Here is a 57671-nt window from a genome sequence, read left to right as displayed (position 1 = left end):
TATTCCAAGGTGCTCCGGGCAGGCAGAAGGACTTATTTTTTTGATGTAAGGGAAACACGGGCCGGCGACTATTATCTTACCATCACGGAAAGCAAAAAGAACACGAATGAGGACGGATCTTTTTTCTACAAAAAACACAAGATTTATCTTTACAAGGAAGATTTTGGAAATTTCAAAAACATCTTGGATGAAATTACTTCTTACGTGGTAGATGAACGCGGTGAAGAGGTAATCTCTGAACGCCATCAGAAAAATTATGACAATTATTCAGAATCGGCGGTTCCGGCAGCAGATATTCCGAAAGCGGCTACAGAATCATTTACAGACGTCGATTTTGATGACATCTAAGATTTTGTTTTATCAAAAAAAACAGCGTTTTACAAGTATAAAAAAACCGTCCCATTTTGAAATGAGACGGTTTTCTTTTTTAAAACAATCCTTTATTCGTTTCTCAACGAAATTTCTTTGTACATCCACAAAACAACTACCTTTGTTTTCATGGAGGAAAAAGATAGAATTCGACTGAATAAATTCATCAGCGACAGTGGTTTTTGTTCAAGACGTGAAGCCGATCAATACATAGAAAGCCGTCAGGTTTCGGTCAATGGTCGGACTGCAAAAGTAGGCCAACACATAAAATTATCCGATAAAGTTTTCGTCAATGATGTTGAAATCGAACCCAAAGATAAAGAGATGGCAGCCTACATCATGCTCAACAAACCTGTGGGAGTTACTTGTACCACCGATTCTTCCGACCCTGATAACATTGTAGATTTTCTATCCTTAGGTCAACGCATTTTTCCGGTAGGTCGTTTAGACAAAGATTCACAAGGTCTGATTTTACTTACCAGCGATGGTGACATCGTAAATAAAATCCTTCGCGCAGGCAACAACCATGAAAAAGAATACATCGTGACGGTTGACAAACCTATCACCGATGATTTTTGCGAACGGATGCAAAAAGGAGTTCCTATTTTGGGCGTAGTTACCAAAAAATGTAAAGTAGAAAAAATAAGTTCAAATGTTTTCCGGATTATTTTAATTCAGGGACTCAATCGGCAGATTCGGCGGATGTGCGAATATTTTGGATATAGCGTAAAAAAACTGGAACGCGTCCGTGTGATGAATTTAACGCTCAACCTGGGTGTTGGGCAACACCGTGATCTGACACAGGAAGAATTGACTGAACTTAAACTTTTGACTGAAAATTCTGAAAAAAATATTGAAGAAAAGAAAACTAAAAAACCTAAAAATAAAAAGCCTAAAAAAGAAACCGTAAAAGAAATTTCTTTCAAGAAAACCTATAAAAAGAAAACTTCTCAACCCCGAATAGGAAAGTCAAATCCGAATAAAAAGTCGGGAGGAAAACGCCGGTAATTAATTTTTTCATTAAAATGTTTATGTTTAATTTATTTAAAATTAGAATTTAATTTCATCCATAAAAAAACCGTCACATTTTGAAATGAGACGGTTTCTATTTTTAGCTAATTTGAAATAAATTATTTCAAAAGCGCATCAATTTTTTCTTTTTCTTCTTGTGCTAATTCAGCATCCACCAAAATTCGGCCACTGTGTTCGTCTGAAATGATTTTCTTACGTTGCGCAATGTCCATCTGTCTTTGGGGCGGAATTGTAAAGAACGAACCGACAGATGCATCACGGTGAACCGGAACCACAGCCAATCCGTTTTTCATATTGGTACGAATTCTTTTATACGCTTTGAAAAGTCTTTCGTCCAATGCCGCAGAAAATTCTTCAGACTTTTTAACCAAAAACTCTTCTTCCTTCTCGGTTTCTTTGATGATCGCATCCAATTCAGATTTTTTATGTTCCAAATGCGATTTCATTGAATCCAATTTGGCATTGATTTCTTCCTGAATTTGCTTTTTATGTTCGATTTTCACATTGAATTCTTTGATCCTTTTTTCTGAAAGTTGGATTTCAAGCTCCTGATATTCAACTTCTTTTGCCAAAGAATCAAACTCACGGTTGTTACGCACGTTGTCCTGCTGTTTGGCATATTTTTTAATCAAAGCTTCGGAATTTTTGATGGCTTCCTTTTTCAATTTGATTTCACCGTCCAGTTCCTTGATTTCGTCATCAATTTTCTGGATTCGGGTTTCCATCTGAGCTACATCGTCGCTCAAATCTTCCACTTCCAATGGCAATTCGCCACGGGTATTGCGGATTTCGTCCAAACGTGAGTCAATTAATTGTAAATCATACAATGCGCGCAATTTTTCTTCTACGCTCATTTCTTTTTGCTGATCTTTTTTTGCCATATCTTATGTGTAATGAACAGGATTCGTATTAATCTCTGATTTTAGGACTGCAAAATTAGGAAATTTTTCTGATAGATAAGCAGTTAATAAATCTTTTGTGAATTGTTCCGATTCATAATGTCCGATGTCTGCCAATAAAATCCGGTTTTCTGCCTGGAAAAAATCGTGGTATTTCAAGTCGGCCGTAATGAAAACATCGGCTCCGATTTGCTTTGCATTTGAGATGGCAAAACTTCCTGAACCACCTAAAACAGCTAGTTTCTTAATTTTTTTATTTAATAATTTCGAATGACGAATGCATTGGGTTTGCATTTTTTCTTTCAAATAGTTTAGAAATTCTGCTTCGTCCATTTCATTTTCCAATTCACCAATCATTCCCATCCCAATATTTTGATTGGTATTTTCCAATTGGAACAATTCATAGGCAATTTCCTCGTACGGATGCGCTTTTCTCAACGCTCGGAAAATCTCATTTTCCCGATGTTTATTGAAAACAATGCTGATTCTTTCTTCTTCTGAAAATTCGGTTCTACCTATTTCGCCTTTGTAAGGATTGGCTCCCGCTACGGGTCGATAAGTTCCGGTTCCTTTTAAATTGAAACTGCAATTGTCATAATTCCCGATGAATCCTGCGCCTGCTTCAAACAAAGCATTCCGGACTTTTTCGGCAGATTCGACCGGAACATACGTTACCAAATGACGTAAAGTATCTTTTTGCGGAATTAAAATTTTGGTGTTGTGCAGATTTAATTGTTTGGAAATCTGATGATTCACGCCAAATTGAGAATTATCCAAAGCCGTATGTGTCGCATAAATATTGATGTCGTGTTTGATGGCTTTTTGGGCAACTCTTTCTACATAAGATTTTCCGGTCAGTTTTTTCATTCCCGAAAAAATAATTGGATGGAAACTCACGATAAGATTTGCTCCTTTTTCGATGGCTTCATCCACCACGGATTCCAGGGTATCGAGCGTGACGAGAATTTTGGTGATTTTTGCGTTTGGATTTCCCACCAAAAGTCCGACGTTGTCAAATCCTTCCGCATAGGCAAGCGGAGCTAATTTTTCCAGTTCTTGTGTGATTTCGGATATTTTCATTACTTATTATCTGCTAGCAATTTTAACGAATTTAAATAATCATTATTAAATTCAATTTTTCTGATTCCGTCAAGTTTAAATATTCTTTTTTTTGACCAATTTGCTTCTAAATCTATCCATTCAATTGTCAATTTACCCTCACTAATCTTCTTCAGTCGTCCCGGATAAATTACATTATCTGATTTTTTAGAAAACTGAAAAATTCCAAATCTTTTATTCAATTCTTCAAAGGTGGTTTTTATGTCATTAATTGGAATTTTATCATTTTCAGAAACTGACATATTTTTTAGAATGATAGCTTTTTCAATTTTCTTTGTTTTATCATCAGAAATAATCTTTGAAATATTTTTATTTCGGATTATACAATAACCATCTATGATATAATCAACCGGATTACTTTTTAATAATATCCACTCGTCATTAAAATCAATCAACAAGCCTGATTCTACTTCTTTTTTATCTGAAAATTTAATTTTAATCAGTTGGTTTAAATATGTATTCATAGACTTTAATTTGTTTAAAAATCAACTTCTCTATTTTAAATTATTTTTTGCGAATTCTATATTGACAAAGATAATTTATTAAATCCGACTGTATTTAGCTTCTTAATTATGAAAAGCAACATTGCTAATTTGCGAAAATAGCCCTAACAGGATTTAGAACCCTGCTAGGGCTATTCATTTCAGACAAATATAAGGATTGAAAACAAAAAACCTGTCAGATTCAGAAAGCTGACAGGCTATGAATATTTTTAATTCTTTGATTAATCCAGAATTTCCATATCGAAATACAAAGTCGCATTTGGTGGAATTACTCCACCGGCTCCTTGTGGGCCATACCCCAATTCAGGTGGAATGATCAAAAATACTTTGGATCCTTTTTTAAACATCGTCAGGGCTTCCATCCATCCTTGGATCAAACCTGTTACGCCTACTTCTGCCTTCAAAGGTTGATTTCTATCGTGAGATGAATCCAGAGCCTCTCCGTCATTTAAACGAAGTGTGTAATGCACCTGAACTTCTTCACCGTGCGCTGGAACGGCTCCGTTTCCTTCTTTCTCTACAAAATACATCAAACCGGATTCGGTTTTGGAAGCTTTGGCTGTCAAATCTTTTTGACGTTGAACTTCTAATTCAAATTTTGCGCGGGCTTCTTTCTTTTTTTCTTCTACTTTGAGTTTGGCTTGTTCAAAAGCTTTTCCACCATCGTAATTTTTATACTTATCACCTTTTTTGATGATGTGAACGTGGTTGATGACTACATCTTCTACCGGGCGGTCTTGTGGCCCTTTTTCTACATTGGCGATGCTGTCAATCACATCTAAACCATCGATAACTTGTCCAAAAATGGTGTGGCGTCCATCTAGCCAAGGCGTTGGAACTTCGGTAATGAAAAATTGACTTCCGTTTGTGCCCGGTCCGGCATTGGCCATGGAAAGAATTCCTTTTTTATCGTGTTTCTTGTCGGAATAAAACTCGTCTTCGAAGTTATAACCCGGTCCTCCGGTTCCTTTTCCGTCGGGATCGCCACCTTGGATCATAAAATCTTTGATTACGCGGTGAAATACAATTCCATCGTAATAAGGTGTCCCCAAAGGTTTTGCTTGGTTTTCTTTTGTTCCTTCGGCTAATCCTACAAAGTTGGCCACCGTCAGCGGAGCGTCTTCTTCAAATAATTCGATGGTCATATTTCCCATATTGGTTTCCATCTGGGCATATAAGCCGTCTTTCAAATTGTTGTAATCTTCTTTGCTCATTGAATTTGGTATTTTGACAGAACAGCTTACCATAAAAGCTGCCATCGTCATGATTGCTATTATTTTCTTCATTTTATCTCGAATTTTTCCTGATATCCTGTATTTGAATTTTGAAAATTAAAGGTTCATTTCCCTGGATTTTATTTCGATCTCCATACCCTCCGTACGCCAAGAAAGAAGGAAGCAATACGGTGGCAGAATCTCCTTTTTCAATCATTTGGAGTGCGATTTGAATTCCTCTCGGAATGTCGGCATGTCCCATCATGATGGTTTGTTCGCCGTTTTCTTCTTCCGAATAAATTACTTCGTGATCAAAATTTAGAACTTCGTATTCGTATTTTACTACATCTCCTGTTTTGGCCATGGTAGGTGTGGATTCACCTGAATTGGAAATCCAGAAGCCATAAGAAGTTCGTTTAAATTCCAAGTTTAAACTATCAATGTAATTCTGGATCAACTCGTTATCCTCATTCAAAATCTGTTTGTTCCGATCTTGAGAAAATTCCATGAATTTTGCGCGGTCGTCTTCATAACTGACCGGATATTGAACCACCTTATTTTTACAGGCAGTCAATGCGAAAATCGCGATAATGGCTATTATATACTTCAAAGTGTAACTTCTTCTAATTCTTCTTTGTAAATATCCAATAATTCTCTGAATTTCTGAATAGTTTCTTCCATATTTAAATCGGAACGTCCGCCGGCGGCATTGATATGACCTCCACCGTTGAAGTGTTTTCTTGCGAAATTATTCACATCGAAATTCCCTTTGGAACGGAATGAAATTTTGATAAAGTCATGTTGTTGGTCTTCAATGAAAATCACGGAAAACACAAAGTTATTGATCCCCAAACCGTAGTTCACAAAGCCTTCGGTATCGCCTTTTTGGGAACTGAATTCCAATTGTTCTTCACGCGTCAGATGCATATAAGCCGTTCTATGTTCGGGCATTGCCTGAAGCGATTCGAGCACGAGCCCAAGTAATTTCAAACGATTTGGAGACTGTGTGTCAAATACGTTGTTATAAATTTTATCGACTTCAATTCCTTTATCAAAAAGATTTGCCACTACTCTGTGTGTGGAAGCCGAAGTATTGCGGAATCGGAAATTTCCGGTGTCAGTCATAATTCCGGTATAGATGCATTCGGCAATGGTTTTGTCAATCAAATCCAAATGTCCCATGGCTTCGATGAAATTATAAACCATTTGACAAGTGGCCGGTAAATTCACATCGGAATACATATAATCGAACTGATCGGGGTCTTGGTGATGGTCGATCATCACTTTGGGAACGGTGGATCGTTGCAGCCAGTCGCCTACTTCATCGATTCTTGAAATATTATTGAAATCAAGAATAAAAATCAGTTCGGCTTTTTCGATTTGAATTCGGCATTTTGCAGGATTGTATTCGGCAATCCCAATTTTTCTGGCACCTTCCATCCATTTCAGGAATTTCGGGAAGTCATTAGGTGCAATAATTTCGCATTCGTGTCCGAGTTTGGCAAGATAATGTGACATGGCCAAAGTGGAGCCAATGGCATCCCCATCCGGATTACGATGCGGAATTAAGACGATTTTTTTGGGTTGCGAGAGTAGTTGTTTTAACTCTTGAAAATTTTCCATCTGCATAGTTTGCGAAGATAGAAGTTTCAGAACAAATGGACAAGGGTGTCTGTGGATGGAGAATAGACAAAACTTTGACAAAGTTCTATTCATAGTATATATAACTTTGTCAAAGTTGCTTTCTAAGAATTAATTCTTCAATTACAAATCGCGTTTTTTCAACAATCGGAAAGACAAGAAAGTGAAAATGGCTATGTAAATGAGGGTAACTATTATGAACTTCCAATCAATATCTGAGTACGTGAATATTGTTCCTCCCATCATGAAACCAGAGATATTAACATTAGAGAAATCAAGTAAACTTGATGCTGAACTTAGCGGTAAATATTGTGTGAAAATCAATGTGTTTTCCGTCAGAGTTTCATTTACTAATTCTTTTCTTATATAAATTTCCGTTAAGATTAAACCCCACTCAGTTACCCACCAAATAAAAACAAATAGTAAAGCAAAAGCACTTTTTCTGGTCACAAAAGCTACAAATGAACAGAAGGTTAAAAAGAACATCAAATTCAAGCTATATGCACCCACGTATCCAATTCCGTCTAAGAAATTATTTGTTGTTGAAGAATAAATCAATCCAAGAGCAAGGCAGATAATCAATACAAAAATTGAGGAAACAATTGCTAATGACATGCTCGTAAGTAATTTTGAAGTTAAAAATTCCTTTTTACTTAATCCATCTATCAAATTCTGTTTCAGCGTCTTATTTGAATACTCATTTGTAATATTGGTAATTATAATGACAGCAAGAAATATTTTTCCAAAAATTAATAAATAGGTCATGTTTTGCCAAATCACGGGAAAATTAAAAAATCCTGTTTTTGATAAATCTACTGAAAAACCCAACTGATCTTTCAGTATAAAACCAAAAATTAAATAAAAAGAGCCTCCAATTATTGACAATAATATAAAATACAAAATCGTAAAAACCCTTGCGGTTTTGTAATAATAAATTTTATTCCATTCTATTTTAAGTAGTCGCAGCATATCAGTTCAGATTTTTGGTTAATTCCAGGAATTGGTTTTCCAGACTTTCTTTTCTTTTGACCAAATGAGTCAGTACAATTCCTTTCTCAAACAGCATTCGGTTCAAGTCTTCTGGTTTTAAATCTTCTCGCAAAATCGCTTTGATATGATTTCCGTTTTCTTTGACCGTTTCAAATGCCGACAAAGATTCAAGTGTTTGCTTGAGCAAAGAATTATTGGCCGAAGAAATTTCAAAATACCCAAAACTTGCGGTCATTTCGTCCACGCGTCCGCTGTAAAGGGTTTTTCCTTTTTCCAGAATCACGACGTGCGAACAAACTTTTTCTACTTCGTCCAGAAGGTGGCTCGCGAGAATGATGGTCGTTCCATTGGCCGCAATCTGCTGAATGATTTCCCGGATCTGAATAATTCCTTGCGGATCCAAACCATTGGTAGGTTCGTCCAGAATTAAAACATAAGGATCGTTGAGCAAGGCTGCTGCGATTGCCAACCTTTGTTTCATTCCCAAAGAAAAAGTAGAAAATTTGTCTTTTTTGCGTTCAAAAAGTCCGACGATTTTAAGTTTCTCATCGATTTTAGACGAATCGGCTCCTTTGATTTGAGCGACGATTTCGAGGTTTTTTCCGGCCGATAAATACGGATAGAAATTCGGACGTTCAATGATGGCTCCGACTTTTTTCAGTGATTCGGTTGAATGTTCCTGCCCAAACCAGCGCCAGTTTCCTTCGGTGGGGTTTACAACATTAAGAATCATTCCCAACGTGGTGGATTTCCCACTTCCGTTCGGGCCGAGCAAGCCGTAAACATTTCCTTTCTCCACCGAAAAACTCAGGTCATTGACCGCAGTCAATTTTCCAAATTTCTTGGTGAGATGATTGATTTCCAATACTTTTTCCATAGTTAATCGATTTCAAAATCCGAATCTACAAAATTCGGTTTCCAAATTAGTATCGAAAAGCCTTAAAATGTAACATGAAAAATTTAATTCATTGAATTTCCTTTCGGGTTAATTCAATTTATCCAAATAGGTTTCCGGATTTCTCGCGAATTCTTCTTTACATCCCGGATTGCAGAATCCATATACATTTCCGGCATAATGAATCGTGTCCGAAACATGTCCGGCGGTTTCCATTCCACAAATCGGATCGAACTTATTATCGACTTCTACATCCAGATTATGTACTGAATGCATCACCTGATCGTCTGCCTGATGAATTTCTACTTCTTTGGAATTTTCTTTACAAGAGAAAATACTCATTCCCAAAACGACTGCGGTAATAATTTGAATTGTTTTCATATTGATGTTTTAATTTAAATCTCGTGGAATTTATTCTTCCAATAATTTTTTGATGTCTTCTTTCAACCATTCGATTTCCGGGTGGTAGGTTCCTGCCAGGCTTTCATTTCGTCCTTCGGGATCTGAATAATTTAAACCCGAATAATACAAAATCGGGACGCCGTTTGCGCCGTATCTCGAACGAATTTTTCCGTTTTTATCGACCAAAGCCAGTTTCCCGCTGTGGTTCAAACCTTCTGCGGTGCTTTCGTCTTTGCCCATATAAATATTAAAACCACGGCTCAATTCATAAATATAATCGCGTTCGCCGGTCAGCAGGTGCCAGTTTGGATTTTGGATTTGCAATCTTTCTTTGTGAATTTTCAGGGTTTCGGGCGTATCTCTTTTCGGGTCAATGGTTATGGAAATCACACCAAAATCGGGACTGTTGATTTCTTTTTCTACTTCGATGAGATTTTGTTTCATGATGGGACAAATCGTAGGACAATTCGTAAAGAAAAATTCGACCACATAGACTTTTCCCAACATTTCCTGCTCGGTAATGATTTGATGGTTTTGATTGGTCAATCCAAATTCAGGAACTTTCATTACTTCAAAAAGCTGATCATTGGATTGATTTTTCATCCACCAAATCAAAGTAATTGCGCTTCCCACGATCAATAAAAGTAATCCCAACCTTTTCATCACCTACAAATTTAGGAGATAAAAACGGATTGAGATAAAGAACCGAGCTGATACCTATCATTCGTTAAAAATTTCAGAAAAAATGAAAGGATTATGACGAATGGCAGATTTCAATCGGGATTAAATTCTTAGTTTTGCGTTTATTTAGATTTAATAAAAATTAAAACTTTCAAATTAATGAAAAAGATAACGCTCTTAATTGCAATTGCTGTTTCATTTACAGCGATTTCATGCAAAACAGAAAACAAAGAAACGCCTGCTGAAACGGCTTCAGAAGAAACGAGTTCGCACCAAATTGTTTCACTGAACGGAGCCATCACCGAGACGATTGCCGCTTTGGGAAAAGGCGATCAGATTGTGGGTCGTGATGTAACAAGTACGTACCCGGCTGATTTGACGGCCAAAGATTTAGGTCACGTAGGAAGGAATATGACGATTGAAGGAATTATGGCGGTTAACCCAAGCCTGATCATCGGTTCAGAAAATGACAGCAATCCGGAATTGATGAAAAGAATTGAGGAGTCGGGGATTAAAACAGAAATCATCAGTCAGGAATTTTCGGTGGATGGAGCGAAAAATTTGATCAAACAAGTAGCGGAAATCATTGGTGCAAATGAATATCAAAATCTTTACGATAAAATCGATGCGGACATTGCATTGATCCAAAATTTCGAGAAAAAACCAAAGGTTTTGTTCATCTATGCACGTGGCGCAAATATGCTGAATGTTTCCGGTACGGGAACTCCGATGGATGCTTTGATTAAAATCGCCGGCGCTGAAAATGCCATCACTGAATTTGCAGATTTCAAACCTTTGACGCCCGAGTCGCTTATTCAGGGCAATCCGGATGTTATTTTGATGTTTGAAACCGGCGTTCAGAGTTTAGGCGGAAACGATGGAATTTTCAAAGTTCCGGGTGTAGAACAAACCAATGCAGGAAAAAACAAGGCCATCATCACCATGGACGGTGGATTGATTTCCAATTTCGGACCAAGAGTCGGTGAAGCCGCTTTGGAACTGAACAAAAAACTGATGGAAGTAACAAAATAATTGAATTTTCAAGACCTGTCGGCCAGAATTCCTTCAGGTCTTTAATTTTTATAAATGCAGAACAAACTTAGCATATACCTCATCGTCAGCATCCTGATCCTGATTGCCCTCGCAATCGGATCTTTGTTTATGGGTGTATATGATTTTGGCGGAAAATCTCCCTTGACCGTTTTAAAAGGTTTTATAATGGGAAGTCCGGACATCAGTCTGAGCGAAAAATATGTGATTTGGGATGTGCGCCTGGCGAGGATTGTGATGGCCATTCTCATCGGAAGTATTTTGGCGGTTTCGGGTACAGCCATGCAAGGAATGTTTAAAAATCCGCTTGCGACACCCGATCTGATTGGAATTACGGCCGGAGCTACTTTGATGGCGGCCATTACCATTGTTTTAGGTTCAATGTTCCGTGAATATTTACCCGAATTTTTACAATATTCGCTTTTGAGTATCGCAGCATTTATGGGTGCTTTGCTCACGACTTTATTGGTCTATAAAATGTCCACCACGCAGGGAAAAACCAATGTGGTGATTATGCTTTTGTCGGGTGTTGCGATTTCCGCACTCGGATTTGCCATCGTTGGGTTTTTGATTTATTTATCCAAAGACGAACAACTTCGTGATTTAACTTTCTGGAATTTAGGAAGTTTAGGCGGAGCAACTTGGGGCAAAAACGGGATTTTGCTTATCGTGATGATTGTTTCTTATTCGATTTTAATTCACAAAGGAAAAGCCCTGAATGCGATGATGCTGGGTGAAAAAGATGCAGAACATTTGGGAATTAATGTAGAAAGAATTAAAAAACAAATCGTTGTATTGGTAGCATTGATGGTGGGAGCTTGTGTGGCTTTTTCCGGAACGATTGGATTTGTGGGATTGATTGTCCCCTATATTTTAAGATTAATTTTCAAATCGAATTATCAGTTGATCCTTCCGCTTTCCGCTGTGATGGGAAGTATTTTATTGTTGGTAGCCGATACGTTTAGCCGTACGGTGGTAGCTCCTTCAGAAATTCCGATTGGTGTTTTGACGGCTTTTATGGGTGCGCCTGTTTTCATCGCTATTTTAATTCGATATAAAAATTCAATGTAATGATTAAAGGTCACGACATATCTCTTGCACACAAAAATTTTCACATTCTGAAAAGTGTCAATCTTTCGGCAGAATATGGCGAATTCTTGGCCATCGTTGGGCCCAACGGAGCCGGAAAATCAACGCTTCTGAGCGTGCTTGCCAACGAGGCTTCTTCCAAACAAAATCACAATGTTTTGTTTAAAGAAAAAGAATTTCCACGTTGGAATCTGAAAGAATTGTCCCAAAACAAAGCGAAATTCTCTCAGCACAATCCGGCGGACATCACCCTGACGGTAAAAGACGTAGTGATGATGGGGCGTTATCCTTATTTCAATGCTTCGCCGGCGCAACAAGATTTCAAAGCGGTGGAAGAAGCAATGGAGGATACCGATGTGCTTCACCTGCAAAACCGTGAATATAACCATCTTTCCGGTGGAGAAAAACAAAGAGTTCACCTGGCGAGAGTTTTGGCTCAATTAAAAAATAAGATTGCCCATAAATTATTGTTCTTAGACGAACCTTTGAACAATCTCGATGTAAAACATCAGTACAAAGCGCTTCGACTGATCAAAGAGTTTACCGAAAACGGAAATACGGCGATTGTGGTTTTGCACGATTTGAACCTTGCCGCGCAATTTGCCGATCGAATTTTATTGATGAAAAACGGAAAAGTAGCTTCCCACGGGAAACCGGAAGAAGTTTTCCAACAAGAAATCATTAGCGATGCTTATAATTTCCCTTGTGCGATTTGTACGCATCCGCTGACCAAAAATCCGATGATTATTTTTGGGAGTTGATTAAATAAGAGAACATAGAGAATAGAATATAGAGGATAGAAGAATACATTAAACTTTGAACTTTTAAAAATTTAAAACAAATAGAATGAATGCAGTCGATACATTAAAAGAAAAATGGAATAAACTAAAATCCGAGCAACCTCATTTGAGAATCCGAAATGCAGCCGATGCGCTTAGCGTGAGCGAAGGCGAACTTTTGGCAACACAAGTAGGCGATGGTGTAACTGTTTTGAAACCTGATTTCGCAGGCATTCTTTCAGAAGTAGAATCTTTGGGAAAAGTAATGGCGCTCACACGAAATGACGAATGTGTTCATGAACGAAAAGGCGTTTATTTAAATGGCGATTTCAGCAGTCCACACGCACAGCTTTTTGTGGGGGATGATATCGACTTGCGTATTTTCCTTTCGGAATGGAAATTTGCGTTTTCGGTAGTAGAAGGCGATAAAAAATCTTTGCAGTTTTTCGGGAAAGACGGAATGGCTATTCATAAAATCTATTTGACCAAAGACAGCCAACCCGAGGCTTTTGATGCATTGGTGGAAAAATTCAAATCCGAAGAACAAAATCCGGGGATGGAAACCGAAGCCATCGAACCGAAACCGGCGGAAAAACCAGACAATGAAGTAGATATCGAAGGATTTCAGGAAGCTTGGAAAGAATTAAAAGATACCCATGCATTTTTTGGATTATTGAAAAAATTTGGTGTAAGCCGACTTCAGGCACTTCGTTTTGCACCGCATAAAAGTTTCGCCAGAAAAATTGACAACGAAAAAGTGGTTACCCTTTTGGAAGAAGCTTCCAAAAGAGAATTTCCGATTATGGCCTTCGTAGGAAACCGAGGAAACATTCAAATTCACACCGGCAACATCAAAAAAGTGATGTGGCACGGCCCGTGGATCAATGTGATGGATCCGAATTTCAATCTGCATTTAGACACGACCAGAATCGCTGAAACCTGGGTAGTGAGAAAACCTACCGAAGACGGAATTGTGACGGCTGTGGAAGTTTTCAATAAAGAAGGCGACATCATCGTTCAATTCTTCGGAAAAAGAAAACCGGGCATTCCGGAATTGGAAGAATGGAGAAGTTTGGTGGCTGAACTCGAAAATTAATTATAATATAAACCTGTCTGAATTAAATCTGACAGGTTTTTTAATTTCTAAATTATGACAAAATATATCTTTTTTACGTTTTTCATTTTTCAAGTTTCCTTTTTGAATGCTCAGGAAGTTAAACCTTTTCAATTCTACAACCAAAAAGGAAAAACGGTAAAGTTTGACAAAATGATCAAAGATTTGGCGAATTATGAGGTGGTTTTCATTGGCGAACACCACAATAATTCCATCAATCACTGGTTGCAACTGAGAATTACAAAAGCTTTGTTTGAGCAGAAAAACGGTCAGTTGACTTTGGGTGCCGAAATGTTTGAACGCGATAACCAAACACAATTAAACGATTATTTGTCAGGGAAATTAAATGAAAAAATCCTGAAAGATTCCATGCGTTTGTGGAATAATTATGAAACGGATTACCGGCCTTTGGTCGATTTTGCGAAAGAACGTAATTTGAAATTCATTGCAACGAATATTCCACGCAGATATGCTTCCATCGTAGCAAAAAAAGGTCTGGACAGTTTGAATACGGTAACCGAAAAAGAAAAGGCTTGGATGATGCAACTTCCGGTGGAAGTAACGCTTGACACGCCGGGTTATCCCGAAATGAAAGAAATGATGGGCGATCACGCCGGTCCAACGGTGATGAATTTCATTGCGGCTCAAGCGGTGAAAGACGCGACCATGGCGGAATCTATTTTCAAAAATCTGGAAAAAGGAAAACTTTTCATTCATTACAACGGTGATTACCACAGCAAACAATATGGTGGAACGGTTTGGTACCTGAAAAAATTAAATCCCGAATTGAAAATTGCTGTTATTTCTGTGTTTGAATCAGAAGATGATGCTTTGCCACTTCCGACTGAAGATTTCATTCCTACGGAATACAATTTGGTGATTCCGGCCGATATGACGAAAACGTATTAAGCGTTGGTGTTTTGAGTTTCGGGTTATGAGTTTTTGGAAAAGCAACCAGAAAAATGAATAAAATCGTCAATGAAAATGATTTAAAAATTCTTTTGGAAAAGGATAAAATCCTGTCCGGAATTCATGAACAGTATGGCGTTCCGCCCAACTGGCAGCGCAAGCCGGGATTTGTTACGCTTTGTCAAATTATTCTGGAACAACAAGTAAGTCTGGAATCGGCTCGGGCACATTTTCTTAAACTCAATGATTTTTTGGGAGAATTCACGCCGGAGAAAATTTTGACCTTATCGGACGATGAAATGCGAAATTCTTTTATCAGTCGACAAAAAGCTAACTATTTACGAGAACTTTCGGAAGCGGTGGTTTCAGGGAAATTGAATTTGGAGGAAATTCATAATTCGGAAGAAAAAGAAATCAGGGAGCAACTTACCTCTATCAAAGGAATCGGAAATTGGACGGCCGATATTTATCTTTTGTTTTGTCTTCAGCATAAAAATATCTTTCCAATTGGCGACATCGCAGTCATTCATTCGATGAAAGAACTTTATCAAATCAGTTCAAAAGAAGAAATTTTGGAAATTTCTGAGAGCTGGCAACCTTTTCGTTCACTTGCTACTTACTTTATGTGGCATTACTATCTAAAAAAACGCGGGAGAATTGCAATTTATTGATTACCTTTAGGTTCTAACTTAATTTTTACCGCTATGAAAACAATTCATCTATTATTGCTTTTCATCTTGTGCGGTTTTGCATCGGCACAAGAAAGCTTAAGCGAAGCTGATCTCAAAAAATACCTGAACAAAGAAGTTCAGTATTGTGACCAAGTGTATGGAACTTTTGTTACAAAGGGCGAAAAGCAGGTAATTCTTCTGAATCTGGGCGCCGAATATCCAAATCATACATTTGTGGTGGCAATTTTCCAGGATAGTTGGAAAAACTTTGATTACAAACCCGAGGAATTTTTAAAGGACAAACACATTTGTGTAAAAGGCAAACTTATTTTGTATAATGGCAAGCCTGAAATCATCGTAAAAAGTCCGAAGCAGATTACCGTTAAGTAAACTTAAAACCTGACAGATTTAAATCCTGTCAGGTTTTATTCAAAAAAAGGATCAATTCTTTCGAATCAATCCTTTTCTTTATTTTAATTCTATAATTTTAAAACAATAATATAAAGTAATAAATCAAAGCGGCGATAAGTGCCGAAACCGGAATGGTCAGAATCCATGCCCAAAGCAGGTTGATGGTTACGCCCCAACGTACCGCCGAAACACGTTTTGTAATTCCTACTCCGATGATGGAACCGGTAATAGTATGCGTAGTCGAAACCGGAATTCCTAAAAACTCTGCCAAATAAAGCGTCATAGCACCTGAGGTTTCGGCTGCTACACCTTCCAGCGGAGTAACTTTGGTGATTTTTGTACCCATCGTTTTTACGATTTTCCATCCGCCCGACATAGTTCCAAGCCCAATTACAAGGAAAGAAACAAAAGGAACCCAGCCCCATTGATCCACAAAATAACTGAATTGATTTTCTGCCGTAATCCAATCCTGATGTCCGGCTTGCACGTGGTAGAAAATTACTGCAGCTCCAATGATACCCATCACTTTTTGTGCATCGTTCCCACCATGTCCCAGACTGAAGAGTGCAGAGGAAACAAGCTGTAACCTTCTGAACCATTTTTCTGCTTTTTTATGGTTAGACCGCCTACATATATTCATGATAAGTATGGTGAGAAAATAAGCTATGAACATCCCCACCATGGGCGCGAGAAATATAAAAAGGAAGATCGGTAAAACGACTAAATAATTGATTACATCTTCGCCATTTTGAGCAAAAGCACCGGCATGTGCAATGGCCGCTCCCATAAATCCGCCGATAAGCGTATGTGAGGATGAGGAAGGAATCCCAAACCACCATGTCAACAAATTCCACACAATTGCTGCGATAATCCCGGCAAGGATTACTTCCAGCGTAATGAAATTTTCATTGACGGTTTTGGCAATTGTATTACCAATTTTAAATTCCCCAATCCAGTATTTCGATATAAAATAAGCAGCAAAATTAAATGCCGCCGCCCAAAGCACTGCCTGAAAAGGTGTCAGAACCCGGGTCGCAACGATTGTAGCGATAGAGTTGGCTGCGTCATGAAATCCGTTAATGAAATCAAATGCCAAAGCCAAGACAATGATTACAATCAGTAGTATCAGTTGTGAATCCATCCTGAATTTTTAATTTGATAAATTATGAATGTTTAAGCGAAACGGCTTCCAGCACATCGGCCACATATTTACACTTGTCGGTAGTTGTTTCCAATGCAGAAAACACTTCCTTGTATTTAATGATCTCTTTTACATTTTCGTTTTCATTAAAAATATCAAAAATCTCTTTGTCATAAATATTGTCTACCTTATTTTCCAGTTTGTTGATTTTTTCACAACATTTCAAAACGGTCTTCACATCTTTAAATCCTTCCAGAGATTTAATGGCTTTCTGGATGTTTTCACAAGCTTCCAGATTGGCTTCAGTAATTTTTCGAATTGATTTTTTCACTTTATCAACCTGATAAAGTTTCATACGGCTGGCACTCGCATCGATGAAATCGGTTACTTCATTCATCTTACTGGCAAGTGCATAAATATCTTCACGATCAAAAGGCGTAAGGAAATTTTTGCTTAATTCGAAGTTTATAGTATGGGTAAGTTTTTCACTTTCGTCTTCCAATTTTCTGAGTTTTTGGAAGTAAGGATCTCTTTCTTCTGCCTTTACATTAACGGCTTCGTGAAGGATTTCGGCCATTTCTACAAGAATATTGGCGTGCTGATGAAAAAGCGGGAAAAATTTCTTGTCCTTTGGGACTAAAAATTGTAAAATACTGTTCAATGACATAACTTTTCAATTAAGAAGTATAAATCTACTATTTTTCGCTAAATTTTAAGGTGCGAAAGTATAGAAAACTTATGGGTTGTTTCCTATAAATAAATCATGTCTGTTTAAGATAACGTAAATTTAATATTAAGAATCTTAAGAAATAATAAAGAAAATGCCTGAACAGCGTTATCCGTTCAGGCATTTTTAAATTAAATATAACAGAATTTAATAATCCCAGTTGTTGTTGGTTTCACCTCCAAATTCCCATGTAAGCGCAAATCGAAGTGTATTTTCCAATGCATTATTTGTATCAGACATCGGTAATAAATAGGAGAAATCAAGTCCAAAAGCATTGTATTTCAAACCGGCTCCCAGGGTAATGTGCTGACGGTCTCCTTTCATCGGGCTTTCGTGGAAATAACCAGCACGAACAAAAAGTACGTCGTTGTAAGAATATTCAGCAGAAGCACCCCAAGTAAATTCTTTCATTTCTTCACTAAATCCGCCCGGTGCATCACCAAATGAACTGAACATTCCTTCCACAACCCCTTTGTTTGGGATGTACCTTGAACCCGGAACTTCAGCTCCCGTGCTGTCCACCGCATATTGTGGAGTCGGAACCAAAAGTTTGTTGGCTTCAAGTGTTACAGCTACGGTATTATAATCATCAAGGATGAAATCATATCCGGCACCGATTCTTAAATTGGTAGGTAAATAAGCTGCGTTATCTTCGTTATTGGAATAATCCAGTTTTGGACCGATGTTGCTGATGTTGAAACCGGCTCTTGCACGTCCTTCAAAATTATTCCAACTGTGACGCGGTGTCTGATAGAAACCAGAAACGTCTACAGCAAAAGTATTGGCCGGTTGAACTGTTCCGTCGTCAATATTGTTGAACAGGTCTGAACGAATGAAACGACCTGTAACTGCCATACTATACGTATCTGATAATCTTAATCCATAAGAAACATCAAATGCAAATTCGTTTGGTTTTGCAATACCTGTATTAACAATTTGAGTTCCGACAAGTTCAGTCAGGTCAATTTCGCCAATGTTGAAATAATACAAGCTGGCAGAAAGCGTACTTCTTTCTTCCTGCCCCAGAAATGTATAGAAAGAGGCATTCAGCAAGAAAACATCATCTGTAATTCCGCTCATATAAGGTGTATAGGAAAGCGCTACGCCGGAATAACTTTTACTGAAAGCGTATTTGGCAGGGTTCCAATATTGTGAAAATGCATCGGCAGATGTGGCCGCTCCCATATCACCCAAAGCGCCAGCACGGGCATCCGGTGATACTCTTAAAAACGGCGCACCTGTCAGAACAGGGTTAGGCTGCTCCTCCTGTGCGAATGCCACCGCAGAAATCAGCATCAGGCATCCCATCGAAATTTTCTTTATCATCATCTTTTTTAATTTATTTTAATATCACTAATTTTTCTATTGCTGTGGCCGAACCTTTACATGTGTCCGGATTAACCCCCCTCGCTGTGACGCGGTAAATATACACACCTTTTCCAATTTTATCACCAAAATCATCCAATCCATCCCAAGGAATTGCAAAGCGACCGGTTCGGTATCCCTCCCGCCATGGCTCTGCAGAAACGGTTTGACGAATTGTTTTTACAAGCTTCCCCGAAATCGTAAAAATCTGTACCATTACTTCCAGTTCTGTGTCACAATTATGTTCGAAATGGAAATAAGTCTGATTGGTAAAAGGATTGGGCCAGTTCAATAATTTTTCAATATGAATGTGATCCGAACCTTCTTCCATCACTACGAAATCTAACGTTTGTTCGGATGAATTATTGTTAATATCCCAAGCTTTAAATACAATTTGGTGCGATCCCAATTCCAGATTATTCAGTCGGTACATTACCTGACCTTTCTGATAATCCAATACTTGTGGGTTTGTACAAGGATTGTTGTCGCCTCCTTCGTAATATTCATTCAGCACATAGGTTCCTTCTACGTTTTGGTCTAGAACTCCGGTTATGTCGTGACCTATGGCTATCCCGCTGGTATTGATGCCGGTGCTGTCAACCAGACATGCAAGCAAATAAGGATTTCGGTTGGTGATTCCTCCGTCCACAAAGTTGAGATTATTCATATACAGCCCGATTGCCGGGCCTTCGTCATCATTTAAACCATCGGGATTCTGGTCGCCAACTTTTATGTTTTTTGTGGTGACACCGTCAATTACATTATTATGTGCATATACCATGAATTTACCTTCACCTATTTCGTAATTGATATCTTTCGGAATATAGAACTGGAATTTAAACTGTCCATAGGTAACATTTGTACCTCCTTTAAAAATGGAATTGATTTGTTCTTCATAGTCCATAATCTGAGGAGTTACTGATGAACCCCAATTGTTATTGTTCAAGGTTGATTTATTGACCGGTTTGTCAAAAAGGACTCCATTGGCCTTCCCATTAAAGGAATTATCCCGCATGGTTCCGTTTTCGTCGAGGACTTCCCCTTCTATTTCCACAAAATCCATTGCGCGCAGAACTCCGTCAAAAGTATCGGCGTCCTCACCATTGATTTTTGTAATACGGATTTGTCTTGGAGGACGTGCAATGCTCATCATAGGATCTCCCAATAGATTTACACTGAAGTTATATCCTGAATTGTCCTGAACTTTGGCATTGGTCAGGGCTTCACCAAGCGTCTGGTAATTATCTCCTTGCACTTCCAGCAGTTCTTCTATCACGGTTTCATTGAATTGTCCTCCGAAGAAAACTCCCACAGGGCGGCTCGTGGTAAGCATCGCTACTGCTCCACCTTGCGGTGCTTTGTACATATAAACACCCGCAGAAGGCAAGTAGGCTAAATCCCATACCGTAAATTCACAGGTAATGGTCATCACCACGGGCAATCGCGAATACAAGCCTGAGAAATTGGAAAAACTATTGATTTCCTCGTAGGTAATCACCCTTTCCTGAGACCAGCTTCGAGGACCACCGTGACCGAAATAAACAATCAGGGCACTACCCAGGTTAAAGGCATTGCCAATAACCTGATTTACCTGCGGATACCTCGGACCTGCCGAGGTACTTTCCTCCAGGAAAGAATCAAGATATCCTTTTCTAAGTGTCGCATAACTGATGTTTTGCTCAATGTATTCTGCCGAACTGTCTTCAATGAGTTTATGAAATGGAATCTGCCCGGAAAGGTCATCATCCACAACCAACAAAAATTTGGTCTTCCATTCTCCAAAAGAACTTCCCTGGCCCGGTAATTTTTCATAATAAGCAAGGGTTTTATCTACCATTGTTTTGGCTTCTGCCAATGTATGAGCCGGCATTCTTCCGATGGCTATGTCCATCTGATTTGAAAACTCAACATAAGTCCCGGGTTTTGTGATATCATTTAAAATGATGTCTGTATCGTCAAGCATTGTAAAATAATCATCAGACACGTATGAATCATCAAGACTTTGCGATTGAAAGCTGATGTAAGCCGGGACAAAATTGGTATTGTCCGTTGTCCGATCTTTATAATCATAAGAAGCTCCGCCAAACATTAAAACATATTTCAAGGGATTTCCTGTATCCCTGAGATGTTTAAAGAAATCTCTGATAGCTGAAATATCCTGGGCTCCGGACGAGAAGTCATTATAAATCTGATCCACAGTTACAACTGTAGCTTTCACGCCATTGTTCAGAATCCTGAAATTTGCAAGTCTTGAAGCTTCGCTCAAAAAGTTGGGGTGTGTAACAATGACATATTCTATATCTGTATAAGACCTGAGATTTTGATTGGACACAGTCCCTACATATTCGACCTCTGTAAAGGCCGCCGATTCATTGAAGGCGATAAACTCATTTAAAAAGTAAGGACTATTGGACTGATATTTATAAATACCTCCTGAGGAAATCACATTATGGGCGCTGGTGATATCTGAAATATTCCACACTTTGGGCGCGCCGGAAACTGCAAATCCATAAATGCTACCGTCATTCAGATTCTGAAGCTGTCTGAAATGCATCTGGCTGCCGTTAAATGTCAAGTTCGCTCTGTACTTAATTTCCAGATAATCCAGAAACACAAAGGAAGCCGGGTTGGCACCATCATTAACAGTAATATTAAAGTTGAATGTACTCCCTGTCGCATTGACAAGAGATGTGGCATTACGAACCACAAAATCTCCGTTAGAGAAAGATTGGGAAGCGACCTGACTCCCATTAACAGAAACCGCAAAGCTTACATTGTTGGCATTTTTACCAATCAGTTGATGAAAAGCATAGGCTTCTCCAGCCGCCGGAGCTGCACCCGCAAGCGTAAATGACTGACTTGATTCCACAGTGAAAGATTCGCCCACCCATTGTTTCCCAACCTGATTTACGCTTAAAGAGTCTTTCTCATAGAATTGATATTCGTCAAACTGTGAAAAAGTCTGAACCGGACTTCCGTCAATGGATACATCTTGAACTCTTTTCCCTTGCGCTCCACCAAAAGTTATAAAGTAATAGGCGTAATCTGAATACTGATTAAATTTATGACGAATACTTTCCAGTGTTGACTCAGGCAAACGGTACCAGTCATGGGGTCCTTGGGCATAAAATAAAATCACATCTCCACTATCAAAACTTCCATCCTGCTCACCTGTAAACTGAATAGCGTTTTCCTGTAAAGCGCCGTAACGGAAATCGCCCGGGTTTTCATTGAGTTGTTTCCCTCCATTTCCATAAATCTTCAACGTCCGAGGATCGAAATTCGTGGGAATATTATTCTGATCAAAAAAAGCTTTGTCCAATCGGAAAATCCCTGATTTCTGTACACGTATTTTATACCAGTTTCCACTTTTCAAAGCACTGGTTGTAGCAGGATCGTAAGTGTCTTCTATTCCCAAATGTGGCTCTAGTCCACTTTGGGTAACAATCTGAAAGGAAGTAACTTTTTTTATCTGATTTCCTTCCTTAACAAAAGGAATCATACTAACCGAAGTAAAATAACGGTTGCCGGCCTGGTTAACTTTGGCTTTGTATTCTAACTCTTCGGGAATCAGTTCCAGGTTGAGGTTTCCTCTTTCAGAAACCGGCAGATTTGTGTATTGAATATTCTGAATACTGATATTTCTCATACCGTTTGTTTCTTCAGAAAAAGAAAAACTGGGCACATTATTTCTTACGCTGTATCCTTTATTTGTAAAATATGGAAGGTTGGTTGTGTAGTCAAAACCTTTGGTGTGCTCTTTAACACCTTCCCAGTCAATAGTTACAGTTTGAGCAGTAAGGTTCAGTAAAGATATTGTAAAAAGAAAAAGCAAATATTTTTTCATCTTGTGTTAACGATATTTTGACAAATATATTCTATCTCACAATAAAAAAAGATTAAGCTCGTTAAAGATAGGCAGAGTTAACTTGTTGAATTCACAAGAATTTGTTTTCTTTGCAAATCGTTTTTCGAAAAATTAGTTGAAACAACACATAGTTATCATATGAACAAGGGTAGAATTTTAGCGATTCTTTTAGTAGTAATTTCGGTTACGGTTGTCAGTTGTACCGGCCACGGAGGTGGTAGAAAAAAGGGTGGTGGAACCAAAAAGTTCACCAGTACAACAGGCTGGAAACCCAATGACCAGAAAGGTTGGTTTTTTAATGGGAAGAAAAAACCAAAAGTTAAAGCTTGGCCTGGAATGGTTTTCATTGAAGGCGGTTCATTTACCATGGGATTGGTAAAAGACGATGTAATGCGTGACTGGAACAATACTCCAAAACGTATGCAGGTTCGTTCCTTTTACATTGGTGAAACCGAAATCACCAACTACCAGTACCGTGAGTATCTGACCTGGCTGAAAGTTGTTTTCCCTCCGGAAGAAGAACAGTACAAACACATTTATGAAGGTTCTCTACCGGACACTCAGGTATTCAGCAACAAATTGTCAAGAAATGATTTTGACAATGAAACCTATCTTTTCTCAAACGAATTCAGTTATTATCCGGTAGTAGGTGTTACCTGGCTTCAGGCAAGCAACTACTGTGACTGGCTGACTGACCGTGCTAACGAAAAAGCATTGATGGACAAAGGAATTCTGAGCAAAGATTATTATTCAAACGAAGAATATAACTACGGATCAAAATATTTTGATGCTGAATCTTACAAAAACAGTGACAGTAACGTAAAAGAAGCAATTGATACGACGAGATTGGCCAAACAATCCATGATTAAATCAACCAATCAGCGTATCCAGAAAGCAAACCGTGCCACGGCAGCTCTTGATGTAACACCCTTCCGTTTACCAACCGAAGCAGAATGGGAATACGCAGCCCTCGCACTTCCAGCTGACAGAGAGTACAATGAATACCAAGGAAAACCTGTTGTTCAGAACGAGTTGAGAGGTGAAAAAGGACGCGCTCGCGGACAATACATGGCCAACTTTAAAGTAGGGCGTGGAGACTATTCAGGTATCGGCGGATACGGAAACGATGGCTCAGCCATCACTAGTGACGTTAAAAAATACCAGTCAAATGAATTTGGTGTATATGGTATGTATGGAAACGTTGCGGAATGGACTGCAGATGTTTACCGTCCTATCATTGACGATGAAGCAAACGATTTCAACTATTTCCGTGGAAATATTTATGAAACCGTAATCGATAACGAAAACGGCGGATTCCAAAAATATGAAGAAGATATAGAGTACGATACCCTGAACAATGGTAAACTTGCTTACAAGTCTTTGCCGGGTAAATACAAAAAACAAATCGAAGAAAACAATATCAACTATCGTGACGGTGACCGTATGTCCTCTTTGGATCCAAGACCTGAAGACGATTATTTTGATGAAGGATTTGCAACTACAACCATGGATTCTTTAGGGAATATCATCGAAGTTCCTACAGATTCTGCAACTGGTGATTCAGCTCTCGCAGCATTGATAGGTGGTACCCCTGAAAGTACTACTGCAGAAATGTACAATGCCCCACAACGCAGATTTTATGTAGATGAAAAAGGAAGAATCATTCTAGAAAAAGACCAGACACAAAGAACAAGTCACGTGAGTGATGAGGTACGTGTAGTAAAAGGCGGATCATGGAAAGACCCAATTTACTGGTTAGATCCGGGACAAAGAAGATTCCTTCATCAGGCAGAAGCCAACAGTTGGATTGGCTTCCGTGTAGCACAGGATTATCAGGGTTCATTTGAATCCAAAAGATCAAAATCAGGAACAAAATAATTCAATTTATATTTGTGAAAATCCAATCCCAATCCGAGTCATCGAATTGGGATTTTTTTTTACATTTACTCCTATGAATATCGAAAAACTTTATTCGCTGTATTTACGCTCCCAGAGCATTTCTACAGACACTCGGAAGATTGAAATGAAATCGATTTTCTTCGCTTTGAAAGGAGAAAATTTCAATGGAAATGAATTTGCTGCTCAAGCCATAAAGTCGGGAGCGCTCTGCTCTATTGTCGATGAAAGTGATTTTGTAGATGAAGAAAATGACATCTATTATGTTGAAGATACTTTGAATGCACTTCAAAAACTAGCACAATACCATCGGGAACAATTAAAAATCCCAATCATTGCGCTTACCGGAAGCAATGGCAAAACCACTACAAAAGAATTAATAACGCAGGTTTTGTCAAAACGCTATATGGTAACTGCAACCAAAGGAAACCTCAACAATCATATTGGTGTTCCACTTACTTTACTTTCCATTAAACCTACTGACGAAATTGCAGTAGTGGAAATGGGCGCCAATCATTTACTTGAGATCGAATTTCTTAGCAATATCGCCCAACCCGATTTCGGCTATATCACCAATTTCGGGAAAGCACACCTTGAAGGTTTTGGCGGCGTGGAAGGAATTCTAAAAGGAAAAGCTGAACTCTACAATTATCTGCGTGACCATTCCAAAACAGTTATCGTTAATTGTGATGATGAAAAACAAATCGAACTTTCAGAAGGAATCAGAAAGATTACTTTTGGTGGAAATCCAGATGCAGATTATTCATTTCAATATTCAGAATCCATAAATGGACGTTGTCCCGAAATAATTTATAATTCCGTTCATATAAACAGCCAACTGGTGGGCGAATATAACCTCAGCAATATTGCAGCAGCCATCGCCATCGGCCTTACTTTTGAAATCCCAATTGAGGATATAAAAGATGCAATTGAAGAATATAAATCTGACAACAATCGCTCGCAAATAGTTTACAAAGAAGAACAACAATTCATCCTAGATGCCTACAATGCCAATCCCACCAGTATGGAAGCTGCCCTTCTCAATTTCAGTAAAATCCCTGAGGAAAAAGTTGTCATTCTGGGTGATATGTTTGAGTTAGGCGAATCTTCTTTAAAGGAGCATCAGGAAATTGTAAACCTTACGCAAAAGCTTGGTTTTACAAAAGTTTTCTTAATCGGAGAAAAATTCAGTTCGATTTCAAACAAATCAAACTTTACTTTGTTTCCCAACCGTGAGACAGCGGAGAAATATTTTACAGAAAATCCACTGACAGAAAAGCACATTCTCATAAAAGGTTCACGGGGAATGGCGCTTGAAAAATTAATGGATATTTTTACACTTTAAATTTTATTAGTAATTTAGTCTCACATAAATAATCTTTTTCAAATTCGAATTTCATGAAGCGTATTCACCTGATGCTCCCACTTCTGGCATTTATGGGTTTAGGTTTATCTTTTCTAAACCCGGATTATCTGGAATGGTCCAAAGACCGAACGCTAACCTTTGCAGATTTCAAAGGAAAAGCTCCAAAGAGCGTAGGTTCAGCAAAATCTGTGAACTTAACTACAGTTATTTCCTATGAAACCCAACAAGTCAAAGGGCAGGTTCCAAAAGTTTTCATTTCAAATCTTATTGATAGAAATTCTTCCTGGATAACAGTTAAAAAACCTGAAGTGCTTCAACTTCAACAAATTAAATTTGATTATTCAGAATTATACGCACGAAAAATCAGAAAAGAAGTTGCTGAGATGAACAAAAAAGGGATTAAGGATAAGCAAAAGTACATTGATGTGATTACAAAAATCGCAAAGGCCTCTGAAGTACGTCAGCGCAACAATAACATTCTAATGGAAGATCAGCCACATCTCATCAAAATCATGCAAAAAGATGTTCAGGACTCACTGAATATTTATAAAATATATGCAAAATAAAAAGCGGCTCAAGGCCGCTTTTTATTTTCTGAATGGATTATTAAAAATCATCCATGTCCATTTCCGAATCAATTTCCAAATCATCAAAAGTAGAATCAGCATCCTCATCCTCGTCAACTATCTCATCTTCCTCTAAATTGATAATTTCCAGGTTTCTTTTGGGTGCTTTCAAAGGCATAGCCCCAAATCGATAAACAGTTAGCGGATAATTCAGTACTGCCTTTTTGTCCTCAATCGAAACCACCTCCACTGAAAATGTCCACATATCCATATAGTCATAGACAAAAATCAATCGGGCACCTACTTCCGGTAAAACTTCATAAATATGAAAATCGGCCATTGTCTCATCTTCATTGGACTCGTCCATGCTTTCCAGCGGGATTTCTTTCCCCTGTGACCAGCCTTCATCCGAAATATAAAACGAAGCCAACTCTTCACCCTGCAAACTGAAGGCGCTCATGATGCCTTTGTAAAGTGTAAACAAAGTTTGCTTGTCCCTAATCTCTATATCCCGGAATACATCATCTTTTGTGTCGAGAATCACACGAATTTTATAAATCACTGTTCTTTAATTTTGGTTTCAAATATAATTTTTTTCCCAATTCAATCATATACTTTCTGGCAGAATCATAATTATTTTCAATTTCTCCTTCCAAAATAGCTTCTTTTATGGCCGATTTAATAACTCCAACTTCTTTACAAGGCTGTATACCAAACGCTTCCATAATCTCCTCTCCAGAAACAGGTGGCTGAAAATTCCTCACCCGATCCCGTTCCTCTACTTCCTTAATTTTTTTCTCAACCAAGGAAAAATTCTCTTTAAAACGCCGTTGTTTTTTTTCGTTTTTAGTGGTAATATCTGCTTTGCAGAGTGTTATCAGATCATCAAAATCTTCTCCAGCTTCAAAAAGCAACCTACGCAAGGCCGAATCCGAAACATTTTCATCAATCAGCGAAATAGGTCTTGAACTCAGCTTTACGATTTTCTGAACATATTTCACAGGATTTCCAAGTGGCATTCTCAGCCTTTTGAACAGTTTATATACCATTTTGGATCCTACAAATTCGTGCGAATGAAAAGTCCAGCCATGTTTTTTATCGTAACGTTTGGTGGGTGCTTTCCCAATGTCGTGCAACAAAGCTGCCCAACGAAGCCAGATATTATCGGTGTTTGGCGAAATATTATCCACCACTTCCAGCGTATGATAGAAATTATCTTTGTGCGTTTGCCCTTCCATCTCCTCGATTCCCTTCAACGCAACCAATTCAGGAAGTATATACTTCATCAAACCGGCATCATCCAGCAATTTCAGTCCGACTGAAGGTTTATCAGTCATCATTATTTTTTGGAATTCGTCCATTACCCGTTCTTTTGAAACAATTTCAATCCGAGAAGCATTTTTACTAATTGAATGAAATGAATTTTCTTCAATTTCAAATTTCAATTGGGTAGCAAAACGAATCGCGCGCATCATCCGCAAAGGATCATCGGAATAAGTTACGTCGGGATCCAATGGGGTTTTAATTAATTTGCGTTCCAAATCTCCCCGACCATCAAAAGGATCCATCAATTCGCCATAATTTTCTTCGTTCAAAGAAATAGCGAGCGCATTGATGGTAAAATCGCGACGTTTCTGATCATCTTCCAAAGAGCCGTCTTCCACAAAGGGCTTTCGGCTGTCTTCTGAATAACTTTCTCTTCGCGCTCCTACCAATTCGATTTCAACGCCGTCCCAATTAAAATTAGCCGTCCCAAATCTTTTGAAAACCGTCAATTTGGAAGGATTTTTCAATTTTGAATGAACCTTTTGTGCCAGTTCAATTCCACTTCCCACTGTGACAAAATCAATATCTTTTCTGCCACTTTTTTCTCTTTCCAATAAAAAATCACGTACAAAGCCACCTACCACATAAGTTTCCTGTCCTAAATCTTTGGAAGATTCACGGATGGTTTCAAAAATTTTATGTTTCAGCGCGTTTTGGAGATTCATAATGCAAAGGTAAAATTTCGCTGATACTAGAAAACAGGACTGACAAATATTTAGAAATTTACTTCCATTTTAAATTATTCCCGGATGACTTTGACCTTTCCGTCTGCCGATAATTTAATGATAGATGATCCCGAAAATTTAGGAATAAAATTTTCAGATTCCGGAAAAATATAATCAACTTCTTCTTTTATTTGATCGGAAATCTCGTCAAAACTATTGGGCGTTGTTTCTCCCGAAATGTTGGCAGAAGTGGAAACCAAAGGCGAATTCAATCTGGAAATCAGTTTTTTACAAAACAAATCATGCGTTAGTCGTATGGCCACAGTGTTGTCTTCTGCAATGAGTTCTTTTGGAAGATTTCGAGGGTTATCATAAATAATCGTGACCGGTTTTTCTGACAAATCCATGATGTCCCACGCCAGGTCTGGAACGTCCACTATTTCTTGCAGTCGTCGGTTTGAATCCACCAAAATAATCAATGATTTAGAATCCGGACGGTTTTTTATTTTAAATATTTTACGGATTGCTTCTACATTTTTAGCATCACAACCGATTCCGAAGGTAGTATCGGTCGGATATAAAACAGTTCCATTATTTTTCAACAATTCAATCGCGTCCATTTTTTTATTTTTAGTTTCGGAAACACTCCAAATAAGCTTTTGCGGCATCATCCCAATTAAAAAATGCGGCTCTTTCCTTTAATTTAGAAATGTAAATTTCGGAGTTTTGCTCAAAATCATTTAACTTTTCAAACAAAAATTCTTTCATATAGTCTGGCTCAAAATTCTCCCAATAAAATGCAGCATTTCCGCCAATTTCGGGCAAAGAAGCAAGATTTGAAAGAAACACAGGTTTCCCGAACCGCATCGCCTCTATAGGAGGTAATCCAAATCCTTCTCCAATCGATGGAAAGAGAAAAGCTGTGCAGTTTTTAAGATAAAACTGTTTTCCTCCTTCACTTACACGACCTGTCAGGAAAACTCGATTTTCAAGTTTTAATTCACTTATTAACGAGCGGATTTTATCGCCATAAGCTTTTTGGTTGGAACCGGAAATAATCAGATTATATTCAGTGATTTCTTTCATCATTCTGACCAAAGATTCAAAGTTTTTCTTTTCCAGAAAATCCCCGATCGAATAAAAAAACGGTTTATCAACCGGAACTTCGGAAATATAATCAGCCGTATCCAAAAAGGTTGTGATCGGATTTCCGTTGTAAATAATACGGTCTTCCACAGCCGGCACCTCAAAATTTCTATAGGTTTGCGCTTTTGCGTATTCAGAAATATAAGTGATCATATCGGCTCGTTTGAGTTTCTCCCGAAATCGTACCGATCGTTGAATATTTTTTGTGGTTTGTTCATCTTCGGCAAAATTAACATCATGAACCGTCAGTATGTATTTTCCGGGTTTTTGCATGGGTTCTACCCTGATGTTCTGATTCATACAATGCCAGACATCATACTTTTTCCTGACGCGAAACACAGCATGGCGCTGAAAATCAATATATTGCTTATAAACGAATTTATCTCCAAATTCATTTCTGAAAGGAGCAATTTTTTTCAGATTTAAAGTAAGTTCTAGGTCAGAAGGATTTATTTTTGCAAAGGCTTTAATCAATTCATAATTAAAAATTCCAAAACCCGACGCCAGGTTTTTCACATTGTGTGATTCCAAAAAAACTTTCTTCATCTGATTTTAAGATATTTATTCAAATATATGTTTTACCGACTAAAATACTATCCTTATTTTTGCCAAAATCTACTAAATGATTTTTGAAGTAAATCCAGCATTCCAATCCCACCAACAAGAAATCCAAACTGTCTTCCAGCAATTTGAACATTCCGGGACCGATTTTATTGTAGGCGAAAGAAACCACATCAAATTATTTGAAATCGGTGGTCAGACCATCAATGTGAAGTCTTTTAAAATTCCGAATAAACTCAATCAGTTTGTTTACAAATATTTCCGTAAATCCAAAGCCAGACGGTCTTTTGAGTTTGCCAACGTTCTTCTGGAAAAAGGAATTGGCACCCCAACGCCCGTTGCTTTTCAGGAAAACTTTAATGCATTTGGCTTGCAGAAAAGTTATTATGCCAGCATTCATCAGGAATATGACCTGACTTTTCGCGAATTGGTAGAAATCAAGGATTTCCCCGAAGAAGAGTTGATTTTACGAAATTTCACAAGGTTCTGCTATAAAATTCATCAGGCAGGAATCGAGTTCAAAGACCATTCGCCCGGGAATACGCTGATTAAAAAAACCGCTGATAACCAATATGAATTTTATCTCGTAGATTTGAATCGGATGAACTTTCACGAATCTATGGCTACCGAACTTCGTATGAAAAATTTGTCACGTCTGACACCCAAACAGGAAATGGTGGAAATCATGGCGGATGAATATGCAAAAATTTCGGGTGAGAATTTTGAAAAATTATTCAAATTACTGTGGGATTTTACCTCTGAATTTCAAACCCGGTACCATCGGAAATTAAAAGCCAAACAAAAATTAAAATCGTTTTTTAAATAGTTGAAATGAAAACTTACTTACTCCTAATTACACTCTTTTTATCCGTTACACTTCTCTCCCAACTAAACCCCAAAACCAAATGGGGAAATCTCTCAACTGCCGAAATTGATTACAAAGAAGTTCCTTTTGAAAAAGACGCACCGGCCGTTATTCTTTATGAAAAAGGTGACATGACGATTGCAAGGCTAGACAATCAAAATATCATCTACAAAAGAATTAAAATTCTGACCGAGGAAGGTAAAAATTTTGCCAATCAGGAAATCCTTTACCATGACCTCTACAATTTTGACGAAATCAGATATGTAAAAGCTCAATCTATAAACATTGTCGATGGAAAAGAAGTAAGAACTTCAGTTAAAAACAGCGAAATATATGATACGGAAGTAAGTGGAACATTGAGATCCAAACGCTTTGCCATTCCAAATGTCAAAGTAGGAACCATTATAGAATTTGAATACACGCATTTCAGCAAAAACAATTATTATTTTGAACCCTGGAGATTTCAGCATGAGATACCTACTCTTTACAGCACATTTCAAATCAACATTCAGGCAGCCTATGAATTTATGCCGATATGCAGCGGCGAAAAAATCGTAAAGTATGCCCGTGAAAACGAAAAATTAAGAAACCACAGAAATGTATGGACCATACAAGACGTGCCGAGCATCGATAAAATTGATTATACTTACAACAAACAGGATGCAGCCGAAAAAATATTTTTTCAGCTGAAAGGATATATTAACATCAACCGCGATCACGTAACAGAAATGATGAGCTGGACCGATTTAAATAAAAAAATCCTGGATTACGATGACAAAAATATAGACAATGCCACCGTAAGAAAACTTTCACTCAACATTTCGCCCGGTCTTAATGAAATTGACCAGATTGAAAAAGTTCTTGCCTATATTAGAAAAAATTACAGCTGGAATAACTATTATTCGCAAACTTCTTCCCAATCATTGGAAAATCTGGATAAAAATAAAAGAGGTAATTCTGCTGATTTAAATTTACTTCTCAATCAATTGCTCAAAAGCAAAAAGATTCATGCACAACTTGTGTTGGTCAGCTTAAGAGAAAACGGAAGGGTTAAGAAAGTATTTCCGTTCTCCAACCAGTTTAATACTTACATCAACCTGATTACGCTCAACTCAGGTGAAACTATTTTGGTTGATGCGCTGTACACTGATGAAAAGGACTATAAATTTATTCCACTTAATAATTTCAATCAGTGGGGATTGATTCTCAGCAGAGGAAAAGAAACTTTTGTCAATATGAATCCTGTTTTATCTGAATATCATTCTCTCCAGAATTATACTTTCAAAGACGGAAAATTTGTACTCACCCAAAACGACAAAAGAAACGGCTATTTCAAAGAAAACATAAAGGATTTACTCGGAATCCAACCCTATAATCTGCAGGAAAATTCGCTGGATATTTTTGTAAACGAATTGAGAAGAGATTCCAGAGAGTCAGACGATAATTTTGAAATGGAACGCATCATTTCAGAATCGGTTGCACCCGGTTCTTTTATGAACATTGAAAATCCACTCCGCTCGGTGATTTCACAGTTTCAGCTAAAAGAACAAAGTCGTGAACGTGCTTTGGAATTTAATTTTCCTTTCTTTTATAAAACCGATGTGGTGATTGAAATTCCGAACGGATACAAAGTGGAAATTCCACAGAATTTTAATGTTCACAATCAAACGCCGGCAAAAGACCTCGTCTATTTTCAAAGTGCCGAAATCAAGGACGGCAAATTATTGATGCACATCGAATTCTATCTCGGAAAAGCTGTTTACGACCAGAATTATGCCCAAATCAAAGCATTTTTTGACAAAACAAATCTGGATGTCAACAAAGATTTATTGTTGAAGAAAAACTAAACATCCGAAACCATCAGATTGCAACCACGAACGTCAGAATGGTCAAATCTTCCGAGAATTTCAAACGAATTGTCGGGATGAATTTTCCCTAAATCATCCGTCGCAATGAAGCTGCAGGAATTCAGATTGGCCAAATCAATCACATTGATTCCACCGGTTTTTTCTTTTGCTAAAAAACTCAGAGGATCTTCGGTATCGCGAATCAGAATTTTCATCCAACTCGGCGTTTCAAATCTTGAATTCCCTTTGGAATAAGCCTGTGAAAGCAATTCGGTCATTCCATATTCCGAATGGATTTCATCAACACCCAATCCTTTTTTCAAAATTTTGTGCAATTCTTCGCGGGTGATTTCTTCTTTTCGTCCTTTCATTCCGCCGGTTTCCATGACGATGGTATTTTTTAATTCCAATTGAAAATTCTCCACGAAATCCAGCAATGCAAAGGAAACGCCAATCAAAATCGCTTTTTTTCCTTCTTCTTCATTTCGGATTAAATCTTTGAATAATTCGTCGTGATTGTACAAATAAAATCCGCCTCTCCCCGATTTTTCCATCCAGAATTCCACCATATCAATCAGCGAAGAACCTTCTCTTTCCAAATAAGAAGGCAATAAAGCAAAAACCGTATAATCCTCAAAATCACCATAAAAATGACGAAAACTATGCAACAAACTTTCTCTGTAAAAACTCAAATCCGTTACCAAATGCCGACTCGTTTGACTACCCGTCGTGCCCGAACTCGTGAAAACTTTCTCTGTTTTTTGAGTTCCTGAAACGATTTCAAATTCTTTAAAAAAACGAATCGGCAGAAAAGGGATTTTTTCAATCGAATGAATTTCAGCAGGATTTAAACCTAAAAACTTGATGAAATTTTGATAAACCAAATTCTCAGCAGCCTGAAAACGAAATACTTTCAGCGCTGTCTGATTGAATTCATCCTGATTTTGAATCGAAAAAATTTCTTCTTTGGAAATCATTTGACAAAGTTATCAACTTGAAACTTGAAACCTGAAACTTTAAACGAATTTATTTCCCCAAAGCTCTATTGGCCTGATACAAATGATCACCTATTAATTCGTAGTTCTGAATCAATTCGGTATAATAAAGTGCGCTTCGCGCCGATAATTTTTCTGATTCTATCGCTTTTAACAAAGCATCTTCTGCCTTTTCAAACTTTTTATCGATTGATTTTTCAATCTGTTTGGCCTCCAGCAAATCCACTTTTCCATTTGTTTCATTGAGATTTTGAACCAAAGTCGTGGTCGCCATGGAAAGAGAATCCTGCAATTCCAAAAGCAATTCTCTTAGTTTAGGTGTGATAAAACTATTGCTTTTTCTTCTTTCCTTATGAATGCTCGCAATTTTTAGTGCCAAATCACCAATATTTTCCAAATGATGACAAATTTCAATCAGTCGGTGAATGTTTAGCGCTACTTCACCCGACATTTCAAAGTGATAAATCGAATTCAGATAATTCAAAATGCTTTTTTCCAAATCATCACTTTCTTTTTCTAAAGTGAAAATCCGGCTCTTCAATTCCTTCAGCTTTTCCTCGTCACTTTCAGAAATCATTCGACCCAAATTATTGATAATCTGACGCGTAATTCCGGCGAATTTCACAATTTCCCGATTGGCTTCGTACACATACATTTTGGCTGTCGGCCCAAATGGTCTTCCGATTAATTTCAAAGCCGATTGATCATTGGATTTATTCAAATATTTTTTCTCGGCCCAATCCGCAATCGAATTGACAAAAGGTAAAATCAGCAAAGCCGAAACCACATTGAAAAACGTATGAAAGGAAACCAAAAGAATTTCTCCATCGGTAGAAACGGTTTTTTTCAACAATTCAATGACCAACGGAACGAAAAAGAAAAACAGCGCAACGCCTGCCAAATTGAAAAAGAAATGAAACCAAGCCGTAATTTTGGAAGCTCTGTTCCCGACTATGGAAGCGAGTAAAGCCGCAGAAGTCGTCCCGATATTGGCGCCCATCACCATCATGGCTGCGTGTTCCAGATTCATTCCTTTGGAAACCAAAACAGCCGCCAACAGCGTAAAAGCACTGGAGGAATGAAACAGAAAAGTCACCACAATTCCAATCAAAATAAAAATCAGTGAAGAAGCATAAGAACTGCTTCCTCCAAATTCTTGAATATATTCCTGAAAAATAGGATGTTCTGAAAGATCAGGAAAAAAAGTATTCAGAAAATAAAATCCGATAAAAATCAGTGCAAGTCCAATTGAAAATTCGGCCCATTCCCTGGCCCTCTGATTTCTGAAAAAGAAAAATGTGATCCCAATGGCGATGATAGGCAAGGCAAGTGATTCAATATGCCAAACCATTCCCAGTCCGACGATAAACCAGAGTTTGATGACCGTTCCGACGTTGGCACCCACGATGATGGAAAATGCCCGACGTAAATTCAAAAGTCCGGCATTGACAAAGCTCAGCGTAAGAATGCTTACGATAGATGAAGATTGCAAAGCTCCCGTAAAAATGGTTCCCGCCAAAACGCCCGAATAAGGATTTTGGGTCATACGGTTGAGGAATTGTTGCAATTGTCCGCCGGCAGAACGCTGCATGGCTTCGCTCATCACTTTCATCCCGTAAAGGAAGAGCGACACAGAGCCCAGCACATTCAAAATCAACAGAAAACTTTGCATACTTTGGTTTAAGAGTGCAAAATTACTTCGTTCTATGTAAATTGATTGTTAAGGATTTGAGTGGAGTATTCGAGTTGTAGAGTAATGGGTGATTGAGTATTTGATTAAAATTAATTTTCGTCCCATAGGGACGTTTGGTGGGTAAAAACATAAAGAAATCAAATTCTTTGTCCCGTAGGGACAATTCGTAGTTTAAGGTTTCGTTTGGGAAAACATATATCTATTTTTGCAAAAGAGAAAATGCACTTCGACAAACTCAGTGTGACAAATGAGGTGTAGATTTATATAAAACCTATAATATACTTCACAAAAAAAACTTCTCAGCTTCCAAAACACTTTCCGGTCGTCCTACATCCACCAGAATTCCACCGCTATGCTCAAAACCCAGAATTTTCTCGGTTTTCATCAATTCCATATAAGTCGTCATGATGGAAAACTTTCCCGAGGAAGGCATTTTTTCAAATATTTCGGGATGGATGATATGAATTCCGCTGAAAGCTTTTTCGGTCAATGGCTTTTCAGATACAACGATTTCCTCTCCGGAATTCAGGTTTTTCCAACCTTTTAGTTGATTATTTTCTTCGAATAATAATTTTCTTGAACTCTCCCGAGCCGAAACTGCGAGTGTTACCAAAGGCTGATTATCCAAATGAAAATTTATCAACTCGGGAATATTCAAATCGGTCAAAATATCCACATTCATCACCAAAAAGGGTTGATTTCCCAATAAATCTTTGGCTTTCACCAATCCACCACCGGTTTCCAAAACCTCATCCGACTCATCCGAAATCTGAATCTTTACACCAAAATCCTCATTCTTCTCCAAAAAATCTACAATTTGATCGGCAAAATGATGCACGTTGATCACAAATTCATTGATTCCATAGGATTTCAGGTATTCGATATTGCGTTCCAATAAAGTTCTACCATTCACTACCGCCAAAGCTTTGGGGTGATTATCGGTAAAGGGCTTCAGCCGGGTTCCGAGGCCGGCAGCGAAGAGAAGGGCTTTCGCGATGTTAGGTGTTGGATGTTGGGTGTTGGGTGCCATGTCAAATATCATTATTCTACTTTGTTTCTGAATGAAATAATAGAATTCATTAATTTATAAGAAAACTCATAAACAGTCTGAAATTCAGTTTCATCAATGTAATTCCTGTATTTTGCCTTGTATAAACAAGTTACAACTTCTGCTATGGACCTGATAGAATACCCTAAAAATCTTTTGAATTCTAATTTCGATTGAAGGATTGAGCCCTCGGCAATATTTAATGCAATTGAATCAGCAGCACGCTGAATCTGAGAAATTAAATTAAATTTTTCGCTTTCAGGCAATTTATTGGAAAGCAGAAAAATAGTTTCACCATATCTCATTGACTCCTGCCAAATAATCAACTTTTCAAATTTAAAACTCATATCTAAATGATTTAACTGAACAACATCACCCAACACCCAACATCCAACACCCAACACCCAACATCCAACATCCAACACCCAACAAAATTAATAAGGCTCGTTTATCCAACCTTTCCTTTCCTGCTCCACGTGTTGCACCACAACTTCCACTTCCGGAAATTTCTCCGAAATATGTTTGGCCATCGCATCGGCCGAATAAACCGAACGATGTTGACCGCCCGTACAACCAAAATTGATTTCCAAATGGGAAAATCCGCGCGCCAAATAATCCTCAATGGAAATATCGACCATCGCAAAAGCTGCGCTGAGAAAATCGGCAATTTTTGTTTGGGCTTCCAAGTATTCGATTACCGATTTGTCACGTCCCGTAATCGTTTTATATTCCTGAATTCTACCGGGATTGAGTATGCCGCGACAGTCAAATACGAAACCGCCGCCATTGCCCGATTTATCCTCAGGAATTCCTTTTTTGTACGAAAAACTTCTAATGGTAACCGTCAATTTCTCCTTCATCTATTCTATTTTTTATTTTTATAAATGTTTCCGGCTTTGCCAATTCTTCAATCATTCTTTTCATTTCTGGATAATTTTCCAGCAAAGCCAAACTTTTAATTTCATTCAAATTTTTTAAGGCGAACTCTATACTCGCCAAAAAATGTGGTTTTCGCTCATAAATTCCCCGAAATCCATAAGTGCCTAAAACCTGTAAAAGACGTTCAATCAGACAGAAATCATAACCCTTTTTAAATTCAAAACCATCCAAATCTTTTTGCGTCAGATCGATGAATTCTTTTACATACATCTCATAAAATTCCGATTTCCATTCGGGCGACAAATTGGCTTTTGCCTGCCAAAGCAAAGAAACCAAATCGTACTGAGCCGGACCTTTCATTCCGCCTTGATAATCAATAAAAAACGGCTCGTTTTCATACACCATTATGTTACGAGATTGAAAATCCCGATAAACAAAATACTGATGAGGAAGCCTTTCAAAATCCAATGCAAACCGCTCAAAATCAACCAACAATCTTCCTTGGTTGAATTCAATTTCAGTTAAATTCAAAAAATAATTTTTAAACGAAAACAAATCCCGCAAAACCATCAGGTAATTGAATTTCGGATAACTAAAAGCTTTGGAATAATCCAGATTTTCATCACCCAAAACCTGTAGTTTCGCCAGTTGTTTCACGGATTTTCTAAAAATTTCTTTGGCTTGGGATGGATTGATTTCCAAAAGATTCATCAAAGATTGATTTCCCAAATCGGATTGGGTATAAAGCGAAAAATCATCCGAAATCTTATCGATTTTGGGAAGATTATTTATGACTTTCGAAAAATGAGTTGTGAAATAAAGAAAAGTCTTGTTTTCTTCGATGTTTTCACTTTCGGTCAAAATCAGTGATTTTCCTTCCGAATTGAAACGATAATATTTCCGGGAAGAACCGCTTTGCGCCAATAATTCCAATGAATCAATGGCGGTTTGTCCGTAATGGGATTTTAAAAAAGTTTGGATTTTGGAATTCATTTGAAACTTTCCCCAAAGTTAGGATTTTAAAACAAAAAACCTGTCAGGTTTTGAAGCTGACAGGTCTGAATATTTTTCTAATTACTTTCCTAATTTTTCTTTGAGATTACCCAACATCGCTTCTGTCATCGCCGACAAATCAAATTCCGGTTTCCAGTTCCAGTCTTTTTGAGCAACCGAATCATCAATGCTTCCTGGCCAGGAATCCGCAATTTCCTGACGGAAATCGGGTTTGTACGAAATTTCAAAATCCAGAATATGTTTTTGGATGTCTTCCGCAATTTCTTTTGGCGTAAAACTCAAAGCATGTAAATTATACGAAGTTCTCACCGTTAGTTTGTCGGCATCGGCCTGCATCAACTCAATCGTCGCTCGAATTGCATCGTCCATATACATCATCGGTAAAGCTGTATTCTCCGAAAGGAAACATTCATATTTTCCTTCTTCCAAAGCCTGATAATAAATATCGACCGCATAATCCGTCGTTCCGCCACCCGGACGGGTTTTCCAGCTGATCAAACCCGGATAACGGATGCTTCGCACATCCACTCCAAACTTCTCATAATAATAATTGCACCAAAATTCGCCCGCGCGTTTCGAAATTCCGTAAACCGTGGTTGGAATCGCTAAAGCGTTTTGTCCCGTATTATTTTTCGGCGTATCAGGCCCAAAAATAGCGATACTGCTCGGCCAATAAAGTTGTTTGATTTTTTTCTCTTTTGCCAGTTCCAAAAAGGTCAAAAGCGAATCCATATTCAAATCCCAACCTTTTTTCGGATACTTTTCAGCGGTTGCAGAAAGCATAGCCGCCAAGTGATAAACAATGGTTATTTTATGTTGTTCTACAATTTCGGCAATCTTACCGGCATCCATCACATCGAGTTTTTCATAATAAGGATCGGACTGATTTTCTTGGTCCTGAATGTCGGTTGACAACACATTTTCAACCCCGTAAATCTCTCTTAATGCCAATGTAAGTTCAGAGCCGATTTGACCAAGGGCTCCGGTTACCAAAATTTTCTCTGCCATGATTATTTGTCTGTTTGCAAGCAAATATAGTATTTATGGTATATTTTGAATGTAAAAACTTTTTAGTTTTGTAACTTGACCTCCAAAATTTGGACTAATACACATAACAAAGGTTTTAAAATGAAGAAAACATTAATTTTAGGCTTAGCCTTAAGCGGTTTATTCGCTTTCGGACAACAAGATTTTCATGCAGTTAAAAAAGAATACATGGACACAACTGTGCGCCCTCAGGATGATTTCTACAATTTCGTAAATGGAAATTGGATGAAGAATACCGAAATCCCTTCGGATCGTGCCCGATGGGGAAGTTTCGATGAACTACGTGAAAACACAGATTTGGTTACACTCTCAATCTTAAAAGGTCTTTTGGGAAAGGATCACCCCAAAGGAAGTGACGAGCAAAAAATCAGCGATTTATATCAATCTTTCATTGACTTCGATGCGAGAGACAAAGCCGGGTTAAAACCTATCCAACCTTACCTGGATCGAATTGACAACTTAAAATCCATTAAAGATTTAGAAAATTATCTGAACGAAGTTTCACCCTTGGGGTTGAATCCTTTTTATGGTTTTTTCGTTCGCTCACACATGAAAAACAGTAGCGAAAACGCTATTTACTTGGGAAGTGCAGATTTGGGACTGGGGCGTGCGTATTACCAAAAAGAAAGCGAAACCAATGAACAAACCCTTCAAAAATATTCGGATTATATCAATAAAATCTATTCCCATACGGGGGAAAGAACTCGGGATTTAAAAGGCCCTAAAATCGTAGGTTTTGAAAAAGAAATCGCTTCGAGAATGTTGACAGTAGAACAAATTCGCGATGCAAAACTTCGTTTCAATCCCTATGCAGTTAAAGACCTAAAAAAACTTACGAAAAACATTGATCTAGCTAATTTCTTATCGCAGGCAGGTGTCAAAACCGACTCTGTCATCATTGGAGAATTAAAATATTACCAAGAACTTGATCAACTTTTGACCAATAAAAACCTTCCGGTTATCAAGGAATACATGAAGTTTCATCTAATCAATGGTTCTACGAATTTATTGACACGGGAGTTGGACGAATTGAGTTTTGATTTTTATGGCCGTCAATTGAGAGGTCAGGAGGAACAAAGAGCACTGGATAAAAGAGGCTTGGAATATGTAAATGGAGGAGTCGGAGAATTATTGGGTAAACTTTATGTGAAAGATAATTTCCCACCAGAAGCCAAAGAAAGCGCACAAGAAATGATTGATTATTTATTTCGCTCGTTTGAAGTTCACATCAATGATTTGGAATGGATGTCACCGGACACAAAAGTAAAAGCGCTTGAAAAACTAAGCAAGTTTACAGTTAAAATCGGCTATCCAGACAAATGGAGAGATTATTCAAATCTTGAAATTGTTTCGCACAATGAGGATGGTGCATTGTTTAAAAATCAAATGAATTTAAGAAAATGGCGATATGATTATATGTTCAATAAAATTGGTAAACCGGTGGACAGAACCGAATGGGGGATGTCACCGCAAACCGTAAATGCTTATTTCAATTCGGCCAATAATGAAATTGTTTTCCCAGCTGCAATTTTACAATATCCTTTCTATGATTATCGCGCTGATGCTGCTGTGAATTTCGGAGGAATCGGAGCCGTAATCGGACACGAAGTTTCCCATGGATTTGACGACAGTGGTTCACAATATGACGGTGACGGAAATCTGGTAAATTGGTGGACGGAAGAAGATCACGCGAAATTCAAAGCAGCAGGAAAAGCGCTTGCTGACCAATACAGTCAATACGAACCGGTTCCGGGAACTTTTGTAAATGGCGAATATACATTGGGAGAAAACATCGGTGATTTAGGAGGACTGAACGTGGCTTATGATGCACTTTTGATGTATTTGAAAGACAAAGGAAATCCGGGTAAAATTGACGGATTTACACAAGAACAAAGACTTTTTATTTCATGGGCAACCATCTGGAGAACCAAATCTACAGAGGCCGCTTTAATTAATCAGGTAAAAACAGATCCGCATTCTCCGGGTTATTTCCGTGCCATTGGTCCGGTGGAAAACATCGAAGGATTTTACAAAGCTTTTGATGTAAAGAAAGGCGATAAAATGTATAAGGAACCAAAAGAGCGAATCGTAATTTGGTAATGATGATTATCCCAAATTTATTCAGATGGCTATTTTTTAGAAAAGTTATAAAAATGACAACAGTAGATGCTATAAAAAATCCGAATGCAACACTCATTGACATTCGTGAACCTTACGAATTAGAAATCGACGGAAACGTGGAACAGGCAATTAATATTCCGATGGGAGAAGTTCCCGATAAACTCGAAGAAATCAAAGAAATGCCCAAACCCATCGTGATTTTTTGTCGAAGTGGCGGAAGAGCTTCCTCCACACTGAGTTTTCTGAAAGAAAATGGTTTGGAAGAAGTTTTTAACGGAGGTGGATTTGCAGACGTAAACGAAATCCTGAACAGCTAAAAAATCAGTTTATTTTAAATCAACTTTGTCAAAGTCCCGCACTTTGACAAAGTTTTTAATTTAGAAGAATGAATAAAAAAGAACGTGCGAAATTTGTCGCGGAAGAATTGGAAAAATTATACCCCAACCCTCCTATCCCACTTGATCACACCGATCCTTTTACGCTTTTGGTAGCGGTGATGCTTTCTGCTCAAACGACCGATAAAAAGGTAAATGAAGTAACCCCTGATTTATTTGCAAGAGCCAATAATCCAAAGGCAATGAGTCTGTTGGAAGTAGATGAAATCAAGCATTTAATTCGTCAAATCGGGCTTTCCAATACAAAAGCCAAAAATCTAAAACGCTTATCCGAAATGATAGAAGAAAAACACGGAGGAGAGGTTCCGGCTACCTTTGAAGAATTGGAAATGTTGCCCGGAGTAGGTCATAAAACCGCTTCGGTAGTGATGTCTCAAGCGTTTGGAAATCCTGCTTTTCCGGTGGACACGCACATACACCGATTGATGCACCGATGGAAACTGAGCAATGGAAAATCGGTAGAACAAACAGAAAAAGACGCCAAAAGACTATTTCCAAAAGAGATTTGGAACAAACTGCATTTGCAGATCATTTATTATGGAAGAGAGTTTTCGCCTGCAAGGGGTTGGGATTTGGAGCGGGATTTCATCAGCAAAAAAATTCTTTCCCAATAGTTCCATATAAACTTAATGTTAAATCCGGCATATATTTATTAAATTTGCCCTTACAAAATATGAATTTTCCGTTATGCTAAATACAGTAATCACCGGTTCAGGACATTTTTTACCGGAAAAAATCGTAAAGAATTCAGATTTTTTAAACTACGAATTTTACGATGAACAAGGAAATTTTATTGAAAAGCCGGTATCGGAAATCATTCAGAAATTCCAGGAAATCACCGAAATCGAAGAAAGACGTTATGCAGAACCTTCTGATTTCACTTCTGATCTCGCGGTTTATGCTGCTTTGCAGGCAATCGAAGAAGCTGGAATTGACAAAGAAGAACTGGATTATGTGATTGTGGCCAATAATTACGGAGATATTGATCCGACTTACCGACAAGTGGACAATATGCCTTCTGTTGCGACGCGTGTGAAAAATAAATTAGGAATTAAAAACAACCGTTGTCGTCCCTATGATATGCTTTTCGGCTGTCCCGGCTGGATTGAAGGCGTCATTCTTTCTCACCATCTTTTTCTTTCGGGAACTGCAAAAAAAACTTTGGTAATTGGTGCTGACACCCTTTCCAGGGCCGTTGACCCGCATGACCGAACTGCGATGATTTTTGCAGACGGAGCCGGTGCTGTGGTGTTGGAAGCAAAAGAAGATGATTCGAAATACGGAATCATCAGTTATGATACGATTTCTGACAGCATGGACGAAATGACTTATCTACTGAATGATGTTTCTCTGAAAGAAGGTTATGAAGGTTCAAAAATAAACATCAAAATGCGGGGAAGAAAAGTTTATGAATACGCTTTGCGCAAGGTTCCGGCATTGATCAAACGCGTCATCGATAATTCCGGGTTGGATGCTTTGCAGGTAAACAAAATTTTATTGCATCAGGCAAACGCCAAAATGGATCATGCGATGATTGAACGTTTGTACAAACTTTACAATATTACCGAAATCCCTGAAAATGTTGCCCCAATGACTGTTCAGAAATTCGGAAATTCATCTGTCGCAACAGTTCCGACGATGTATGATTTGATTTCGAAAAAACAATTGGGTAGCCACGAATTCAAATCGGGAGATCATATCGTTTTTGGATCTGTAGGCGCCGGGATGAATATCAATGCAATTTTGTACAAAATGCCTTGAATTAATTAGAAAAAATAAAAACGAAAGTATGTTCCGGTGAAAATCGGAACATTTTTTTTTCATTTTTTAATAAAAATTAATATTACCAATGTCATTCTAGGCTTTGTGAAGTTTGTACTAGTTCTGATAATTTTAATTGTAGGATCTGAATTCCTCAACCTCAATATTGTCTCCGTACAAATTGGCAAATTACTCGAGTACCTACCCAAATTTTTAATCGGTGTATTAATTTTTGTATTTGGGATATACCTTGCATCACAAGCAAAAAAATTGATTCATGGACTTATTAAATCCGTGGATTCGGGTGGCGCAAAAGTTATAAGCTCCATAGCCTTTTACCTTATTTTTATTTTTGTTACCATCACTGCCCTGAATCAAATTGGAGTAAATACAGAGATTATTTCTCACAACCTAACCTATATCATCGGTGCAGCTTTGGTTGCCGTAACTCTGGCAATAGGACTCGGGTCACGGGATATAGTTTACAGATTAATTTTGGGATTTTACACCAAAAAGAATCTTGAAATCGGAATGAGAGTTCAGATTGGAGATGAAACCGGCATAATTGAATCAATCGACAATATCTGTATGGTCTTGAAAACCAACAAGGAAAAAATTGTTTATCCAATCAAAAAAATAACAAATTACGAAGTAAGAATAATTCAGGAGCACAAGCAAACTAACTAATCGACCTATGAAAATGGTTTAGCATAATCCCTAACTAACTACAAATGTTAAACCCAAACGCTGCCGGATTTACTTCCGGCAGTTTTTTCTAAATAATTGTTAAGGAATTTTAACATTCGTTAATCTTTTCATAAAATTTATATTTCAAACTCATTTCACCCACTATTCCTATTAGATTTGCGTTGGTTAAAGAGTAAATCAGTAGTAAATTTCAGATTGGAAATAAGGATGAAGGGAGTAAATATTCTAATAATTTTATGTTTTTCAGTTTTAGCAACTTCTTGTGGGACAATGATTTCCACCACTCAATCCAAATCAAGCTATGTTCCTCTTGAAAGATCCTACTACACCCAAAGCTCAATAATTAACAAAAAACTATTTGCCGAAAATAAATCTGATGAAGTTAAATCCGTTAAGGTTCAACCTGAAAAATCTGCGTTGGAAGAACTTAATCAGATTCACACAATGGCACTTAACTCATTCGTTACACAAGTTTTATCAGAAGCCGAAACTTATCTAGGAACACCCTATAGATATGGAGGAACTTCTCGCAATGGCATCGACTGTTCTGCTTTTGTACAGAGCGTTTTTCAGATGTTTAACCAGGAATTACCCCGTGTTTCTGCTGCTCAGGCAAAAGAGGGACAAGTGGTTTCAAAAGAAGAACTACGCGCCGGTGATCTAGTTTTCTTTGCCACAAACGGCGGTTCGCGCGTGTCACACGTTGGAATTGTACACAATGTTTCTGACGAAGGCGAAGTGGAGTTTATTCATGCCTCAACTTCGCAAGGAGTAACGGTAACGCCTCTTAGCCAGGCTTATTGGGCAAAACGTTATTTGTACGCCAAAAGAATTATAGATTAATTCCCAATTTTTCCCGAACCCATTTTTCAGCAACCATGTAGGGATTGCTATCAGTACTCGTTTGAATTAAGCCAACATCTTTATAGTACAAATCCATCGCATTTCGCGTGACTTGTTCCTTTATATATTCTTTGATTCTCAGCTTATGCTGATCCATTCGTTTCTTTTGCAAGAAACCTTCAGACTCCATTAATTGGTAATAATCAGTAATCAAATTCCAGACTTCTTCGAGACCTTTTCCGGAAAGCCCGGAGCCCATAAGGACTTTTCGTTTCCAGCCCGATTCTTTCTGGGGGAGAAATTGCAAAGATCTTGCCAACGTAACTTTCACTTCTTTTGCCTTTTCCAATCCGAAATCATCGACCTTATTAATAAAAATCAAATCCGACATTTCCATAATGCCCCGTTTGATTCCCTGCAAATCATCGCCTGCACCGGGAATCTGAAGAAATAAAAAGAAATCGGTCATGTCATTTACCAAAGTTTCGGACTGCCCTACTCCTACGGTTTCGATCAGTACCACATCAAATCCGGCTGCTTCACATAACAACATCGCTTCATAAGTTCTCGAAGCAATTCCACCCAAATAACCACCGGTTGCTGACGGTCTGATGTAAGCATTCGAGTTTCTGGCCAAATCTTCCATACGGGTTTTATCGCCCAAAATACTTCCGCCCGACAATGAACTACTGGGATCAATCGCCAAAACCGCCACTTTCAAACCTTTTTCTGTCAGTAAACTTCCAATTCCCTCAATAAAAGTACTTTTCCCTACTCCGGGTACGCCCGTTATCGCAATTCGTTTCGAACGACCGGTATGCGGCATGAGTTGCTGAATCAGTAAATGTGCCTGTTTTTGGTGTTCAGACAACGAACTTTCTGCAAGTGTGATACTTCTGCTCAACATAACACGGTCTCCGCTCAGGATTCCCGCTGCAAGTTCTTCTGTCGTGTTTGTTTTCATTTCAAACAAATGTAAGAATTTGGTGGTAGAATAAAATTGCTGTTAAAATTCCTTTTTATACTTTTATTCAAAATTTCAGCTTGAAACCCACATTTTTAAAACCAAAAGACAAAGTAGCTATCATCGCACCATCCGGACGTGTATTTAAAGAGGATCTGAGCGAAAATATTGATTTTCTAACTTCCTTGGAATTGGTTCCTGTTTTTGGAGAAAATATATTCGCAGACTTTAATAATGGATACCTTTATGCCGGAACAATTCAGCAACGATTACAGGATTTTCAGTACGCATTGGACAATGACGAAATTAAAGCGATTTGGTGTGCCCGTGGCGGATATGGAGCTGTGCAGCTAATTGACCAACTGAATTGGGATAAATTTTTAAATAAACCAAAATGGATTATTGGCTATTCCGACATTACAGCCTTTCACAATCATTTAAATAACTGGAACATTCCAACTTTACACGCCATAACCGTCAAAAAATTGAACTTATCCTATACCAAAGAAAGTTTTCAAACCTTTAAAAAAGCAATTTTCGGGGAAGAATTATATTATGAAATTCCCGGAAATCCATTAAACAAAACAGGTAATGTACAAGGCAAACTAGTTGGGGGAAACTTATCAATAATTTATAGCTTGAATGGCAGTTTATCTGCATTAAACGGAGATAATCTGATTCTTTTTATGGAAGACTGGAACGAAAACTGGTACCACCTTGACCGAATGCTGATGAATCTGAAACGTTCGGGATTATTGGGGAAAATCAAAGGTTTAATCGTGGGAAGTTTTACCCGAATGGATATTCAAGAAGAAAACCCTGAATTTCTGGCGGAATATGATTCCATGAGTTACCAAATTATTCATCAGTACATGGAAAATTACAATATTCCGGTTTGTTTTGGTTTTCCAGCCGGCCACACTGGCGACAACCGAGCGCTCCTCATGGGGACTGAAGTAGAATTCACAGTTTCGGAGAATTATGTAAATTTAAATTTTATTTAAAAACATGAAAAATGTTCATATAATGAATCACCCGTTGATTCGATCCAAAATGACACAAATCAGAAGAAAGGAAACACCCACCAAAATGTTCAAAGAACTGGTCAGCGAAATCGCTTCGCTGATGTGTTATGAAATTACGCACGACTTGGAAACAGAAGAATTCGAAATCGAAACACCTGTTTCTAAAACCACCGGATACCGCATAAAAGGTGAAGATTTAGTTTTGGTTCCGATTCTCCGAGCCGGACTTGGAATGGTGGAAGGCATTCAAAATCTGATTCCAAATGCCAAAACGGGACACATCGGGATTTATCGGGATCACGAAACCCTTCAACCAGTGGAATACCTATGTAAACTGCCACCCCATATGGAGACGCGGGACATCATCATCCTCGATCCAATGCTGGCAACAGGCGGTTCGGCAGTCAAAGCAATTGAAATTCTGAAAACCCAGAACGTAAAATCAATCCGGCTGGCATGTTTGGTAGGTTGTCCTGAAGGAGTGGAATTTGTTCATAAAAACTATCCGGAAATCCCAATTTATCTCGCGGCGATGGATGAAAGGTTAAACGAAAACGGTTACATTGTTCCGGGATTAGGTGATGCAGGTGATCGTTTATTTGGAACGCAGTGATATGGCACAACACAATGAATTTGGAAAAGAAGCAGAATTCAGAGCGGCTAAGTTTCTGGAAAAAAAGAATTATGAAATCCTGAAAAGAAACTGGCGCTTTTTGAAAGCAGAAATCGATATTATTGCCAAAGACCTGACTACCAATCAGATTGTAATTGTAGAAGTAAAAGCCCGAAAAGCCAACCCTTTGGTAGAGCCGGAATTAGCCGTAACCAAAGCAAAACGCAAACTATTGGTTCAGGCAGCCGACCATTTTATAATTTCAAATGAAATCAATCTTGAAACCAGATTTGACATAATTGGAATTTACAAATCAGATTCAGAATGGATAATTAATCATATCGAAAATGCATTTATATGTTTTGAGTGATGATTTAAACTGAGCATTCAGAGATATAGGAAAATTCAAAAAATAATTCTAATTTAGACAAATCAAATAATGAGAGATATGAAAAAATTACTAACTGCTTGTGTTGTCTTTTTGTTTGGCGTGCTGGCCTATGCGCAATCGCCTGTCGGAACTTGGAAAACAATTGACGACAAAACCGGAAAAGAAAAATCACACGTAAAGATTTATGAAACCAAATCAGGAAAACTTCAGGGAGACGTGGTGAAAATCCTTACACCTGGAAATGAAGAAGCCACTTGCACCGAATGCGAAGGCGACCGAAAAAACAAAAAAATCAACGGTATGACCATCCTTTGGGGATTGGAAAAAGACGGAAGTGAGTGGTCGGGCGGACATATTTTGGATCCAAACAGTGGAAAACAATACAAATGCCTGATCAGATTAAAAGACAAAAACACGCTGGAAGTACGCGGTTATCTGGGCGTTTCATTACTAGGAAGAACCCAAACCTGGACCAGAGTGGATTAATTTGAATTATTTAACTATAATTCTAAATCTCTTTCAGGGAAACTTGGAAGAGATTTTTTAATTTTGACCAATAAATCATTCTGATGAAAAAAATTATTTCAATTCTTATAATCTCCTTCTTTTTTTACCAATGTAGTGAAACGGACGTGCTAAACGAAACCGGTAAAATGGAACTGACAGATTTCAACCTGCCCAACCTGCCCGATAATTATCATTACGAAGGTTGGCTTTTGGTGGACGGAAGTTATGTTTCGGTCGGGAAAATCACAAATGACTCACTCGCCAACAATATTGCTAGATTTTCAAGAATTGAAATGACCGATTTACAAACCGCTCAATCCTTTGCCATAACAGTGGAATCGAGCGGCTCTCCTGCACCGTCGAATTATGTTTTATTGGCAGGAGATTTCGATGGCAATACGGCAGATTTGAGTTCAAATTCAGAAGTTTCAAACGGCGTAATGAGTCTTGCCAAACGAATTTCTGCAGGATATACCGTTCAGAATGCTTCGGTTCCGGCAGAAAATCAAAACGAATACGGTGTAAACGGAATTTGGTTTTTTAAAGGTTCCGGCGCCAATATGGAACCTACACTTCAACTGGAATATGGCGAAACAAAATACCAAGCCTGGCTGATCAAAACTGCCGACAACCTGGAATACAAACTCAATATGGGCATCATCGACAATGATACGATTGCCGATAACTCTCGAATGTTTATTCCTTCTGCTTTTGCTGAGAATATCCCAGATTTTCCCGGAGAAGATTTCCTTCAGTTGCCCAGCAACACCACAAGTTCTTATCCGGAAGGATTTTTCCCGGTTGATGTAAGAGGTGCCAAATTAATCCTGACTCCGATTCCGTCCGGCTACAACCAGACAGAAATTCCTTTTCCGGTTCATTTATTGGAAGCTACCATTCCCAATGATGCCCAAAAAGACCCGAATCTGACAAGAGAAATGCAGGTCAACACCAATTTCGGAGCGAAAGCCACTAAACTCTGAGAAGTTTTTCTCTTATTTTGTTTACCTTTGCAGCATAAAACCAGAAAGGGGTGCTTTACCGCAAATGCGGTTTGGCTGAGATTATACCCAAAGAACCTGGGCGGGTAATGCCGCCAAGGGAAGTTGCAAAACTTTTCCCTTTTTTAATTTTAATGTTTAAAAACTGAATGTCCGGAAATTCAATTTGAATATTCATTAATTTAAGGGAAATCAAAAAAGGGTAAATCCACCTTTCATTTAATTAAAATAAAAATGAAAAGTAGGATTTTTTTATGCGCTCTACTGAGCGGAACGCTGGCCTTTGGCCAGATCAAAGATTCGATCGAATCTGACAGTACGGCAATCGAACTCGATTTTGTGGAAATCATTCAAAGACTTCCACTGACTTCAGAAAAAATCGGGAAACAAGAATTAAACCAGAGAAATTTAGGGCAGGACATTCCGACTTTAATTCAGAATGCATCTTCTGTAGTAACGACCACAGATGCCGGTGCGGGGATTGGTTATTCGTCCATTCGTGTACGCGGAATCGGACAGGAACAAATCAATATTACGATGAACGGAGTACCTCTGAACGACCCTGAGTCGCAGAATGTCTTTTGGGTAAATATGCCCGATTTGGCTTCCAATGCAAGTTCGATTATGATTCAACGCGGAGTAGGAACAACGACGTCCGGAACGGGTGCATTTGGTGCAATTGTGAATATTGACTCTTCAAATCCTTCCGCAAAAGCATTTCTGGAATCGGCCAATTCCTGGGGAAGTTTCGCTACACAGAAATACAGTCTGCAAGGCGGAACGGGAAAAATTCTGAACGGAAAATTAAGCCTGGATCTGAATGCTTCGCTCATCAAATCAGACGGATACATCGAACGGGCTTCCAGTAAATTATTTTCTTACGGAATGAATGCCAAATACGAGGTTAATGAAAAAACAAGTTTTCGTTATTGGACATTTTTCGGGAAGGAAAAAACTTATCAGGCCTGGAACGGAATTGATGCCGAAACGATGGCCGTAAACCGTAGGTTTAATTCGGCCGGTGCTATTTATAACGATGACTGGACAGAAGTAATCGGTTTTTATGACAATGAAACCGATAATTACCAGCAACATCACAACCATTTGATTTGGGAACAGAAATATGGCGGCGCTTGGAGGTCCAATACCACCTTTTACTTTACACGAGGTAAAGGATACTACGAAAATTACAAACAAGGCGCGGAATTAATCGAATATAAAATCGTATCGCCTTTGGAATATTCCGATTTGGTTCGTCAAAAATGGCTGGACAATCATTTTTATGGTTTGAATTTCAATTTGGAAAATCAAAGATTGGGCAATCTGAAGTTTTTCACCGGAATCTCGGCAAGTCAGTATAAAAATTCTCATTTTGGGGAAGTAATCTGGGTGAAAGATTTCGAAAACCCAAATACCGATGTGGAATTTTATCGCAATAAATCCCAGAAAACAGATGTTTCGGTTTATGCAAAAGCCCTTTTAAGTTTGAACAAATTTGAACTATTTGGAGATTTACAGTATCGGTTTGTGAATTACAAAGGACTTCCGGTTGCCGGTGGAGAAAATGAATTTGAAGATTTCTTTCCGTTTGAAGGAAATTTCAATTTCTTAAATCCAAAAGTCGGATTGAATTTTTATGCTTCGCAACAAGATGTTTTGTATTTCTATTATGGAATGGCGCACCGCGAACCGCATCGGGGCGATTATCTTGAAAATTCGGAAATTCCAAGACCCGAAAAACTACATGATTTCGAGTTTGGGTATAAAAAATCCGGACGTTTGAATCTTACGGCCAACGGATTTTTCATGTATTACATCGATCAACTTGTTGCCACTGGAGAACTGAACGATGTGGGCGAATACAAAAGAACCAACAGTGGAGAAAGTTACCGAACCGGAATTGAATTGAGTGCAAATTACGACATCATGCCACGGAAATTAAACGTTTATGGCAATCTGACGTACAGCATCAACCAAAATATTGATTATTCAGAAATTGCTTATGATGCAGATTGGAACGAAATTTTGATAGAATATGGGGAAACCGATATTTCTTTTTCGCCAAATTGGATCGGTGCAATCGGAATTCAGTATAAACCGGTTTCCAATCTGACGTTGAATCTCCAAAATAAATATGTTGGCCAACAATTTCTGACCAACACCGAATTGGAAGACGGGAAACTCGAAGCTTATTTTCTCACGGATTTAGTTCTGAATTATGCACCGAATTGGTTTGGAAAACATCTTGAATTTTCGATTTTAGTCAATAATCTTTTTGACCGCGAATATGAAAGCAATGGTTTTTATTACGAAGGACCTTATTATTATCCGCAAGCCGGACTAAATATACTGGCCGGATTTAAGGTCAGGTTTTAAAAATAAAAATGCTCCCTGAAAAATCGGGGAGCATTTATTATTACATTATATAGGTATTATTTCTTCAGAAACTTCTCTGTCGAAACTTTTCCGTCAATTGTCATTTTCAGAATATAAGTTCCGTTTGCCAAATGTCCGACATTAATTTCAACATCGTTTGAATTTGGTTTTCCCGTCTGAACTTTAGCTCCGGAAATATTATAAATTTCGATTTTCTCAATTATAGAAGCCGATTTCAGGTTTAAAACAGATTTTACAGGATTGGGATATAAATCAACTTTTGTTTTTGAATTCAAATCAGAAACATTCATTCCATCACCCCAAATCGCATCTACCCACTGTGGATTGTCCACGAAAGGGTTTCTGTTGTGCTGAATCTGATAGATTTTATTGTTGCGGAAAATTTCTTTTTCGCTTACAGGATCTTCGTGATGCCATTGTAGCATCATATCTACAAACCAATCTTCATAAACCTGATCATTTGTTCCATTAAGAGGATTATTATTGTCTCCGTTCGGATTGTCCCATGAGTTTGAGGTTACTTCATTTTCATATCGCGTAGCAAAATAAAACATGATTCTGGCAATATCACCTTTGAATTCATCAATCGGCTCGAAACAAGTACCAGAGTGTCCAGGAGTTGAACAGCTTCCTACTTTTGATCCGTTTGTAGATGTCCATGTTGCAGAACCTACTTTCCCGAAAGGATAATTGCTTCTTCTTCCATTCACATATCCGTCAGTCGGTAAAACCTGATGAAGGTCTGTGCGCATCGGCAATTGTTCGTTAAAAAAACCCTGCGGAAAGATATGTTCTTTGTTCCAACAATCACCCTCTCCACTATAATTCCCACATCTGTCACCATTCCCAAATCCATAATTATATGAATCAGGTCCGTTTGGTTTTTCTGAATAAATATCCAATACAGACTGATCATTCTCATAATAAAGATCTTTATCCATCTGTATATAATAGTCACTCAAACTACCATAAGACAAAACCGTATGGCCATTTATAATATTTTTAAGTGCTGTCTTCAATTCATACCCCTCCAACCCTTCTGCATCGTCATAATATCCATTTGGAGCCTGCGCACAAGCTACTGCAGATAAGGTAAAAGTAAAAAGTAAAATGTTTAATCTCATTAAATTCTTCATATCTAAATATTTGAGGAGCAAAAGTATTAAATTAACTTCAACGAATTTCTTAAATTTATGAAATATTTTTTTGAAAACTATTGCAGATATCAAAATTTGTTATAATTTTGCGCTCTCATTCAGTCAATGACTGGAAAATAACAAAAAAAGAAATTTTCGGATTTCAAAAAGAATAATTTTTTATGGCAAATCATAAGTCAGCATTAAAGAGAATCAGACAAAACCAGGTTAAGAGAGAACGAAATCGTTACTATCACAAATCTGCTCGTACAGCAATCAAAAATTTACGTGCGGAAACTGATAAATCGGCTGCGGAAGAACAATTCCCAAAAGTTTCTTCTCAGATTGACAAGTTGGCTAAACGCAATATTATTCACAAGAATAAAGCGTCTAACTTAAAAAGCAAATTGGCTAAGCACATCGCTGCTCTAGCATAAAAATAGAGTTGGCCCGTTCGTCTATCGGTTAGGACTCAAGATTTTCATTCTTGCAAGAGGGGTTCGATTCCCCTACGGGCTACCAAGCATAAACCCTGATAATCAAAAGATTATCAGGGTTTATTTATTTAATCAAACCCGAATGACATCTTCTCCATTTCGATTGAACTCAAGTATCAATTTTATTTAGCTTTAAATTTCAATTTGGCTGAAATGAAAACTAAGTTTTTATGCTGACAGAAATTAATCTTATGATTAAAAGATCGGAATGAAAAAATCTAACAAGAATTATACCGCATTGATTATTAATTAATTTCGAATTCAAATCAACAAAAAAACCGCCTCAATTGAGACGGTTTTACAATCAAACAATTAATTCTTACAAGAAAATCAGTTTTTTGGAAATAGTTCCTTTTTCTGTTTCAACTTGTAAAATATAAGTTCCGGCAGAGAAATCATGTTCCATTACAGATTTCTCGGATTCCTTCACTCCAGAATACATCAGTCTTCCGTGCAAATCAAAAATCTTAATATTGGCTTTACTTTCCAGCTCCATCCAAAAACGATCTTTTGATGGATTTGGATAAACTTTAAAGCCTGCCATATCAGAATCATCTACATTCATTCGCGAAATAATCACTTCCGTTTTTTCAGATGCGCCGGTTGTATAAATCGCTTCCACTTCTGCAATGTGCGTTCCTGTAATCAAATCTTCGAGCAAGAAAGTCTGTTCCGTCACGTTGTCCGCGATCAAAGCTCCATCAAAATAAACCTTGTAATACAACGCATGGTTATATTCCTTTTCATAAGTCAAATCGTCTATTTTCAGAATATAACTATCGTTTCCAACGTAATTGATAGCCACATACTTTGTTTCTTCCGGTGCTTCAAAGGCATATTCCGTCCAATCTGCAGGCACTGAAATAGTTCCTTCAAATGCAGTAAAATCAGAAACTTCTGTTCCGGTGGTCGAATAAAGAACATTGATTCGCTCCGGCATCGAACCTACCAATGAAGCCGCATAGAAAGAGAAATCTCCTGCTCCGGCCGGAATAATCAGCCAATCGTTATTTGCACCGTCGGGTCCTGCAAATCCAGATAAAAATCTTCTTCCTGAATACGTATCGATGTCGACCGCAGGCAATGTTGCATGTGGATTAAACACCATAAACGACATCGGATCTCCTGCATTGGGCCATGTGAAATTATCATAAATATAAGTTTCCAATCCGTCTAAATCTCTTAAAATATAATTTCCAATCGACTGACGTTCAAAATCTTCATATTTTTCAATTTGATCTGTGAAAGTATCGTGAAGTGTCCAGTTCAATTGTGCCGAACTTCCTTCTACAGAGGCTGTCAAATTGGAGGGCTGAACTTTCAATAAGTTCAAAGGAACCGAAAGTGTACCGTCTTCCTGAACTTCAACATTGGTAAGTTCAACGATTTCATAATTATCCAATTCAACTCTCAAATTATAAGTTCCGGTCATCAAATCATCAAATGTCGCAATCTCAGATGCTGAAACGAAAGCTTCTGCAAAGTTGGTTTCATTCCAAATCGATACATAAGCACCTTGTGCTGTTCCTGAATCCGGATTTAATTCCACCGCAAAATCAAAGAACATATTGTGCTCAATCTCATTTGAAATTCCTTTCTCTGAAATTAATCCTTCGCCATAATGCGCTTCCACTCCATATTTATACATATTCGGTGCGGCATCCGCAAGGGTTGTATCGCTGAAGTTTGTTTCCGTGATGATGTTTGGCGTCAATTCTGTCCAATTATTTTCAGAAGCCGGACTTCTAAAAACTTTGTAACCTTCGGGATCTGCTTCAACTGTATAATTGGCAATTCCGTAAATGTTCCAGTTTTTATTGGTAAGACTCATCGCCGTCCAAACTCCGTTTTCATATTTCATACTTCCTTTGTAAGCCGGTGCATTCGGTCCATCATCCAAACCAATCGGATAAGCACCATATTGTCCAGCCAAGAATTCAACTCCAATCCATAATTCTTGGTTCAAATCGATGTTCAAAGACTGTGTCAGTTCGATTACATACCAATCTTCCGATTCGATTGAAACCGGTTGTGAATGGATCAATTCCGATGCATTATCTCCCTGGAATACTTTGATTACCGCCTCTGCATGATTGGCAAAATAAACTCTTACATGTGTCAATTCGGCTCCTTCGCTCAATTGGGTTTGCAAATCTGAAGTTTGGAATCGGATTCCGGCTATAAACGGATCTCCTCCGTTGCCCCAAGCGTCTCCGGCTGTGATGAAACTTCCCCAGCCCAAGATTTTTTCGTTAAAATGTCCAACCGGAACTCTCCATTCAACTTCTCCTACCCCATCATTATTTACCGCCAAAACGTTTCCTGGTTTGTTCAATGCCAATTCAAGTTCAATCGGATCCAATGTGAAATCATTTTCTTCTGATGTGAAGTTGATGGTTTCCGAAACATAAAGCGGATGCCAAGCTTCCAATTCATAGTCTTGTCCGGCAAAGGCTTCCAATACAAAATTTCCCGCGTCATCAGTTTGTGTCGTAAATTCGGAGAATCCACTTAAATCTAAATTGATCCCTTCCAATGGATTTCCATCGGTATCGGTTACCGTTCCGGAAATTAAAATCGGAAGTGAATTATCCAATTCTGCATCCAAAGTCAAACTTTGATTGGCCGCTAAACTAAATTCGATTTCAAGCGTATTGTAAGTGTCTTTGCTAAATCTTGCCACATAATTTCCAGGCAAAAGTGCAGGTATTTCATAGGTTCCATCAGCGATTGTCAAAACGGTTTCAGTTTGAAACGCATTCGCATCATCGGGAATAATGGTTACAGTAACACCCTCTAATTCAGAACCATCCTCAGCTGAAGTAACAGTTCCTGAAACACTTCCAAATTCTTTGTTTTTTTCCATCACAATGCTCGGAATGGTTGTAATTTCTTCCAAAGTCCAAGCAGCAGGCTGAGTAGAAATTACGCTGAGATCTACTGAATATCCGATCGAATAATAAGTTCGCATCCCATCTACCGGTGTATTATAAAATTCACGTGGATTTACAGAAGGAACGTTAGCCAACAAAGGTTTTACAATCGTAATGATTACATTCTCATTGCTTGAAGCATCGTAATAAAAGGGTTGATCCAATTCTATATTGATTGCATTTCGACCGGCAGTAAATTCGATATCGCCATCAAATAAAAGCTTTTGATTTCCGAAATATTCCCAAACCGCATTGTTCAAGGTTGTTCCAAATGTTGAACGATCGGTTGTGCTCATGTAAATTTTATAACGTGCTGTACTGGTCACTCCTAAATTCGCAAAATAAGACAGAGAAGTAATGAGCCCGCTTTCGCCAATTTGATCTGGTGTATAAATACTTTGGGAAATAATCGAACCTCGATTGAGTTCAAAAGGCTGATCCGAAACGGCATTTCCACTTGTTATTGATTCTTGGTTTTCATTCAAACCTGAATAAGCCGGGACAACTGCTGGAACTCCCTCGTTGGTAGGACTCGTCAGCGCAATGATTGAGTAAGTATATAAATACAATTCAGGAATATTAACTTCTGTGAAACT

The 57671-nt window shown here is 38.1% G+C and carries 55 protein-coding genes and 1 tRNA gene (2 of these 56 cut by a window edge); 28 read left to right on the top strand and 28 right to left on the bottom strand.

Annotated elements, in window-relative coordinates; translation table 11 throughout:
• Both WBF63_RS02145 and rluF read left to right on the top strand, forming a co-directional pair.
• On the top strand, positions 1 to 348 hold the 3' portion of the coding sequence (locus tag WBF63_RS02145; protein ID WP_424368059.1) for a PUR family DNA/RNA-binding protein. 45 nt of this gene lie to the left of the window's left edge; 348 of the gene's 393 nt are visible here — the last part of the coding sequence; the start codon falls outside the window, past its left edge; the stop codon is at positions 346 to 348.
• 150 nt (positions 349 to 498) lie between these two features.
• Positions 499 to 1377, top strand: coding sequence for a 23S rRNA pseudouridine(2604) synthase RluF (rluF, locus tag WBF63_RS02140; RefSeq protein WP_424368046.1), 879 nt, complete (start codon positions 499 to 501; stop codon positions 1375 to 1377).
• A 122-nt stretch (positions 1378 to 1499) separates the two neighbouring features.
• Here rluF and WBF63_RS02135 read toward each other — a convergent pair whose 3' ends face one another.
• The 10 genes from WBF63_RS02135 to WBF63_RS02090 form a co-directional block, all read right to left on the bottom strand.
• Positions 1500 to 2282, bottom strand: coding sequence for a zinc ribbon domain-containing protein (locus tag WBF63_RS02135; protein ID WP_424368045.1), 783 nt, complete (start codon positions 2280 to 2282; stop codon positions 1500 to 1502).
• Positions 2283 to 2285: 3 nt separating this feature from the next.
• Positions 2286 to 3380 (bottom strand): Nif3-like dinuclear metal center hexameric protein, encoded by a 1095-nt coding sequence (locus WBF63_RS02130; protein WP_424368044.1) that lies wholly within the window; start codon positions 3378 to 3380, stop codon positions 2286 to 2288.
• Complete coding sequence (locus WBF63_RS02125; RefSeq protein ID WP_424368043.1) at positions 3380 to 3883, bottom strand: hypothetical protein; 504 nt, start codon at positions 3881 to 3883, stop codon at positions 3380 to 3382. Before WBF63_RS02125 ends, WBF63_RS02130 begins: the two co-directional genes overlap by 1 nt.
• 260 nt (positions 3884 to 4143) lie before the next feature.
• Positions 4144 to 5208: a peptidylprolyl isomerase gene (locus WBF63_RS02120; RefSeq protein ID WP_424368042.1), complete on the bottom strand. Its 1065-nt coding sequence runs from the start codon at positions 5206 to 5208 to the stop codon at positions 4144 to 4146.
• A gap of 1 nt (position 5209) precedes the next feature.
• Positions 5210 to 5746, bottom strand: coding sequence for an FKBP-type peptidyl-prolyl cis-trans isomerase (locus tag WBF63_RS02115; RefSeq protein WP_424368041.1), 537 nt, complete (start codon positions 5744 to 5746; stop codon positions 5210 to 5212).
• Complete coding sequence (locus tag WBF63_RS02110) at positions 5743 to 6759, bottom strand: DHH family phosphoesterase (RefSeq protein ID WP_424368040.1); 1017 nt, start codon at positions 6757 to 6759, stop codon at positions 5743 to 5745. The genes WBF63_RS02115 and WBF63_RS02110 overlap by 4 nt, the downstream gene beginning before the upstream one ends.
• 141 nt (positions 6760 to 6900) lie before the next feature.
• A complete protein-coding gene (locus tag WBF63_RS02105) occupies positions 6901 to 7746 on the bottom strand; it encodes an ABC transporter permease (protein WP_424368039.1) in 846 nt (281 codons plus the stop codon).
• Position 7747: 1 nt separating this feature from the next.
• Positions 7748 to 8644, bottom strand: coding sequence for an ABC transporter ATP-binding protein (locus WBF63_RS02100; protein ID WP_424368038.1), 897 nt, complete (start codon positions 8642 to 8644; stop codon positions 7748 to 7750).
• 108 nt (positions 8645 to 8752) lie between these two features.
• Positions 8753 to 9043: a YHS domain-containing protein gene (locus WBF63_RS02095; protein WP_424368037.1), complete on the bottom strand. Its 291-nt coding sequence runs from the start codon at positions 9041 to 9043 to the stop codon at positions 8753 to 8755.
• Positions 9044 to 9073: 30 nt separating this feature from the next.
• The gene (locus WBF63_RS02090) at positions 9074 to 9727 is read right to left on the bottom strand and encodes an SCO family protein (protein WP_424368036.1); all 654 of its coding nucleotides are present in this window, start codon (positions 9725 to 9727) and stop codon (positions 9074 to 9076) included.
• A gap of 177 nt (positions 9728 to 9904) precedes the next feature.
• On the opposite strand from WBF63_RS02090, the gene WBF63_RS02085 reads away from it, so the two are divergent.
• The 7 genes from WBF63_RS02085 to WBF63_RS02055 all read left to right on the top strand — a co-directional run bounded on the left by WBF63_RS02085 (position 9905) and on the right by WBF63_RS02055 (position 15747).
• Complete coding sequence (locus WBF63_RS02085; RefSeq protein ID WP_424368035.1) at positions 9905 to 10777, top strand: heme/hemin ABC transporter substrate-binding protein; 873 nt, start codon at positions 9905 to 9907, stop codon at positions 10775 to 10777.
• A 54-nt stretch (positions 10778 to 10831) separates the two neighbouring features.
• On the top strand, positions 10832 to 11866 hold the full coding sequence (locus WBF63_RS02080; protein WP_424368034.1) for a FecCD family ABC transporter permease: 1035 nt from the start codon (positions 10832 to 10834) through the stop codon (positions 11864 to 11866).
• Entirely contained in the window at positions 11866 to 12645 is a 780-nt protein-coding gene (locus WBF63_RS02075) for a heme ABC transporter ATP-binding protein (RefSeq protein WP_424368033.1), read from the top strand. The genes WBF63_RS02080 and WBF63_RS02075 overlap by 1 nt, the downstream gene beginning before the upstream one ends.
• Positions 12646 to 12730: 85 nt before the next feature.
• On the top strand, positions 12731 to 13759 hold the full coding sequence (locus tag WBF63_RS02070) for a hemin-degrading factor (protein ID WP_424368032.1): 1029 nt from the start codon (positions 12731 to 12733) through the stop codon (positions 13757 to 13759).
• Between the two features lie 54 nt (positions 13760 to 13813).
• Complete coding sequence (locus WBF63_RS02065) at positions 13814 to 14686, top strand: ChaN family lipoprotein (protein ID WP_424368031.1); 873 nt, start codon at positions 13814 to 13816, stop codon at positions 14684 to 14686.
• A 53-nt stretch (positions 14687 to 14739) separates the two neighbouring features.
• Positions 14740 to 15357 (top strand): DNA-3-methyladenine glycosylase family protein, encoded by a 618-nt coding sequence (locus tag WBF63_RS02060; protein WP_424368030.1) that lies wholly within the window; start codon positions 14740 to 14742, stop codon positions 15355 to 15357.
• Between the two features lie 33 nt (positions 15358 to 15390).
• The gene (locus WBF63_RS02055) at positions 15391 to 15747 is read left to right on the top strand and encodes a hypothetical protein (RefSeq protein ID WP_424368029.1); all 357 of its coding nucleotides are present in this window, start codon (positions 15391 to 15393) and stop codon (positions 15745 to 15747) included.
• Positions 15748 to 15844: 97 nt separating this feature from the next.
• Here the strand turns inward: WBF63_RS02055 and WBF63_RS02050 are convergent, their stop codons facing one another.
• The 4 genes from WBF63_RS02050 to porU form a co-directional block, all read right to left on the bottom strand.
• Entirely contained in the window at positions 15845 to 16909 is a 1065-nt protein-coding gene (locus tag WBF63_RS02050) for an anion permease (RefSeq protein WP_424368028.1), read from the bottom strand.
• A 22-nt stretch (positions 16910 to 16931) separates the two neighbouring features.
• A complete protein-coding gene (locus WBF63_RS02045) occupies positions 16932 to 17576 on the bottom strand; it encodes a DUF47 domain-containing protein (RefSeq protein ID WP_424368027.1) in 645 nt (214 codons plus the stop codon).
• Positions 17577 to 17783: 207 nt separating this feature from the next.
• Positions 17784 to 18965, bottom strand: coding sequence for a type IX secretion system outer membrane channel protein PorV (porV, locus tag WBF63_RS02040; protein ID WP_424368026.1), 1182 nt, complete (start codon positions 18963 to 18965; stop codon positions 17784 to 17786).
• A 10-nt stretch (positions 18966 to 18975) separates the two neighbouring features.
• On the bottom strand, positions 18976 to 22848 hold the full coding sequence (gene porU, locus WBF63_RS02035) for a type IX secretion system sortase PorU (protein WP_424368025.1): 3873 nt from the start codon (positions 22846 to 22848) through the stop codon (positions 18976 to 18978).
• A gap of 159 nt (positions 22849 to 23007) precedes the next feature.
• On the opposite strand from porU, the gene WBF63_RS02030 reads away from it, so the two are divergent.
• The 3 genes from WBF63_RS02030 (at position 23008) to WBF63_RS02020 (ending at position 26697) form a co-directional block, all read left to right on the top strand.
• Positions 23008 to 24747 carry an SUMF1/EgtB/PvdO family nonheme iron enzyme gene (locus WBF63_RS02030; RefSeq protein WP_424368024.1) on the top strand — a complete coding sequence of 580 codons (1740 nt, stop codon included), beginning with the start codon at positions 23008 to 23010 and terminating at the stop codon, positions 24745 to 24747.
• A 73-nt stretch (positions 24748 to 24820) separates the two neighbouring features.
• Complete coding sequence (locus WBF63_RS02025) at positions 24821 to 26110, top strand: UDP-N-acetylmuramoyl-tripeptide--D-alanyl-D-alanine ligase (protein WP_424368023.1); 1290 nt, start codon at positions 24821 to 24823, stop codon at positions 26108 to 26110.
• A gap of 53 nt (positions 26111 to 26163) precedes the next feature.
• Positions 26164 to 26697: a hypothetical protein gene (locus tag WBF63_RS02020; RefSeq protein WP_424368022.1), complete on the top strand. Its 534-nt coding sequence runs from the start codon at positions 26164 to 26166 to the stop codon at positions 26695 to 26697.
• Positions 26698 to 26737: 40 nt separating this feature from the next.
• Here WBF63_RS02020 and WBF63_RS02015 read toward each other — a convergent pair whose 3' ends face one another.
• From WBF63_RS02015 to WBF63_RS02000, 4 genes are all read right to left on the bottom strand, one after another.
• Positions 26738 to 27259, bottom strand: coding sequence for an IS1096 element passenger TnpR family protein (locus WBF63_RS02015; RefSeq protein WP_424368021.1), 522 nt, complete (start codon positions 27257 to 27259; stop codon positions 26738 to 26740).
• The gene (locus WBF63_RS02010; protein ID WP_424368020.1) at positions 27249 to 28688 is read right to left on the bottom strand and encodes a CCA tRNA nucleotidyltransferase; all 1440 of its coding nucleotides are present in this window, start codon (positions 28686 to 28688) and stop codon (positions 27249 to 27251) included. Before WBF63_RS02010 ends, WBF63_RS02015 begins: the two co-directional genes overlap by 11 nt.
• Before the next feature lie 74 nt (positions 28689 to 28762).
• Positions 28763 to 29308 carry an L-threonylcarbamoyladenylate synthase gene (locus WBF63_RS02005; RefSeq protein ID WP_424368019.1) on the bottom strand — a complete coding sequence of 182 codons (546 nt, stop codon included), beginning with the start codon at positions 29306 to 29308 and terminating at the stop codon, positions 28763 to 28765.
• A gap of 10 nt (positions 29309 to 29318) precedes the next feature.
• Positions 29319 to 30380, bottom strand: coding sequence for a glycosyltransferase family 4 protein (locus WBF63_RS02000; RefSeq protein ID WP_424368018.1), 1062 nt, complete (start codon positions 30378 to 30380; stop codon positions 29319 to 29321).
• 76 nt (positions 30381 to 30456) lie between these two features.
• On the opposite strand from WBF63_RS02000, the gene WBF63_RS01995 reads away from it, so the two are divergent.
• Positions 30457 to 31221, top strand: coding sequence for a lipopolysaccharide kinase InaA family protein (locus WBF63_RS01995; protein WP_424368017.1), 765 nt, complete (start codon positions 30457 to 30459; stop codon positions 31219 to 31221).
• Positions 31222 to 31226: 5 nt separating this feature from the next.
• The gene (locus WBF63_RS01990) at positions 31227 to 33107 is read left to right on the top strand and encodes a DUF3857 domain-containing protein (RefSeq protein WP_424368016.1); all 1881 of its coding nucleotides are present in this window, start codon (positions 31227 to 31229) and stop codon (positions 33105 to 33107) included.
• Here the strand turns inward: WBF63_RS01990 and WBF63_RS01985 are convergent.
• The 7 genes from WBF63_RS01985 to WBF63_RS01955 all read right to left on the bottom strand — a co-directional run bounded on the left by WBF63_RS01985 (position 33104) and on the right by WBF63_RS01955 (position 39744).
• Positions 33104 to 34084 (bottom strand): acyl transferase, encoded by a 981-nt coding sequence (locus WBF63_RS01985; RefSeq protein WP_424368015.1) that lies wholly within the window; start codon positions 34082 to 34084, stop codon positions 33104 to 33106. The two genes, WBF63_RS01990 and WBF63_RS01985, sit on opposite strands and share 4 nt — an antisense overlap.
• Before the next feature lie 49 nt (positions 34085 to 34133).
• On the bottom strand, positions 34134 to 35774 hold the full coding sequence (locus WBF63_RS01980) for a Na/Pi cotransporter family protein (RefSeq protein ID WP_424368014.1): 1641 nt from the start codon (positions 35772 to 35774) through the stop codon (positions 34134 to 34136).
• A gap of 304 nt (positions 35775 to 36078) precedes the next feature.
• Positions 36079 to 36837: a nucleotidyltransferase family protein gene (locus WBF63_RS01975; protein ID WP_424368013.1), complete on the bottom strand. Its 759-nt coding sequence runs from the start codon at positions 36835 to 36837 to the stop codon at positions 36079 to 36081.
• Positions 36837 to 37190: a four helix bundle protein gene (locus WBF63_RS01970; RefSeq protein WP_424368012.1), complete on the bottom strand. Its 354-nt coding sequence runs from the start codon at positions 37188 to 37190 to the stop codon at positions 36837 to 36839. The genes WBF63_RS01975 and WBF63_RS01970 overlap by 1 nt, the downstream gene beginning before the upstream one ends.
• An 87-nt stretch (positions 37191 to 37277) precedes the next feature.
• The gene (locus tag WBF63_RS01965) at positions 37278 to 37703 is read right to left on the bottom strand and encodes a RapZ C-terminal domain-containing protein (protein WP_424368011.1); all 426 of its coding nucleotides are present in this window, start codon (positions 37701 to 37703) and stop codon (positions 37278 to 37280) included.
• Complete coding sequence (locus tag WBF63_RS01960; RefSeq protein ID WP_424368010.1) at positions 37675 to 38715, bottom strand: aminoglycoside phosphotransferase family protein; 1041 nt, start codon at positions 38713 to 38715, stop codon at positions 37675 to 37677. Before WBF63_RS01960 ends, WBF63_RS01965 begins: the two co-directional genes overlap by 29 nt.
• Positions 38716 to 38796: 81 nt before the next feature.
• Positions 38797 to 39744, bottom strand: coding sequence for an NAD-dependent epimerase/dehydratase family protein (locus tag WBF63_RS01955; protein WP_424368009.1), 948 nt, complete (start codon positions 39742 to 39744; stop codon positions 38797 to 38799).
• A gap of 120 nt (positions 39745 to 39864) precedes the next feature.
• Between WBF63_RS01955 and WBF63_RS01950 the strand changes: the two genes are divergently transcribed.
• The 6 genes from WBF63_RS01950 (at position 39865) to WBF63_RS01925 (ending at position 45611) form a co-directional block, all read left to right on the top strand.
• On the top strand, positions 39865 to 41883 hold the full coding sequence (locus tag WBF63_RS01950) for a M13 family metallopeptidase (protein WP_424368008.1): 2019 nt from the start codon (positions 39865 to 39867) through the stop codon (positions 41881 to 41883).
• A 53-nt stretch (positions 41884 to 41936) separates the two neighbouring features.
• Positions 41937 to 42221 (top strand): rhodanese-like domain-containing protein, encoded by a 285-nt coding sequence (locus WBF63_RS01945; RefSeq protein WP_424368007.1) that lies wholly within the window; start codon positions 41937 to 41939, stop codon positions 42219 to 42221.
• A gap of 68 nt (positions 42222 to 42289) precedes the next feature.
• Positions 42290 to 42913, top strand: a complete 624-nt coding sequence (gene nth, locus WBF63_RS01940; RefSeq protein WP_424368006.1) for an endonuclease III — start codon at positions 42290 to 42292, stop codon at positions 42911 to 42913.
• A 73-nt stretch (positions 42914 to 42986) separates the two neighbouring features.
• Positions 42987 to 44060 carry a 3-oxoacyl-ACP synthase III family protein gene (locus WBF63_RS01935; protein WP_424368005.1) on the top strand — a complete coding sequence of 358 codons (1074 nt, stop codon included), beginning with the start codon at positions 42987 to 42989 and terminating at the stop codon, positions 44058 to 44060.
• A 36-nt stretch (positions 44061 to 44096) separates the two neighbouring features.
• Complete coding sequence (locus tag WBF63_RS01930) at positions 44097 to 44747, top strand: mechanosensitive ion channel family protein (RefSeq protein WP_424368004.1); 651 nt, start codon at positions 44097 to 44099, stop codon at positions 44745 to 44747.
• A 291-nt stretch (positions 44748 to 45038) separates the two neighbouring features.
• Positions 45039 to 45611, top strand: a complete 573-nt coding sequence (locus WBF63_RS01925; protein WP_424368003.1) for a C40 family peptidase — start codon at positions 45039 to 45041, stop codon at positions 45609 to 45611.
• Here WBF63_RS01925 and meaB read toward each other — a convergent pair.
• Positions 45601 to 46575, bottom strand: coding sequence for a methylmalonyl Co-A mutase-associated GTPase MeaB (gene meaB, locus WBF63_RS01920; RefSeq protein ID WP_424368002.1), 975 nt, complete (start codon positions 46573 to 46575; stop codon positions 45601 to 45603). The two genes, WBF63_RS01925 and meaB, sit on opposite strands and share 11 nt — an antisense overlap.
• An 80-nt stretch (positions 46576 to 46655) precedes the next feature.
• Between meaB and WBF63_RS01915 the strand changes: the two genes are divergently transcribed.
• The 6 genes from WBF63_RS01915 to WBF63_RS01890 all read left to right on the top strand — a co-directional run bounded on the left by WBF63_RS01915 (position 46656) and on the right by WBF63_RS01890 (position 52488).
• Positions 46656 to 47579, top strand: a complete 924-nt coding sequence (locus WBF63_RS01915; RefSeq protein ID WP_424368001.1) for a S66 peptidase family protein — start codon at positions 46656 to 46658, stop codon at positions 47577 to 47579.
• A gap of 4 nt (positions 47580 to 47583) precedes the next feature.
• A complete protein-coding gene (upp, locus tag WBF63_RS01910; protein ID WP_424368000.1) occupies positions 47584 to 48213 on the top strand; it encodes a uracil phosphoribosyltransferase in 630 nt (209 codons plus the stop codon).
• 1 nt (position 48214) lies between these two features.
• Complete coding sequence (locus WBF63_RS01905; RefSeq protein WP_424367999.1) at positions 48215 to 48583, top strand: YraN family protein; 369 nt, start codon at positions 48215 to 48217, stop codon at positions 48581 to 48583.
• A gap of 78 nt (positions 48584 to 48661) precedes the next feature.
• Entirely contained in the window at positions 48662 to 49090 is a 429-nt protein-coding gene (locus WBF63_RS01900; RefSeq protein ID WP_424367998.1) for a DUF2147 domain-containing protein, read from the top strand.
• 83 nt (positions 49091 to 49173) lie between these two features.
• Positions 49174 to 50094: an anti-sigma factor gene (locus tag WBF63_RS01895; protein WP_424367997.1), complete on the top strand. Its 921-nt coding sequence runs from the start codon at positions 49174 to 49176 to the stop codon at positions 50092 to 50094.
• 252 nt (positions 50095 to 50346) lie between these two features.
• Positions 50347 to 52488, top strand: coding sequence for a TonB-dependent receptor (locus WBF63_RS01890; RefSeq protein WP_424367996.1), 2142 nt, complete (start codon positions 50347 to 50349; stop codon positions 52486 to 52488).
• 56 nt (positions 52489 to 52544) lie between these two features.
• Here the strand turns inward: WBF63_RS01890 and WBF63_RS01885 are convergent, their stop codons facing one another.
• The gene (locus WBF63_RS01885) at positions 52545 to 53645 is read right to left on the bottom strand and encodes an endonuclease (RefSeq protein WP_424367995.1); all 1101 of its coding nucleotides are present in this window, start codon (positions 53643 to 53645) and stop codon (positions 52545 to 52547) included.
• 182 nt (positions 53646 to 53827) lie between these two features.
• On the opposite strand from WBF63_RS01885, the gene rpsT reads away from it, so the two are divergent.
• Together rpsT and WBF63_RS01875 are read left to right on the top strand one after the other, a co-directional pair.
• Positions 53828 to 54082, top strand: a complete 255-nt coding sequence (gene rpsT / locus WBF63_RS01880) for a 30S ribosomal protein S20 (RefSeq protein WP_424367994.1) — start codon at positions 53828 to 53830, stop codon at positions 54080 to 54082.
• A 10-nt stretch (positions 54083 to 54092) separates the two neighbouring features.
• Positions 54093 to 54167 (top strand) — tRNA-Glu (locus WBF63_RS01875).
• Between the two features lie 294 nt (positions 54168 to 54461).
• Here the strand turns inward: WBF63_RS01875 and WBF63_RS01870 are convergent.
• Positions 54462 to 57671 carry the 3' portion of a carboxypeptidase regulatory-like domain-containing protein gene (locus WBF63_RS01870; RefSeq protein ID WP_424367993.1) on the bottom strand. Its footprint extends 1113 nt past the window's final position, so the window shows 3210 of its 4323 coding nt (coding positions 1114–4323); its start codon lies beyond the right edge, outside the window; its stop codon occupies positions 54462 to 54464.

The sequence above is a fragment of the Moheibacter sp. genome, from assembly GCF_049672845.1.
Classification (GTDB): Bacteria; Bacteroidota; Bacteroidia; order Flavobacteriales; family Weeksellaceae; genus Moheibacter.
This window is presented reverse-complemented; position numbering and strand designations above follow the sequence as displayed.

What these genes read in the sequence shown, in the direction of transcription:
- WBF63_RS02005 (WP_424368019.1), bottom strand. Translation starts at nt 29,308, where the DNA reads ATGGACGCGATTGAATTGTTGAAAAATAATGGAACTGTTTTATATCCG.
- WBF63_RS01970 (WP_424368012.1), bottom strand. Translation starts at nt 37,190, where the DNA reads ATGAGTTTTAAATTTGAAAAGTTGATTATTTGGCAGGAGTCAATGAGA.
- meaB (WP_424368002.1), bottom strand. Translation starts at nt 46,575, where the DNA reads ATGAAAACAAACACGACAGAAGAACTTGCAGCGGGAATCCTGAGCGGA.
- WBF63_RS02135 (WP_424368045.1), bottom strand. Translation starts at nt 2,282, where the DNA reads ATGGCAAAAAAAGATCAGCAAAAAGAAATGAGCGTAGAAGAAAAATTG.
- WBF63_RS01980 (WP_424368014.1), bottom strand. Translation starts at nt 35,774, where the DNA reads ATGCAAAGTTTTCTGTTGATTTTGAATGTGCTGGGCTCTGTGTCGCTC.
- nth (WP_424368006.1), top strand. Translation starts at nt 42,290, where the DNA reads ATGAATAAAAAAGAACGTGCGAAATTTGTCGCGGAAGAATTGGAAAAA.
- WBF63_RS01965 (WP_424368011.1), bottom strand. Translation starts at nt 37,703, where the DNA reads ATGAAGGAGAAATTGACGGTTACCATTAGAAGTTTTTCGTACAAAAAA.
- WBF63_RS02095 (WP_424368037.1), bottom strand. Translation starts at nt 9,043, where the DNA reads ATGAAAACAATTCAAATTATTACCGCAGTCGTTTTGGGAATGAGTATT.
- WBF63_RS02070 (WP_424368032.1), top strand. Translation starts at nt 12,731, where the DNA reads ATGAATGCAGTCGATACATTAAAAGAAAAATGGAATAAACTAAAATCC.
- WBF63_RS02090 (WP_424368036.1), bottom strand. Translation starts at nt 9,727, where the DNA reads ATGAAAAGGTTGGGATTACTTTTATTGATCGTGGGAAGCGCAATTACT.
- WBF63_RS01895 (WP_424367997.1), top strand. Translation starts at nt 49,174, where the DNA reads ATGAAAAAAATTATTTCAATTCTTATAATCTCCTTCTTTTTTTACCAA.
- WBF63_RS01975 (WP_424368013.1), bottom strand. Translation starts at nt 36,837, where the DNA reads ATGATATTTGACATGGCACCCAACACCCAACATCCAACACCTAACATC.
- WBF63_RS02055 (WP_424368029.1), top strand. Translation starts at nt 15,391, where the DNA reads ATGAAAACAATTCATCTATTATTGCTTTTCATCTTGTGCGGTTTTGCA.
- WBF63_RS02030 (WP_424368024.1), top strand. Translation starts at nt 23,008, where the DNA reads ATGAACAAGGGTAGAATTTTAGCGATTCTTTTAGTAGTAATTTCGGTT.
- WBF63_RS01960 (WP_424368010.1), bottom strand. Translation starts at nt 38,715, where the DNA reads ATGAATTCCAAAATCCAAACTTTTTTAAAATCCCATTACGGACAAACC.
- WBF63_RS01950 (WP_424368008.1), top strand. Translation starts at nt 39,865, where the DNA reads ATGAAGAAAACATTAATTTTAGGCTTAGCCTTAAGCGGTTTATTCGCT.
- WBF63_RS02110 (WP_424368040.1), bottom strand. Translation starts at nt 6,759, where the DNA reads ATGGAAAATTTTCAAGAGTTAAAACAACTACTCTCGCAACCCAAAAAA.
- WBF63_RS02025 (WP_424368023.1), top strand. Translation starts at nt 24,821, where the DNA reads ATGAATATCGAAAAACTTTATTCGCTGTATTTACGCTCCCAGAGCATT.
- porV (WP_424368026.1), bottom strand. Translation starts at nt 18,965, where the DNA reads ATGATGATAAAGAAAATTTCGATGGGATGCCTGATGCTGATTTCTGCG.
- WBF63_RS01995 (WP_424368017.1), top strand. Translation starts at nt 30,457, where the DNA reads ATGATTTTTGAAGTAAATCCAGCATTCCAATCCCACCAACAAGAAATC.
- WBF63_RS01985 (WP_424368015.1), bottom strand. Translation starts at nt 34,084, where the DNA reads ATGATTTCCAAAGAAGAAATTTTTTCGATTCAAAATCAGGATGAATTC.
- WBF63_RS02045 (WP_424368027.1), bottom strand. Translation starts at nt 17,576, where the DNA reads ATGTCATTGAACAGTATTTTACAATTTTTAGTCCCAAAGGACAAGAAA.
- rluF (WP_424368046.1), top strand. Translation starts at nt 499, where the DNA reads ATGGAGGAAAAAGATAGAATTCGACTGAATAAATTCATCAGCGACAGT.
- WBF63_RS02010 (WP_424368020.1), bottom strand. Translation starts at nt 28,688, where the DNA reads ATGAATCTCCAAAACGCGCTGAAACATAAAATTTTTGAAACCATCCGT.
- WBF63_RS02120 (WP_424368042.1), bottom strand. Translation starts at nt 5,208, where the DNA reads ATGAAGAAAATAATAGCAATCATGACGATGGCAGCTTTTATGGTAAGC.
- WBF63_RS01935 (WP_424368005.1), top strand. Translation starts at nt 42,987, where the DNA reads ATGCTAAATACAGTAATCACCGGTTCAGGACATTTTTTACCGGAAAAA.
- WBF63_RS02060 (WP_424368030.1), top strand. Translation starts at nt 14,740, where the DNA reads ATGAATAAAATCGTCAATGAAAATGATTTAAAAATTCTTTTGGAAAAG.
- WBF63_RS02065 (WP_424368031.1), top strand. Translation starts at nt 13,814, where the DNA reads ATGACAAAATATATCTTTTTTACGTTTTTCATTTTTCAAGTTTCCTTT.
- WBF63_RS01905 (WP_424367999.1), top strand. Translation starts at nt 48,215, where the DNA reads ATGGCACAACACAATGAATTTGGAAAAGAAGCAGAATTCAGAGCGGCT.
- WBF63_RS02050 (WP_424368028.1), bottom strand. Translation starts at nt 16,909, where the DNA reads ATGGATTCACAACTGATACTACTGATTGTAATCATTGTCTTGGCTTTG.
- WBF63_RS01890 (WP_424367996.1), top strand. Translation starts at nt 50,347, where the DNA reads ATGAAAAGTAGGATTTTTTTATGCGCTCTACTGAGCGGAACGCTGGCC.
- WBF63_RS02085 (WP_424368035.1), top strand. Translation starts at nt 9,905, where the DNA reads ATGAAAAAGATAACGCTCTTAATTGCAATTGCTGTTTCATTTACAGCG.
- WBF63_RS02080 (WP_424368034.1), top strand. Translation starts at nt 10,832, where the DNA reads ATGCAGAACAAACTTAGCATATACCTCATCGTCAGCATCCTGATCCTG.
- porU (WP_424368025.1), bottom strand. Translation starts at nt 22,848, where the DNA reads ATGAAAAAATATTTGCTTTTTCTTTTTACAATATCTTTACTGAACCTT.
- WBF63_RS01945 (WP_424368007.1), top strand. Translation starts at nt 41,937, where the DNA reads ATGACAACAGTAGATGCTATAAAAAATCCGAATGCAACACTCATTGAC.
- WBF63_RS01925 (WP_424368003.1), top strand. Translation starts at nt 45,039, where the DNA reads ATGATTTCCACCACTCAATCCAAATCAAGCTATGTTCCTCTTGAAAGA.
- WBF63_RS01990 (WP_424368016.1), top strand. Translation starts at nt 31,227, where the DNA reads ATGAAAACTTACTTACTCCTAATTACACTCTTTTTATCCGTTACACTT.
- WBF63_RS02075 (WP_424368033.1), top strand. Translation starts at nt 11,866, where the DNA reads ATGATTAAAGGTCACGACATATCTCTTGCACACAAAAATTTTCACATT.
- WBF63_RS02000 (WP_424368018.1), bottom strand. Translation starts at nt 30,380, where the DNA reads ATGAAGAAAGTTTTTTTGGAATCACACAATGTGAAAAACCTGGCGTCG.
- WBF63_RS02130 (WP_424368044.1), bottom strand. Translation starts at nt 3,380, where the DNA reads ATGAAAATATCCGAAATCACACAAGAACTGGAAAAATTAGCTCCGCTT.
- WBF63_RS02125 (WP_424368043.1), bottom strand. Translation starts at nt 3,883, where the DNA reads ATGAATACATATTTAAACCAACTGATTAAAATTAAATTTTCAGATAAA.
- WBF63_RS01900 (WP_424367998.1), top strand. Translation starts at nt 48,662, where the DNA reads ATGAAAAAATTACTAACTGCTTGTGTTGTCTTTTTGTTTGGCGTGCTG.
- WBF63_RS02100 (WP_424368038.1), bottom strand. Translation starts at nt 8,644, where the DNA reads ATGGAAAAAGTATTGGAAATCAATCATCTCACCAAGAAATTTGGAAAA.
- WBF63_RS02020 (WP_424368022.1), top strand. Translation starts at nt 26,164, where the DNA reads ATGAAGCGTATTCACCTGATGCTCCCACTTCTGGCATTTATGGGTTTA.
- WBF63_RS01885 (WP_424367995.1), bottom strand. Translation starts at nt 53,645, where the DNA reads ATGAAGAATTTAATGAGATTAAACATTTTACTTTTTACTTTTACCTTA.
- WBF63_RS02105 (WP_424368039.1), bottom strand. Translation starts at nt 7,746, where the DNA reads ATGCTGCGACTACTTAAAATAGAATGGAATAAAATTTATTATTACAAA.
- upp (WP_424368000.1), top strand. Translation starts at nt 47,584, where the DNA reads ATGAAAAATGTTCATATAATGAATCACCCGTTGATTCGATCCAAAATG.
- WBF63_RS01955 (WP_424368009.1), bottom strand. Translation starts at nt 39,744, where the DNA reads ATGGCAGAGAAAATTTTGGTAACCGGAGCCCTTGGTCAAATCGGCTCT.
- rpsT (WP_424367994.1), top strand. Translation starts at nt 53,828, where the DNA reads ATGGCAAATCATAAGTCAGCATTAAAGAGAATCAGACAAAACCAGGTT.